We start from the raw sequence: 57,671 nt of genomic DNA, 5'->3' as shown, positions 1-57,671 counted from the left end.
CGCCAATACCTCCGCTGAAATATCCGTGGCTAATACTGATTCGCATCGTCCAGCGTAACGATATAACAATAAGCCCGATCCACAGCCAATTTCCAATAAGCTTCTGGGGTGCAGGAATTCAATCCGCTGCATAGTTCCCATCCGCCACTCTTCCATTTGATCTAACACAACTGGCTGTTCGGTATAGCTGTTCATCCAACCATCAAAATCACTATTGTTATCGCTCTCATCGGTAGCAATATTTTCTGTTATCTCCCGCCGATACTGACCATCAAAGATCTCTGTCCAGCTTTCAATGTAATCGGCATTAAAATCGGCTGCTTTCTCCGCCAACCAATTGGTACTCGGGCAAACATAAGCAATGAGTTTCCTGTCCTCACTGTCATAACCATCAACGATCACGGCAGCATTACTTAAAATCTCCTGCCTCGCCAGTACCGACTCAATTTCCCCCAATTCAATGCGATGGCTGCGAATTTTGATCTGCGAATCCCGGCGGCCAATGAATTCCAACTCACCTTCCGGCGTCCAGCGTACTAAATCACCGGTACAGTAAAGTCGGTCTGCCGGGTTGGGACTGAAAGGATCTCGGATAAACTGTTTTTCCGTGATATCCGGTGCATTTCGGTAACCACGCGCCAGTTGAATGCCGCCGATATGCAGTTCCCCGACAGCGCCAAGAGGCAGCAGATTACCGTCGGCATTCAGGATTCGCATCACGGTATTCGGCAACGGTTTTCCAATCATCACTCGCTTATTTGCTGTTAATAAGGCGGAAGTCACAATCGAAGTACACTCTGTTGGGCCATAAACGTTAAACAGCTTTCTGCCCTGCGACCACTGCGCGGCGATATGCGGTGCCACGGCTTCCCCTGCCAACAACAAGGTTGAAACTGTGCGCCATTTGTTGAAATCCAAATGAGGCAACAGCGCCGGCGGGAGTACAGCATGGGTAATATGGTATTTTTCAACCATCTCATCCAACCATTCAGGCGAGCGGCGATGTGTTTCTGCAATCAAATACAATGTGGCGCCATAGGCCAAGGTCATTGCCATTTCCAACACTGCGGCGTCGAAGCTCCAGGAAGCAAACTGCAACCCACGAATATCAGCATCCGCACCAAATAACGCGGCTTGTGCTTGCGCCAGATTCACCCACCCCTTGTGCTCCAACATCGCGCCTTTTGGTCGGCCGGTAGAGCCAGAGGTATAAATGACATAGGCCAGATGATTTTCTGTCAGGGGCACCGGACGATGCACGATATTGCCGGTAGGCAGGTTTTGTACATATAAATGTACCGTTTCAGCATCCAGGCAGATAACGCGTTGCTGACTGATAGGCAATTTATCAACCAGCGGTGTTTCGGTCAGGATAACTTCAGCCCCGCTGTGCTCCAGCATGTATTGCAGGCGCGCTTGCGGATAACTGGCATCCAAAGGCACATAAGCACCACCCGCTTTGAGGATGCCCAGCAGTGCAATCACTGTTTGCAACGACCGGGGCAGGCAAATTGCAACCAAGGTATCTGGCTGGATACCTTGCTCAATCAGGTAATGCGCCAATTGATTGGCCTGAACATTAACCGCCTGATAACTTAAGGTTTCCTCACCAAAAACCAGCGCGGTTTTTTCAGGATTCAGTGCCACCTGTTCTTCAAACAGCTCATGGAAGCAACGCCCTTGTGAATCATGGTTCTGCGGCCCATTTAATTCATGCAGTAAAATATGCTTTTCAGCTTCTGACAATAATGGGAGTTCATGAATGGAGGGCTCTTTATTGACTGACTCATCTGTCATTACCTCAACAATGCCAGAAAGCAAGGTTGCGTAATTGGCGATAAATCTTTCAATGGTATTACTATCGAACAGACTGGTATTTGAAATCCATACTATAGATAATTCGCCTGTCTGCGCTTCTTCAAAAACATGGATTTCCAAATCAAACCGAGTTGTTCTGAGTAAATTATCCCCGAGTTCAATAATATCATCCTGTCCCAGTATTGCGTCACGTTGGTTATTCTGTACTGCAAACATGATCTGAAATACCGGATTATAATTTAAGCTTCGTTCCGGGCTGAGCTTTTCCACCAACATCTCAAACGGCAAAGCTTGATGTTCATAAGCATCTAGGATGGTACGGCTGTTCTGTTTTAATAATTCACTGAACGTCGGCTGACCGGATAAATCTGTTCTAATAACCAGTGAATTAACAAAAAAACCGATCAGAGGTTCAATATCAGGATGTTGTCTGCCGGCAATAGCTGTTCCAACCAGAATATCTTTTTCATTGCTATAGCGGCTCAGTAATACGGTAAAAGCCGTTTCCAGGAACATAAATAGTGTAACGTTATGTTTGGTGCATAATGCTCTCATTGCTTGGGTAAGATGTGCTGAAATACGCTGTAGATGAAGCCGTCCTTCAATATTTTGTTTCTCTGGCCGTGGATTATCCAGCGGCACACGGTGGACGGGTGAAATTCCAGCTAACTGATTCTGCCAGTATGTCAGTTGTTTTTTCAGCACATCACCTTGCAACCAACTCTGTTGCCACTGGGCATAATCGGCATATTGAATTCTCAGCGGCGGTAGCGGATTTGCTTTATCCTGACAATACGCTTTGTATAACGTAAAAAATTCATGGAGAAATATTGCCATCGACCAACCATCGAAGGCGATATGATGTATCGTATAAATAATAAGATAATCATCTTCTGCCAATTTTATTAACCGGACGCGCAGCATCAAATCGGTATTCAGGTTGAAAATTAGATTTTCTTCTTCCTTACTAATTTGTTTTACCTGATCGTTTTTCTCAGTTTCAGACAACGCCGATAAATCATGATGTGTAATCGGTAAATCATAATCCGAGGCAATAAATTGCCGCGGTTCATTATTGATGATTTTAAAATGGGTACGCAAAACTTCATGGCGTTCAAGTAATGCCTTAACGGCTGCCTCAAACGCCTCTATGTTAATGGATTCCCGCAGCCTGAAATCCCCCATACAGTTATATTGGCGACTACCTCCATCCAGTTGATCAATAAACCATAGTCGTTGTTGGGCAAATGAAAGCGGATAATGTTCTGCTTTGCCATCACGCTGAATATCTTGTAAAAAGTGATGCGTTTGAGTTTGTTCTTCTGAATCGAGCTGGTTGAGAAAATCAATCAACTCCTGTTTATGCAGTTTCCATTCACTGAGCAACTCGGGTGGAATACTGCTGCGGCGAGTCTCGTATTGTAAACGATTATCAGTAACGAACAGAGTAATTCCCTGCTCTAAAGACTCATTGATAATTCGCGCGGCATTTCTCATATATCACCTTTCAATAGTTCTTGCGCTGTTTCTTTCCCAGCCTGGAAATGTTTTCTTTTTTCTTTGATAAGATGAATAGTGACAATCTGTGATAGCTGCTCAAGTGTCGGATGTTCAAAAACACTTCTCAACGGAACTTCTATTTCTAATTCGTTACGTATTGAACTAATAAGGCGAGTTGCCTGAAGTGAATGTCCACCTAAGGTGAAGAAATTGTCATAGATGCCTACTTGGCTGACATTCAATAACCGCTTCCATAACTGACCAATCTTAATTTCTATTTCATTTCTTGGTGCCACATAGTTTTGTCGGCGTAAATCATCTTCATTTGGGATCGGTAACGCTTTTTTATCCACTTTGTTATTTAATGTGAGTGGCATTCGTTCCAGTGGAATATAGAGACTTGGCACCATATATTCTGGCAGTTGCTGTTTCAGTGCGGATTCGAGTAATTCTGACAGTTCCCCACTGATGGTCGAAATTTGCGGATAATTAGCTAAATGGGTTTGATTGTAGTCAGTACGTGCTTGTACCGGCGGTAACTCTCCACGACTAAAAATCACATCCAGCAAATCAGGCTGCTGTTGTGACCACGTCATGCCACATTGATAGCCACATTGTTCAGCGTATTGCAGTAAGGATTCGAATTCCTGAACCTGTTGTAATGCCTGAGGGGAGAAACTGCCGATATTTTCTGGTGGCGTTATCATCTGATTGGCTGACCAATGACGCAGCCCTTCTGACAAAGTGAGATCATCTTTAATTCTGGCGTTGGGGATACCTGAAACACCCAATATATCCTCGGTGCCCATCTGTAACAAATTACGCAAACTTTCAAAAGAATCGAAATTATGCCAATTTGAAAACAATTCATTACAAGATTGGGTATTTTCATCTCTTTTGTGCAATATGACATCGTAACGATAACGCAACATTTCATTGTCGCCGATGCCACGTTTAACCAGAATATCAACCCGGCCAATTTCAGGGTAACGTTCCGGTAACTGGGCAAAATAAGTTGGACTGAGTAAAAACTCGGGTTCTTGTTGTAAACGCCGCTGAATACGGTTCGCCAGCGTCCCTACCTGAATACGCTGTCCGTTAAGATGACTTTGCTCTATCGCTGTAGCATGGGCGGTTAATAGATCTAAGTTGCGGATATCTCCCAGCAAAATTTTCCCACCCGCTTCAACCGCCGGTATTAACTGCTCAAGTACTTTGTCCAGATATTGAACATTGGGGAAATATTGAATAACAGAGTTAATCACGACAGTATCAAATTCATCAGCACTCAATGTTCCTAAGTCGAGCGCATCTCCTCTTCTGAGCTGCACATGTGACCAGCCACGTTGTTGCAAAATATGTTGATGCCGATTTAAAACCTCAGCCGAAATATCGGTAGCCACCACTGATTCGCACCATTCAGCATAGCGATACAACAATAATCCGGTACCACAGCCAATTTCCAGTAAGCGATGAGGATGCAGGGATTTAATCCTGTGCATGATTCCTGCTAACCATTCCTCCATTTGCTCAAGGGCAATCGGCTGTTCAGTATAGCTGTTCATCCAACCACCGAAATCACTGTCTAATGCGACTACATCACCTTTCTGAGTGCTCTCTTTTTGAGTACGATTCGTTGTGGGTTTCGTTGTGGGTTGACGGTACTGCTCATCAAAAATTTCTGTCCAGCTCTCAACGCTGCTTGCGTTAAATTCAACCGCTTTTTCACCTAACCACCCTGTACGTGGGCAGACATACGCAATGAGTTTTTTATCTTCATCTTGACCATAAGCGATCACAACAGCACTACTTAAAGCATCATGCCCAGACAAAACTGTCTCGATTTCACCCAATTCTATGCGGTGACTACGGATCTTAACCTGAGAGTCAACACGGCCGATAAATTCCAACTGACCATCCGGTGTCCAGCGCACTAAGTCGCCCGTTCGATAAAGCCTGTTTTCCCAGCCATCCGTTGAATGTGAGCTGAATGGATCACGGATAAACTGCCTTGCTGTGGTTTCCGGTGAGTTTCGGTAACCGCGTGCTAACTGAACGCCGCCAATATACAGTTCCCCGATAACGCCCATCGGAACCAAATTCCCTTCTGGATTAAGAATACGCATCACAACGTTGGGCAACGGTTTTCCAATCGTAATCTTCTCGTCAGTGAGTAACGCTGTGGTGACAATGGATGTACATTCTGTCGGGCCATAGACGTTAAACAGTTTTCTATTCTGTGACCAACGAACAGCAATCTGTGGTGGTACTGCTTCACCCGCCAAAAGCAAAGTTGAGACAGAACGCCATCTATTAAAATTCAGATGAGGAAGCAGTGCCGGTGGTAGTACAACATGGGTTATCTGATGTTTTTCAACGACCTCATCCAACAATTCAGGGGAACGCCGTTGGGTTTCGGAAATCAAATAGAGTGTTGCGCCATAAGCCAATGTCATCGACATCTCTAAGATCATGGCGTCAAAACTCCAGGAGGCAAACTGCAACCCCCGGCAATGTGAGTCAATACCAAATAAATCTGCTTGCGAGAATGCCAGATTAACCCACCCTCTATGTTCCAGCATCACCCCTTTCGGTTTGCCGGTAGAGCCGGAAGTATAAATCACATAAGCCAGATGATTTTCCGTAAGCGGAAGTGGGCGCTCAGTAATATTATCTGTAGGCCTATGTTGTAGCTGAGACTGTACTGTCTCTGTATCCAGACAAATAACTTTCTGCTGGCTGATTGGCAGTTTTTCAATAAGGTGAGTTTCGGTCAGGATGAATTCGACTTCACTATGATCCAACATATATTGAAGGCGGGCTTTCGGATAACTGGGGTCTAACGGTACATAAGCGCCACCCGCTTTAAGAATACCCAATAATGCCACAACCGCTTGCAATGACCTTGGTATGCAAAATGCAACCAACGTGTCCGGTATGATCCCCTGCTCAAGCAGATAGCGAGCCAATTGGTTAGCTTGCTCATTCAATGACTGATAGCTCAGGGTGTCATCGCCCAAAATCAGTGCATTTTTTTCAGGGTGTTGTGATACCTGATCTTCGAAGAGTTCATGGAAACATTTCCCAGTCTGGTAAGGAATTTGTCGCCCGCTCCATTCATGCAGTAAGGTATTCCGTTCAGCATCCGCCAATAATGGAATGTCATGAACGGACGGCTCGCTAATACCGGCATGATGCTTCATCACATCAACAATATTGGTCAGCAAAATTTCGTAATTGGCGATTAATCTGTTAATGGTCGCATTTCTGAACAGGCTGGTGTCAGAGATCCATCCAATGGATAACTCACCTTCGTCTTCTTCATAGATATGAACTTCCAAATCAAATCGGGTGGTCAGCAGGGAACGTTCTTTGGATGTAACAATGCTATCCTGCTCCAGCGTTGTATCCCGTTGATTATTCTGTACTGCAAACATGATCTGGAAAATAGGATTATAATTTAAATTCCGTTCTGGGCTGATTTTCTCCACCAGCATCTCAAAAGGCAGGTCTTGATGTGCATAAGCATCCAGGATCGTACGACTATTTTGTTTTAATAACTCACTGAATGTCGGCTGACCGGATAAATCCGTTCTGATCACCAGTGAATTGACGAAAAATCCAATCAAAGACTCAGTGTCACGGTGTCTTCGTCCGGCAAGTGGCATGCCAACCAGAATATCCTTTTCACTACTGTAACGACTCAACAACACCGCAAAAGCCGTTTCCAGAAACATAAATAACGTCACTTCATGTTTGGCGCACAGTGCTCGTATTTCTTGGGTCAACGCTTTTGAAATACGTTGTGGATGAACATTCCCTTCAAAATTTTGTTTTTCTGGTCGTGGATTATCCAATGGAAAACGGTGAAGTGGAGAAATAGCTGATAATTGGTTTTGCCAGTAATCCTGCTGTTTTTGCAGAATATCCCCTTGCAGCCAGTCCCGTTGCCATTGGGCATAATCAGTATATTGAACGGGTAATGGCGGCAGAGGATTACCCTCGCCTTGGCAATAAGCACGATATAATGTCAGCAGCTCACTGATAAAGATTGCCAGCGACCAGCCATCACAGGCGATATGATGAATCGTATAGAGAATGAAATAATCATCATCTGTTAATTTTAGCAACCGAATACGCAGCATTAGGTCAGCGCTGAGATTAACAGCTTGTTTCCACTCTTGCTCACCAAGTTGTTTAAGCTGTTGTTGCTGCTCAAATTCTGAAAGTGTGGACAGATCGTGTATGGTAATCGGCAAATCATAAGCAGTCGCGATAACCTGCCGTGGCTCATTATCAATAATTTTGAAATAAGTACGCAGCGATTCATGACGTTCAAGCAATGTTGCTATAGCCGCCTCAAAAGCGTTGAGATTGAGCGACTCTCTCAACCTGAAATCACCTGTGCAGTTATATTGTGGACTGCCTTCGGTGAGTTGATCGATTAACCACAAACGCTGTTGAGCAAATGAAAGTGGATAATGTTCCGCACAGTCATAACGCGGAATACCTTGCAGTCGATGAGTGTCCGTATCCTCTTCTGAATCGATTTGCTTCAGGAAATCAATCAGTTCTTGTTTATGTTGTTTCCATTCATTAAGCAGTTCTGGAGGAATGCTATCTCGGCTGGTTTTATATTTCAGTTTGTTATCAATAACAAACAGAGTAATCCCTTGATTTAAAGCTTCATTGATAATTTGTGCCGCATTTTTCATATATCACCTTCCAATAGTTCCTGTGTTGTCTCTTGCCCAGCTTGGAAATGCTTTCTTTTTTCCTTAACCTGATGAATCGTGGCGATTCGTGCTAATCGCTCAAGTGTTGGATGCTCAAAGACACTGCTCAACGGTATTTCAATGTTTAGATCATTGCGTATTAAGCTGATAAGGCGGGTTGCTTGAAGAGAGTGACCACCCAGCACAAAAAAGTTGTCATAAATGCCGACTTGACTAACGCCCAACACTTTTTGCCATAACTGACTGATTTTTCTCTCTACTTCATTTCTTGGCGCGACATAACCTTGTTGGCGGAAATCATTTTCATTTGGAATAGGCAACGCTTTTTTGTCCACTTTGTTATTTAACGTGAGTGGCATTCGCTCTAGCGGAATATAAAGGCTTGGCACCATGTATTCTGGTAATTGTTTTTTCAGTGCGGATTCAAGTAGCTCAGAAAGTTCAGCTTTAATATCGGAGGATTGAGAAACATTGTCGGTATTAAATTTCAGCCCTTTTCTATCCAGCCAATCTTTGGTTGGACAAACATAGGCAATCAATCTTTTATCGTTCCCATAAGTCATAACCGCAGCACTGCTTAGAGCATCATATCCGACCAGTACAGTTTCGATTTCTCCCAACTCAATCCTGAATCCTCTAATCTTGACTTGAGAGTCAATCCGGTCAATAAATTCCACACTACCATCAGACAACCAACGGGCTAAATCTCCCGTTCGGTATAAACGTTGGGATTGGGATTTCGTTAAATCAGTCATAAATTTCGTTGCGTTTGTTTCAGGCGCATTCAAGTACCCACGCGCCAGTTGGATGCCGCCAATACATAACTCCCCCGCGGCACCAATAGGGACTAAATTGCCTGATGGATCAAGAATACGGATAACGGTATTAGGCAATGGTTTCCCAATCGTAATTTTGTTATCAGTTAATAAGCCCGAAGTCACAATAGCAGTACACTCTGTCGGGCCATAGACGTTGAACAATTTTCTGCCCTGTGACCAACGAACAGCGATCTGTGGTGGTACCGCTTCCCCCGCTAAAAGCAAAGTTGAAACGGAACGCCATTTGTTAAAGTTCAGGTAAGGCAGCAAAGCAGGGGGTAATACAGCGTGGGTAATCTGATATTTGTCAACTAATTCATCCAAATATTCAGGGGTATGCTGTTGGGTTTCTGAAATTAAATAAAGTGCTGCTCCATACGCCAGTGTCATCGATATTTCTAAGATCATGGCATCAAAGCTCCAGGAAGCGAACTGCAATCCCCGGCTATATGAATCAACACCAAATAAACCCGCCTGCGAAAGGGCCAGATTTACCCACCCCTTATGTTCCAACATAACCCCTTTCGGTTTACCCGTAGAACCAGAGGTATAAATAACGTAAGCCAGATTATTTTCCGTTAGCAGGAATGGACGTTCAGCGATATTGTCCGCAGGCATGTGCTGCAATTGTGATTGTATTGCCTCAGCATCCAAGCAGACGATTTTCTGCTGGCTGATTGGGAGTTTTTCTATCAGATTTGTTTCAGTCAGAATGAATTCAGCTTCGCTGTGTTCTAACATATATTGAAGACGGGATTTCGGATAGCTGGGATCTAACGGCAAATAAGCTCCGCCGGCTTTAATAATCCCCAGTAGCGCGACTACAGCGCGTATTGAACGAGGAATACAGAGCGCGACCAATGTTTCTGGTTTAATCTTTTGTTCTGTCAAGTAGTGAGCAAGTTGGTTAGCTTGTTTATTTAGCTCCTGATAACTTAATGAATTGCCGTCAAAAATAACGGCTGTTTTTTCAGGATGTCGGGCAGCTTGCTCCTCAAACAGTTCATGAAAACAGCCGCCATGCTGGCGGTGATCCTGTGGGCCATTCCATTCATGTAATAAAGTGTGTATTTCAGCTTCTGCTAATAGTGGAATATCATGGACAGAGGGTTGCCTGTGTATCAGATCGGAGCCAATGCATGGCTTCATGACATTAACAATATTAACAAGCAAGGTTTCATAATTGGCGATTAATCTTTCAATAGTCATATTGTTGAACAAGCTGCTGTCATAAACCCATAACAGGGATAATCCTCCCTCCTCTTCTTCATAAATATGAATTTCCAAATCAAATCGGACTTTCAAAAGCAGACGTTCTTCAAACTCAATATTATTATCCTGCGCCAGTACCGTATCACACTGAGTATTCTCCAGAGTAAAAGCGATTTGGAATATCGGGTTATAATTTAAGTTTCGTCCCGGACCCATTTTTTCTACCAACATTTGAAATGGCAGATCTTGATGTGCATAAGCATCCAGGATAGTACGACTGTTCTGCTTTAATAACTCACTGAACGTGGGCTGGCCGGATAAATCCGTTCTGATCACCAGAGAGTTAACAAAAAAGCCAATCAGAGGCTCAATATCATGGTGCCTTCTCCCTGCAAGTGGTGTTCCGACCAGAATATCTTTTTCATTACTGTAACGACTCAACAATACGGCAAAGGCTGTCTCCAGAAACATGAATAATGTGACTTCATGTTGGTGACATAATACGCTTATTTCTTGTGTCAAATCCTTTGAAATACGTTGTTCATTAAGCCGCCCCTCAAAACTCTGTTTCTCTGGTCGTGGGTTATCCAGTGGAAAACGGTGAAGTGGAGAAATACCTGATAACTGGGTTTGCCAATAATCCAGTTGTTTTTTCAGAATATCGCCTTGCAGCCAATTTCGTTGCCATTGAGCATAATCGGTATATTGGATTTTAAGTGGCGGTAATGGGGCTATTTCTCCTTTACTATACGCGCGATATAAGGTGATAAGTTCATTGACAAAGATCTCTATTGACCAACTATCACAGGCAATATGGTGAATAGTATAAATAATCACATAATCATTTTCGGCCAGCTTTATCAGGCGAATACGCAACATCAAATCAGTACTGAGGTTAAAAACCAAGTTATCTTCTTCTTTACTGAATCTTTTGATTTGAGATTCTTGCTCAGTTTCAGAGAATGCGGTCAAATCATGTCGTGTAATGGGTAAATCATAGCAATGTGTTATGACTTGCCGTGGCTCATTATCAATAACTTTAATATGGGTACGTAACGCCTCATGACGCTCAAGCAATGTTTTTACCGCAGCCTTAAAAGCGTTGAAATTCAGTTGTTCCCGTAATCTCAAATATCCGGGACAATTATATTGAGGACTACCTTCGGTAAGTTGGTCGATAAACCACAGGCGTTGTTGAGCAAATGAGAGTGGATAATGTTCTGCATTGCCATCACGTTGGATATTCTGTAATTGATATGTTTGAATTTCTTCTTTTGCATCAATCTGGCTCAAGAAGTCGATCAACGCTTGTTTATAATTTTGCCATTCACTGAATAATTCAGCAGGAATACTATCACGGCCAGTTTCGTATTGTAATCGGTTATCAGCAACAAACAGAGTAATTCCTTGATTTAAAGCCTCATTCACAATTTGCGCTGCATTCTTCATATATCTCCTTGAAAATATAATATCAAATTATTTACACGCGTGATTATTTATCATGTCCGTAATTATTAAATAAAAATTTCTAATCATGTTAGCATATGGGCATCGAAAATCATTAGTGACGTTGTTTGATCTTGTTATCAAAATAGCGAAAAAAATAAATCATTTTTCATAATTATAACCACACCCTATTTTATTATTATCTGTTATTCCTATAGGAAATGAATTCAAAAATATTTTCACTTTTTCGCGCAACTGCCACATATACTGGCAGCAATGATTTCGTGTCACTGTTTCATACAGAGATTGCACAGGCGTTCAAATTTATTCAGCTAAGGATAATAAACATATAAAATAATAGGTTAATAGGATGACGGGCCAGACAATCATTGACCAGTCGGATTTTATGAATACTGCAATTATCCAAAATTAACGTTAGAGTTTCAGTGTGACAATATTCACCCAAAATATTGATAAATACTTAAATATTCATTACCATTATTTACACAACCTCTTTATTCATATTTTACCGCTAGTATATATACCCAATGGATTTCAAGATGCATCGCGGCGGCAAGGGAGCGAATCCCCGGGAGCATAGCGAACTATGTGACCGGGGTGAGTGAGTGCAGCCAACAAAGAGGCAACTTGAAATCTATAAGGTATATTGCTTCTGCTTATTCCGCTTTTGAGATATTTCTACCATGTCACATTTTCAGCATGAAGGAAAGTTATTGTCTCAACTTGTTCAAGCAAATCATGGGATAATTGTATATAAATCTTTTCCTCAGATTCAGATACATTGTAAAGGTAGAGGTCTTTCCAACCATATTGACAGTTAAACACCTGACATGGCGGAAAGGACTTAATTGCCGCCCCAAAATACTCCTCAACCCATTCACGCGTCATTGGATTAACCAAAGGGGATGGCAATTGATTTGGATAAACATAACCGGGCCGTTCTTCATCGATCAATGTCAGCGTGACATGAGTTAATTCCTTGCTGGTCCGGTTAAAAGCCAGAAATATCCCCTCTTTCTGCATATCTAACGACACATAATCGTCACCAGAATCTCCTCCAAGCTTACTCTTATAAGGAATCAGACCTTCATTAAAAATTTCCTGATAGGTTTTCCCTAAACTATTAATTCTTCAACATTGATCGTCACTATTTATATAACCTCTTTATTTATATCTGACCTATAGCATATAAACATGGATAATGGTTTATTAACTGCTATAAAATGAAAGTAGAAAAATATTCCAGAAAGCGTTTATACAATATGCTCAAAGATTAATGCATGTACCCGTAAATCAGCCAAATAGAGAAAACGAATTTCTGTATTAGGATATTGCTCACTCAACTTATGTGTATAAGAATCATATCCACCAACAATGCCAATAACAGGGATTTTTTCTGGGCCACCAGCAGAATCTGGTTCCCCCATAAGGGCTCTAACAATTGCTCTATCCATTGAATGTAAAAATGGGTAAGGCAATTCTCCATTATATTCTCCACTACCTTCATAAGCGTTAATAAGTGTAATTTGTACAGATTCTAATATACTTGAATCAGCGTGAAACACTAATGTAAGGCCAACGTCAGGTCCACAATTGAACGTATCAGCATTCTCAAACAGAAACTCAAACTTTTCGGCTGGAATAAATTGTTTTTCAACTAATAGATCGGCTGTCTGTCCCAAACTTTTTATGATTGCAATAACATCCACCATTATTTGTACAACTCCTGTTCTTGATTAAACCAATCCATCTGCTATTTCGTTTTTTCAAATTACTCACAAATGAATTGGCTTTCAATAATAACCACCCATCTATTACTAACTACCAACGTACTTCTGATGTAAGCAAGAACATTACAGATTCAACACGCTCAAACAGGTCATAATCAACCTGCATACTAGTCGGCATCCGAAAATCCAATAACGTATATAGCTCTGTCCATCCAACATCCTTCTTGAGAATTCTTCGCGGAGGAAGTGCCTTTTCTGGTTTACCTAATTGTTCGTGCAGCCATTGCCTGAACATCAATGTCTTCAAAGGAGAAGGCAACTCATTAGGAAATTGGTAGGAGGATTTCTTCTGATCAAGCAAAAGAAGCTCTATAGCAAACAGAATTTTGCCATCCCTCTTAAAGGCCAAATACATACCCTCTTTAATCATATCCAAAGTGATATCAGGATCTCCTGGGTATCCTGTTGGCTTAGTCTTATAAGGGATTAACCCCTCATCAAAAATTTCCTGATAAGGCTTACCCAAACTGTTTATTAATGCCTCTACATTGACTGTCATTTATATAACTCCTGTTCTTGGTTAATCTTATGCATTTTGGCTCTAGCATCCTCAAGCTGCTCTTCTGTTGCACCATACTGTTTCAACGCTGGTTTTATAGCATCAAAATCACGATCTACAGCCGCTCTCAAATCATTAGCATCTTGCTCTATTTGAGACAGAGAGTTTCGGCCTCCATAAGTTGCACTAAACTTTTGATGTACCTCAGCCGGAATAATAATGGCAGCAACATCCTTAGCGTCTTCATTTAATTTAGAAATTGATAAGGTTGGATATAGCTTCCTCAATTTAGCTCTCACAGCCGCTGCCGAAGGCATATGATCAGCATGCGTTCCATTCCTCAGTCGCCCCGCAAAATTTCTATACAAATCTACTTCAAACAATTTCACCGGTGGTTTACTCAAATACACATACACCGGCGGCATATTCGGGATGGGGAGGATCAGAATATAATCACGAAAATCCTTCTCTTCCGGCATCGGTAACGATTCAATATCGCTGCCCACTTTATCCGGGATCGGCAACACGGTTATTTGCGACGGAATAAACGGTTGTTCTTCATTCCCGGTATGGGCTGGAACTTTGAATTCCTGTTCGTTCGGCGTCCATAAAATTATCGGCCGGTATTCTCCCGGTTCCCAGAACTCGTAATTACCGGTGGTCCGATTCAGCGTCATCATGCGAACCGGCACTTTATCCAAGCCGCCTTCCGGGCTGACGTGATATCCCTGAACCGTCATCCTGCCGCTTTTTTCATCTCTGATCCAGCGAAAACGTACACGAGTTGGTGCTTTACCGTACTGTTCCGCTATCTGTCTCAGGCGATACGGATCTAAGTAATCCTCCTCACCCTCATTCAGCTTCGGTGAATAAAACAGCCCCATTAACCCAACTGTCACCGGATTCGGTGCCGCTAGCCAACGTCCTGCACTGATGGCACCGCCGCCAATGTAACGCATCACCAGCGTTTCCCCTTCCGCTACCGCGCTGCGGGCAGTGGCGGCCACGGCGGTAGCGGCGGCTTCGGCTTTATCTTCACCACTACGGAACCACCGTTTATACCACGGCAATTTTTTATCCTGCGGTTTATCCGGTTCAGGCGGCTGTTTCTCACCTTGTGGAGGCGGTTCTGATTTTTGCGGCGTCACCGGAGTGGGAGATGACGGAACCTGATATATCGCCATTCTGCCGAAGTTATCCGCCGGTTCGGCTTCGGTTCCGGCATCGGTACAACCTTTACCCCGTAAGCAGGATTTCGCAAACACTGGTATTGGAGGCGCCTTAGTCACAGGAGGTTCAGGCTGAACGTTTCTCGCTTCCTCCATCGGCGACGAGAAATTCTGGACCGCCATATTAACAGGGGCTGTAGCCCGATTATTGGGCTGCTCCTGCTTCTCATAGCTGTCCATCTCCGAATTGATAAACCTAGCCCGACAGGGGCAAGTACTCACACTATCCAATGTGCCAGCCAACTTACGTCCCATATCAAACACATCGGATACACCACCGACAATCGTATAAGTACCGGGATGTTTGCCACAAGTGACCTTATCCCCTTCACGAGCGGTTGCCCGTCCATTAAATGTCATGGTGTGGTCACCGGTAATAATCTGTCCGCCACAGGTTGTCTTATCACCAACGAGCAAGAAATATCCTATTGCCATCTATTCATCTCTCCATTGATTTACAGTATGGAGAGTGGATCTAATTGAAATTATCGTCATATCATTATCACCATGAGTTAATACACATGATTAATAATTCACCATATTTCACTTAAAAAACATATAGGAATATTCTGAAAATTGCTTATTTTATTGTCTCTAACAGGTGTAAAACATCATTTTTTGCAGCAATTTGTATACAATAAAATAACAATTGTGGGTGTCACCGCCATTGCGATGATCATATATACCTTATGGATTTCAAGATGGATCGCGACGGCAAGGAAGCGAATCCCCGGGAGCATAGAGAACGATGTGACCGGGGTGAGTGAGTGCCGCCAACAAAGAGGCAATTTGAAAGATGACAGGTATAAAGTCGAAAAAATAATGGTTCGGTATGTTTGGAAAGCCGTTAAACTCAGAAAATCAAAACGCTGACCATAAAGATCAGCGCTTTGTCATTCATCTCAAATCAAATATTTATTATTGGCCAAACATCTCTCGCAACCAGCCCGGTGCTTCTTCTTGCTGTTGAACCGGTGCTGATACCGCTGTTTGCTGGCACAAACTCTGTGGATCATAAGTCCAAACCGGTAATGTTCGCCAACCACTGCCACTACAGCTAAAGCTGCCATCCTGATTAACCGCCATATCGACAATGCCTTCCGGTGGAATGTTATTCAACATCAGCGGCGTCTGATTTTCCAGATAACGGCGATATACATTCAACGCCCCTGTAGCGCCTGTCAGATTGGTCGGTCCGTTGTTATCGCGGCCAACCCATGCGATCACCACTTCTTTACCATCGATTCCGGCAAACCAGCTATCACGCAGATCATTGGTAGTGCCCGTTTTACCCGCCAGATTATAGCGACCAAACTTAGCATTCAGAGAACGAGAAGTTCCATTCGCCACCACCTGCTGCATACCATATAGCGTCAGATAAGCCGCCTGAGCCGGTACAGCCCGTTCAGCCTGTGGGTAACTCTGATATATCACGGTGCCATCCTCCGCGATGACAGAACGTAATGCGGAAAGCGTCGCACGGTTGCCGCCACTCGTCATCGTCTGGTATTCCTGCGCCACTTCTAACGGTGTCAAGCTAAGGGAACCCAGTAACATGGCCGGAACTTGCTGAATCACTTCCTCCGGTACGCCAAGCCGGATCAATGTGTTGCTGACATGATCAAGACCAACCGCCAATCCAAGATTCACCGTAGGAATATTCAATGAATTTGCCAGCCCATCTATCAACATGACACGTCCACGGAAACGACGGTCATAATTTCTCGGTTCCCAAACCTTGCTGTTCGGCTGTTTTACCGCAAGAGGTTCATCCGCTAGCCAAGTATTCAACCGATATTGATCAGGTTCACTCAATGCCGCCAAATAAGTCGAAGGTTTTGCCAGTGAACCAATTGAACGACGTGCCATCATCGCTCGGTTAAATCCAGCATATTGAGGTTGAGAGCCACCAACCATCGCTCTGATTTCACCACTGATGCGATCAACAATCACCATTGCCCCTTCAAGGTCGGCAATTTTGCGGGTTTTTCTCAGGCTGGCAATTCCCTCTTCTACTGCGTTTTCAGCCGCATCCTGAGATACCGGGTCCAAAGTAGTGAAGATTTTCACGCCGGACAGATCATTCACTCTATCCCCCAGTTTGTCCTGCAACTCCTGACGAACGAGCTGCATAAACGCCGGTTGTGGGGTAATAACACCACCTTTCGGTTTTACCCCCAGTGGACGAGCACTTAATAACTTATAAAGATCTTCATCAATAATTTGCTGGTTTTGTAACAGCTTGAGCACCACATTACGACGCTGGAGAGTAAGTTTAGGATTACGCCACGGATTATAGAGTGAAGCGCCTTTCACCATACCAACCAGCAACGCCTGTTGATCTAAACTCAATTCATCCACGGGACGACCAAAATAGTAGAGGCTCGCCAGCGGGAATCCTCGGATCTCCCCATCACCACTTCGGCCTAAATAAACTTCGTTCAGATACAGTTCGAGAATCCGATCTTTGCTGTAACGATAATCCATCAGCACAGCCATATAGGCTTCATTGGCTTTACGCACCAAAGTACGTTCATTGGTCAGGAACAGGTTTCTCACCAATTGCTGCGTCAGGGTACTTCCCCCCTGAACCGTGCGCCCGGCAGTCAAGTTCGCCAGTGCTGCGCGCCCAATGGAAAGAATACGGATGCCATCATGTTGATAGAAATGGCGATCTTCCGTCGCCAGCAAGGTGTTAACCAGTAAATCAGGGAAACCAGAACGTGGCACAAAAAGCCGCTGCTCCCCATTGGGGGACTGCAACATGGTAATCAGCTTCGGATCAAGGCGGAAGAACCCAAACTGACGCTGATTTTCCAGATTTTCGATCCCCGCCAAACGGTTATCACTGAACGTTAGCAGAGCGTGGATCTGCCCCTCTTTGCTGTCAGGAAAATCAAACGGACGACGCAACATTTCAATGGTTTCACCTCTGACAGAAAACTCCCCAGGGCGGGTAATTTTCGTCACCTGACGATACTGCATCCCTTCCAACAGATGTACCATCTCTTTCTTACTGTAGTTCATGCCCGGCTCAAGATTGACCATTCGTCCATAGACTGCCGCAGGTAACTCCCAAACTTTTCCATCAATGCGATCGCGGATTTTGGCATCCAGATAGATACCATAAGCCGCCAATAATACGGCAAAAATAATGAATATCTTGAATAACAACCAAAACCAACGCCGCTTTTTCTTAGGTGGACGGGAATACATTCCTTTCTTTGTCATGGGTTGATCCTCTTCATCATCGTAGTCCTCATCTTCATAGCCATTGTCATCATCATCCAACAGATACCGTCTTTTTATTGACCGTTTACGGCGGGATACCCATTTTTTGCCTTTACGTCCGATTGGTTGACGATCTTCACCAGACATTCCAAAATTCTCCAAAACCGCTCAGATGCTATTAATGGGTTTTCATATTTTTTAATGAATTTATTCACTGCAAAAACAAAGGCTAAATTCTATTACGAATATTTTTTTGTCCGCCGAGTCGGTACCGTATTTGCCGGATCATCCGGCCATAAATGTTTTGGGTAACGCCCTTTCATCTCTTTTTGTACTTCACAGTAGGACCCTTGCCAAAAAGCAGCCAAATCCTGCGTGATCTGCAATGGCCTTTGGGCTGGCGATAATAGTTCAAGCACCAGTGCTACTCGCCCTTTTGCCAGAGAGGGGCTTTGCCGCTCACCATACATTTCCTGTATCCGAACTGATAATACCGGTGGTTTATCACTGAAATAACGTATTGCTATCCGACTGCCGGTAGGGACAGTGTAATAAATAGGCAGTTCATTATCCAGACACTGTTGTTGCTGCCAATCCAGCAAATTTTCCAGTGCCGGCAACAAATCAATCTGTTTCAGCCCTTTCAAATCACGCACACCAGTAAGGAACGGCATTAACCAATAATCAAGAGAAACCATTAATGCATCATTATCTACTGCTGGCCACTGCATTTCAGGCAACCATTTGGCTGCACATTGGATACGGATGCACAACTGAACAGCCGCGGGTGACCAGTTGAGCTCATGTAATCCCTCACTGCGTAACCAGTTTAGCAGGGCCTGTTGTAATTGCTCATCTGAAGGCTTTGCCAATCGCTGAGCTTTTACTGTCAGGCTGCCACATTGCAGCCGCTCCCAGGCCTGCAACGTCCCTTTGTTATCATCCCATTCAACGACACTCTGCTCACTGAATAAATTCGGTTGTTGCTGTACCAGTAATTCAATATCCAGAGGACAAGCCAGCAAAATACGCGCATCAGGATTTCTGCTGTTTTGTAATAATGAAGGAGCTACCAGCCACGATTCGCCAGATAACTTTTCTTCATCATCTATCATCACCCCCAAACCATTAGCCAGTTGAAAACGCCCTCCCTTATCCCGATTTTTGGCTATTCTGTCAGGGAAACCTTGGGCTAATAGCATTGCAACAAATCCACAGTCTGGCTCACCAAAATGATCGCCCATATTACCCATATTCCTAACCAACTGCTTTGCCCGCCGTAACCAATGAGCTTGTCGCTGCTCAACCCAATAAGTGATGTCCGGCTGACCATCACGGGGCGGCTCCTCCAGAATCGCGGTCAGCATAGCGGCGGTTGCCAGCATATCGACCCCTTGTTCCAACCCTGCACATAACATCGCCGCCAGACGCGGATCACTGCCGGATTCCGCCATTTTTCTGCCTCTGGGCGTTAACTGACCATGGTTATTAACTGCACCTAACTGTAATAACAGCGATTTGGCTACCGCCAGAGCAGCGGCAGGTGGTCTATCTAACCAGCGCAATTGGGAAATATCATGACATCCCCACTGCAATAAGGAGAACCATAAGCCACCGAGATCAGCATTCAGAATTTCGGGCTCACTATACTCTGCCGCTCTTTCTGCCTGTTCTTGGCTGAATAAATGCCAACAAACACTGGCTTCCAACCGTCCCGCTCGACCAGCTCGTTGTATCATAGAAGCTTGACTGATGCGTTGAGTGATCAGGCGAGTCAATCCATTTTTGGGTTCAAAACACGTCGTGCGTTCAAGACCACTATCAATCACCAGTCGAATACCTTCAATCGTTAAGCTGGTTTCTGCAATGTTAGTCGCCAAAACAACTTTACGGCGTCCACATGGTGAAGGTTCAATAGCCTTTTGTTGCTCAGCCAATGACAACGCACCGTATAACGGGCACAAATCGGTATCCTCGGCAACTCTCCCGCTAAGCAGCCCAAATATCCGTTGAATTTCTCCGCTACCCGGCAAAAACAATAGTACAGACCCTTGCTCCTGTTGGAGTAACCGCAATACAACGGTGGCTATACTCTGTTCAAAAGGTTGGTGAGCAGACAAAGGATAATAATGTCTGGTCACAGGAAAGCTTCGCCCTTCTGAAATAATCACTGGCGCATCAGGTAGTAAAGAAGAGAGCCGCTGATTATCCAGTGTCGCTGACATGATCAAAATTCGCAGATCATCCCGCAGTCCTGCCTGTACATCCAGCAACAATGCCAACGCCAAATCAGCCTGCAAGCTGCGCTCATGGAATTCATCCAGAATCACCAGAGAAACCCCGGTCAGCATGGGGTCCTGCTGTAACATTCGGGTTAAAATGCCTTCTGTTACCACTTCAAGGCAAGTAGTTGCACTCACTTTCGTTTCTGAACGCATCCGGTAACCCACGGTCTGCCCGGTATTTTCATTCAGTTGAGCGGCAAGGCGATTGGCGACACTGCGAGCAGCAATCCGCCGTGGTTCTAACATTATGATACGCCCAGAGAAATTGGCTTTTTTCAGAATTTCCAATGGCAAAGCCGTCGATTTCCCGGCACCAGCCGGAGCGTGAAGCAGGACCTGTTGTGAACTATTCAACGCACTCAGGACAGGTTCGACGACCTCATATACAGGCAATAAAGACACAAACACCCCATACAAAGAAAGTTAACTTTCAACCGCCAGCATTGTAGCATTGCCTGCTTCAATCTTATGCCATCAGTCATTTAGGAGTTTTTATGGAATTCCATCCACCTTTACAATCCGCCACGCTAATTCGTCGCTATAAACGTTTCCTGGCTGATGTCACCACACCGGAAGGTGAAACACTGACTATCCACTGTGCTAATACCGGTGCCATGACCGGCTGTGCGACACCGGGAGATACGGTGTGGTATTCCACCTCCGATAATCCAAAACGTAAATACCCCAACAGTTGGGAATTGACAGAAACACAGACTGGTCACTGGATTTGTGTCAATACGCTCAGAGCAAATGATTTAGTCGCCGAGGCTATTGCACAAAATGCCATTCCAGAATTTTCTGAATATAAAAAAATCAGTCGGGAAGTGAAATATGGCGAGGAGAACAGTCGGATAGATTTACTGTTACAAGCAGAACAACAAGTTAATTGCTATATTGAAGTGAAATCAGTGACACTGCTCCAAGAAAATTGTGGCTATTTCCCAGATGCTGTCACAACCCGCGGACAGAAACACTTGCGGGAATTGCAACACATAGCAGAACAAGGGCAAAGAGCTGTTTTATTTTTTGCTGTTTTGCATTCAGGGATCAATCAGGTCGCTGCGGCTGCACATATTGATCATAATTATTCATCTCTTTTGGAACAAGCGCAAAACTCTGGGGTCGAAGTTATCTGTTACCAGGCCAACATGACAGGAAAAGGGATGGTTTTAGGCGATAAGTTAACTTTTTTACTGAAATGATTAACTTACCGATTCACCTAATATTTTCAGCCAGGTTGTACAAGGTGTAAAGGCATGCAATACATTTGCTTCCACACCATTGTGAAACTAATGGCAGGAACAATTGCCAACCCATGCTCCATCTGCTATTTATAGCGGCCTGTTTTTTTCCCCGCTAGGGGTTTGTTTGATAGTGCGTGTGTAGGAGAAGTATTATGCAAGAAGGGCAAAAACGTAAAACCTCGTCCTTAAGCATTCTCGCCATCGCTGGGGTAGAACCTTACCAAGAAAAGCCAGGTGAAGAATACATGAACGATGCCCAGTTGGCGCATTTCAAGCTAATTCTTGAAGCATGGCGCAATCAGCTCAGGGATGAAGTAGATCGTACTGTATCTCATATGCAAGATGAGGCAGCGAACTTCCCTGATCCAGTTGACCGTGCGGCGCAGGAAGAAGAATTCAGTCTTGAATTACGTAACCGCGATCGTGAACGTAAATTGATTAAGAAGATCGAGAAAACCCTGAAAAAAGTCGAAGATGACGATTTCGGTTTTTGTGAATCCTGTGGCATTGAGATCGGCATCCGTCGTTTGGAAGCCCGTCCAACCGCAGATTTGTGTATTGATTGTAAAACCCTAGCCGAAATCCGTGAAAAACAGATGGCTGGCTAATTAATGGTGTTCCGAATACGGCGTCTTTATGACGCCGTATAAACAACCCCACTGATCTCCATATGATAAAATCTGAACGTCCCCAAACTTATATTGGGCGTTTCGCCCCATCACCTTCTGGTGACCTGCATTTTGGTTCATTAATCACTGCCATTGGCAGCTATTTGCAAGCCCGTGCTTGTCAGGGAAAGTGGCTAATACGTATTGATGATATTGATCCACCTAGAGAAGTTCCCGGTGCTGCCGACCGTATTCTTCACGCACTTGAACATTACGGTTTACATTGGGATGGTGAAATTCTCTATCAATCTCAGCGCCATGAGGCTTACCGTCATATCCTTAATCAGTTGCAACAACAAGGATTAAGCTATTACTGCACCTGTACCCGTCAACGCATTCACCAGATTAATGGTTTTTATGATAGAAACTGTCGTGAATTAAATTTGCCCATTGATCATGCAGCAATTCGATTCCAACAGCGTCATCCGGTTTACGGTTTTGAAGATAAATTGCAAGGATATCTGAACGCCGATCCGGTCATGGCTGAAGAAGATTTTATTATTTACCGTCGTGACGGTTTATTTGCCTATAATTTAGTGGTTGTTATTGATGATGATTACCAAGGGGTGACCGAGGTGGTAAGAGGGGCTGACTTAATCGAACCCACCGTCCGTCAGATTGCGCTTTATCAGCAGTTAAATCTCAAAATACCTGACTATATTCATTTACCACTCGCTCTGAATAAGGATGGCAATAAACTTTCCAAACAGAATCATGCTCAGCCGATCCCATTGGATGATCCCCGACCATTACTGATTGAGGCATTATCTTTCCTTAATCAATCTGTTATAGAAAACTGGCAAGATCTTTCTCGTGATCAATTGTTGCAAAAAGCAACAGCACGTTGGGATCTAGACCGAATTCCACGACAAGGTAAAATACACATATACCCAATGGATTTCAAAATGGATCACGACGGCAAGGGAGTGAATCCCCGGGAGCATAGCAAACTATGTGACCGGGGTGAGCGAGTGCAGCCAACAAAGAGGCAACTTGAAAGATAACGGGTATAGATAACATGAATAAAGTCATGGTTAGTCATAACAACCATTCTCAAAAAATACACAGTAGGCTATGATTAGCCGCTGTTTTTTATTTGTTTTATATGATTAGTTACTTATCGAGGTGTACCATTTTTAACCGAGTAGCAAATTTCTGCCGTAACTTATTGATCCGAGAAGGGAAAAATAACCGCGAACTACAGGCAGCCAGTGAAAGGCCAGTCACCGGATCTGACCGTTCTGCTCAGGAAGAGTACGTAGCTCTTCACTCTAATCGCCAAAACCCTTATCAACCCTTATCCAATGTGGAGACACCAAGGGAGGTTGAACAGGAAAATCCTCATTCGGATTTATCGATAACGATAATTCCACGGGAACAACATCGTATTTCCCGCAGAGATATCAGTGAAAATGCACTGAAAGTCCTTTACCGCTTGAATAAATCCGGTTTTGAAGCCTATCTGGTTGGCGGTGGTGTCCGTGACTTATTACTCGGTACCAAACCGAAAGATTTTGATATTGCCACCAATGCCACTCCAGAACAGGTACGTAAATTATTTCGCAACTGCCGTCTGGTTGGACGCCGCTTTCGCTTAGCTCATATTATGTTTGGTCAGGAAGTGATTGAAGTCGCAACATTCCGTGGTCCACATGAACAAACGGGTTCTGATGATAAAAATCAGTCACAACAAGCACAAAGCGGCATGCTACTGCGGGATAACATCTTCGGTTCAATTGAAGAAGATGCTATACGCCGCGATTTCACCATAAACAGCCTCTATTACGGCATCAATGATTTCTCTCTGCGTGATTATGCCGGTGGCCTTCATGATCTGGAAACCGGAGTTATCCGCTTGATTGGCGATCCTGAAACCCGCTATCGAGAAGATCCCGTCAGAATGCTGCGCGCGATCCGTTTCGCTAGCAAACTGAATATGACCATCAGCGAAGGTACCGCCGAACCTATTTCTCGTTTGGCTTTTCTGCTGAGTAATATTCCACCTGCCCGTCTGTTTGAAGAATCTTTAAAACTTTTACAAACCGGTCAAGGCTACAGCACTTATAAACTTCTGCGCGAATACCGTCTATTTCAACCACTTTTCCCATTGATTCAACGCTATTTCACCGAAAATAACGATTCACCAATGGAACGTATACTCAATCAGGTTTTGAAGAATACCGATTACCGGTTACAAAATGATAAACGGGTTAACCCGGCGTTTTTGTTCTCCGCAATGCTCTGGTATCCACTGGTCGAACATGCGGAAAAGCTGTCTCAAGAAGGTGGTCTGGCTTACTACGATGCTTTTGCATTGGCGATGAATGACATTCTGGATGAGCAATGCCACTCCATTGCCATTCCTAAGCGCCTGACAACCATCATGCGTGATATCTGGCAATTACAGTTACGTCTGCCACGCCGTCATGGTAAACGGGCAAATAAGCTGATGGAACACCCTAAATTCCGTGCTGCCTATGATTTGCTGGAACTGAGAGCCAATGTTGAAAATCGCAATGAGCTCAAAGAGCTTGTCCACTGGTGGGGAGAATTTCAGCAAGTCAATGCATCACAGCAACGGAGTATGATTTCCGAACTGGGCAGTGAGATTGTCCGTCGTCGTACACGGCCTCGCCGTCACTATAAACCAAGACTGAGCAGGAACAGCTGATAAATTATGGCTCGTGTTTATATCGCTGTTGGTAGCAATCTGGCAGAACCTATGCAGCAAGTAAAAAATGCACTTGCTGCATTAAAAGATTTACCGGAAACAGAATGTATTGCCTGCTCCTCACTGTATCGTACTAAACCGATGGGGCCGCAGAATCAACCTGATTTTCTGAATGCGGCAGTCGCACTGGAAACCTCGCTAACACCGGAAGAATTACTCAGTCACACTCAAGCGATTGAACTGACCCAAGGACGGGTAAGAAAAGCTGAACGCTGGGGGCCAAGAACACTCGATCTGGATATCATGCTATTTGGTGATCAGGTGATTAATACCGAACGCTTAACGATACCCCACTACGGACTAAAACAGCGCGAATTTATGCTCTACCCGTTAGCTGAAATTGCCCCTGATCTTATATTTCCTGATGGGGAAGCTTTATCTGAAAGACTGAAACGCATCCCAGAAAACGGCCTGGCACTCTGGCTGCAGCCGCAGTCCTCTGATTCTAATCACTACATATAAGAATCTCAGTTCAGTCCGTGGCCGATTTCTATACATAACAAGAAAAATTGCAGGAGAAGGAAGATAGATAATGAAATCAATGACCATGACTGATCTGAATCAGCTCAAAAAAGAAAAACGTAAATTCGCGACTATTACCGCTTATGACGCCAGCTTTGCCCACCTGTTTGCCGAGCAAGGCATTGATGTCATGCTGGTTGGTGACTCACTGGGTATGGCAGTGCAAGGGGCTGATACCACCATTCCAGTGACGGTTGAAGATATTGCCTATCATACTCGTTGCGTCCGTACCGGAGCGCCTTATACGTTTATCATTGCCGATATGCCCTTCATGAGTTATGCCACACCAGAGCAAAGTTGTGAAAACGCAGCCAAGCTTATGCGTGCTGGCGCTAACATGGTGAAACTTGAAGGCGGTAGCTGGTTATACGATACCATTAGCATGCTTACCGAGCGTTCTGTACCCGTTTGCGCTCATTTAGGGCTAACGCCCCAATCAGTCCATATTCTGGGTGGTTATAAAGTTCAAGGACGTGATGAAGTATCAGCGAATCAATTGATAAAAGATGCAATTACCTTAGAAAAGGCAGGCATACAACTGCTAGTACTAGAATGCGTACCCGTTGATTTGGCTAAACGTATCACCGATGAATTACAGATCCCAGTCATTGGTATTGGCGCCGGTAATGTGACTGATGGGCAAGTTTTAGTGATGCATGATGCACTAGGCATTACCGTAAGCCCCCCTAAATTTGTGAAAAACTTCCTTGAAGAAGCAGGGAATATACGTGATGCCATCCGCCTATATAAAGAACAGGTGGAAAGTGGTATCTACCCTGGTAAAGAACACTCATTTTATTAATAAATTACCCTAAGGAGTATTAAGCAGTGCTGATTGTCGAAACTGTACCGATTCTGCGCCGTGAAATCCGCCGCTGGCGTCAGGAAGGAAAACGCATGGCACTGGTGCCAACAATGGGTAACTTGCACGACGGCCATATGACGTTAGTCGATACAGCCAAAGGGCAAGCAGATATTGTGATCGTCTCTATTTTCGTCAATCCGATGCAGTTTAATCGTCCAGATGATTTGGCAAAATATCCTCGTACCTTACAGGAAGATTGCGAAAAACTTCATCAACACGGTGTCGATCTGGTATTTGCGCCTGCTGATAAGGAAATATACCCTGATGGTATGGAACATCAGACTTATGTTGAAGTTCCTGGGCTTTCTACCATGCTGGAAGGAGCCAGTCGTCCCGGTCATTTCCGCGGTGTTTCAACCGTAGTGAGTAAACTGTTCAATCTGGTACAACCAGATTTAACCTATTTTGGCGAAAAAGATTTTCAACAATTACAACTTATTCGCAAAATGATTGCCGACCTGGCTTATGATATTACGCTGGTTTCAGTACCCACGGTGCGTGACCAAAATGGCTTGGCTCTCAGTTCACGTAATAACAATTTAACCGCCGATGAACATCGAATCGCCCCAGAACTCAGCAAGATCATGCGATCTATCGCTGAAAAAATGGCACAGGGTGAACGTCACACAGAACAGTTGCTCACTCAAGCATCTTCACAGCTACACGAAGCGGGCTTTGTACCTGATGAGTTGTTTATCCGTGACGCCGAAACATTGGCGCCGTTAAATACCGAAAGCAAAAAAGCCGTTATTCTAATGGCGGCCTGGTTAGGACAGACCCGTATGATCGATAATCAGCAGGTAGATTTAACGCAATAATTGCCGTTGTATCAGACGTTATTGATACAAAAAGGTTCTAATTTGTCATCGAATCAGGAGAAAAACCATGTTGCGCACGATGCTACAGGGAAAATTGCACCGGGTGAAAGTCACTCAGGCAGATTTGCATTATGAAGGTTCCTGTGCAATTGATCAGAATTTCATGGATGCAGCCGGTATTCTGGAATATGAAGCTATTGATATCTATAACGTGGATAACGGCGAGCGTTTTTCCACTTATGCTATCGCCGCTGAACGTGGTTCTAGAATAATTTCAGTTAACGGAGCAGCGGCCCGCCGTGCTGCGGTAGGTGATAAGCTAATTATTTGCTCATATGTACAAATCCCTAACGAAGGTGCTCGTCATCATAAGCCTAATATCGCTTACTTCGACGGTGATAATATTATGAGCCGTATCGCCAAAGCCGTGCCGGTTCAGGTGGCTTAAATTAAATTCAGTCCCCTAAAATTAGCAAGCAAAACTTAGGGGACTTCAAAAATAGAAACCGTTAATAAATTACCGAATTTAAGTCCTCAATCCCCGCCCTGTTTCAATTAAATACCAAGCAACAAGATAAAAAACCACAATAAATGCAGTCAAAACACTCAACGTAATTATCAAAGAAACATCAGTAATCCCCAAGAAACCATAACGAAAACCACTAACCATATAAACGATCGGGTTCAGCTTGGAAACCGCTTGCCAAAATGGGGGTAATAATGTCAATGAATAAAACACCCCACCAAGATAGGTCAGTGGCGTTAATACGAAGGTCGGAATAATGCTGATATCATCAAATGTTTTAGCAAAAATCGAATTCAACAACCCCCCTAGTGAGAACAAAATGGAGGTCATCAACAACGTGATAACAATCATCCACCACGCATGAATATGAAGCGGCACAAAAAATAGAGAAACCAATGTCACCAGAATACCGACGCAGACACCACGGGCAACACCACCACCAACAAACCCCACAATAACGATATGTGTCGGAACCGGCGCTACCAATAATTCCTCAATACTGCGCTGGAATTTCGCGCCAAAGAAGGAGGAAGAAACATTGGCATAAGAGTTAGTGATCACCGCCATCATAATAAGGCCAGGGACAATAAATTGCATATAATCGACACCGCCCATTTCCCCAATACGCGAACCAATCAAGCTACCGAAGATAATAAAATAGAGCGACATGGTAATAACCGGCGGTAATAAAGTCTGTACCCAGATACGACCAAAACGGGTAATTTCTTTAATCCAGATAGTTTTTAGCGCCACCCAGTACAACTGAATCATTTACTATCTCCTTACTTATTGTTCACCAAGCTGACAAATAACTCTTCCAGACGGTTCGCTTTATTACGCATACTTAAAATATGAATACCCTGAGCACTTAATTGGGTAAATACGCTATTTATTCCCTGACCACGTTGAACATCCACTTCCAAAGTAGAGGCATCCAGCAGTCGATAATCATATCCTACTAGTTCAATAATTGGGTTTTGTGTTGCCAGATCGAAGAAGAATGTTTCAGATTCCACCCGACTGAGTAAATTTTTCATACTGGTGTTTTCCACCAACTCACCATGCTGAATAATACCAATATTACGGCACAGCATTTCTGCTTCTTCCAGATAGTGAGTCGTTAGAATAATTGTCGTTCCCTGGGCATTCAGCTCTTGTAAAAAACTCCACATAGAGCGACGAAGTTCAATATCAACACCGGCAGTCGGTTCATCAAGGATCAATAATTTAGGCTGATGCATCAACGCTCGTACAATCATCAGACGTCGTTTCATCCCACCAGACAGACGAATCGCCCGTTGATTGCGTTTTTCCCACAAATCTAACTGCGACAGATAAGTTTTCGCTCTGGCTTGCGCCACTTTTCGCGGTACACCATAGTAACCGGCCTGATTGAGAACAATCTGCAACACCGTCTCAAACGGGTTAAAGTTAAATTCCTGCGGAACAAGACCTAACTGCCGTTTAGCATTCACAATATCAGTATCAATATCATAGCCAAACACCTTAACCTTACCGCTGCTTTTGTTTACCAGAGAGCTAATAATGCCGATTGTGGTGGACTTCCCTGCACCATTCGGACCCAATAATGCGTAGAAGTCTCCAACTTCCACATTCAGGTCTATCCCACGCAGCGCCTTAACACCATCAGTGTAAGTCTTAGTAAGCTGCGTTAACTCCAATGCATAAGTCATAAATTACAAAACACCTTTATTATCTGGTCGCCTTTGCGTGTAATGTGGAAACATAATGCTGCTTTTCTGCCTGACTTGCTTTACAAAAACAGCAGAAAGATTAAAAACAAACAGCAATAAAATATTAAAATTTCAATTGATGTTGTATATGATTCTATCTTAAAGAAACACTACCAGGCTATGAATCATGATGAAAAAAATAGAAGAGCTGCTTGCCAATAACAAGCAGTGGTCAGAATCGGTTAACGAAGAAAATCCAATTTTTTTCAAAGAATTAGCAAAATCACAAAAACCTCATTTCTTATGGATTGGTTGTTCAGACAGCCGGGTACCAGCAGAAAAACTAATTGATGCCGCCCCCGGTGACTTATTTGTTCACAGAAACGTTGCAAACCTGGTTATTCATACTGACTTAAATTGTCTTTCAGTTATTCAATATGCAGTAGATGTACTGGAAGTTGAACATATCATTATCTGCGGACACTACGGTTGCGGTGGTATCGAAGCTGCAATTGATGGCACCGAACTGGGATTGATTAACAACTGGCTGCTACATATTCGTGATCTTTGGTATAAACACAGTTCTATGCTAGGTGAATTACCCCCGAATGAGCGTCTAAACCGTCTGTGCGAAATTAACGTTGTTGAGCAAGTATATAACCTTGGTCACTCAACCATTATGCAAGCAGCATGGAAACGAGGCCAAAAAGTGATGATCCACGGTTGGGTTTACGGTATTCATAATGGTCAATTGCAAGATCTGGAAGTCACGGCTGACAGCCGTGAAAAACTGGAACTTGCCTATCGCCAGACAATATCCAAACTGACGCATAAGAAGTGATTTTTTAGATCATTCATAAAATACGCTGTAGAAAAGGTTATATTTAACTTTTTCTATAGTGTAATTAAACGAAGATTTTCAGTTTATAGATTATATTAAAAATATATTTTAATTTTTTCTCAGACTTAAAAATTATATTTTACCCTTTAAACTCATGATAATATTTTTCTCCAGAGATATTATCTAAACTAGAGTGGAAAGTTTACAACATAGGTTCGCGAAGCATTCTCTTTTTGATTTTTTAATGCTCTGTCTGTTAACCAGTTGTCCAGGGTGTCAATTCCTGAAGTAAAACTATTTAAATTGTGATCATCTGTTAACAAGGTTGGATCATTAATCATTCTATCACCACGGTTTTTTCATATTTGCCGTTTTGATAAGACGCTCATTTGGAGCAGCCGGAGCATCAAGTTTAGCAATAAAAACATTAAAAATTTCTGGATATACAACCATAAAGGAGTGTTCCAATAAAGTATTTTCAGCATCACGTTTGATTGTATCAAGGACATATTCAGTAACGGTTTTTCCCTTCACTTTTGCCGCTCTATCTATTAAATCCCGATCCTCTTGCCTAATCCTCAAGTTGAGTGTCTTATTTTTACGATTCTCACTTATTACGTTCATTTCAAATCTCCTTATGCTATAGGTGAGCTAAATAATACACAAACGTAACGCCATTATCATCACATTTCTAGAGGAGAGAATTCCCATTAGGCATAGAGGCTTACATCGGCTTTCGCTAATAAAAATGCAATATACCCGTTATCTTTCAAGTTGCCTCTTTGCTGGCTGCACCTATTCACCCCAGTCATATAGTTCGCTACGCTCCCGGGGATTTGCTCCCTTGCCGTCACGATGCATCTTGAAATCCATAGGGTATATAGCGTAATTAAACGAAAGTTTATGCAAATTTTTATTTTATTAAATCGCTACCTATTTGAATATCAACTATCTATTTTAATTTCTTTATTTTACGAATGTACGAATACGGTAATAAAAAGAAGATTTTTATGAGCGATCAAATCTCATTACCTGTAATAACAATGTTGACACTTAGGCAGAACCACTCTAAAGTGTTAACAATGCGATAACCGTTACTTGCGAGGAAAGTTCTATGCTTACTCATGTCAGAAAAATTGGAAACTCTGTTGGTACTATTATTCCAGCTCAACTATTGAAATCCCTCCACCTGAAAGAAGGTGACCAATTATCAATTGTCGAAGAACAAGGGAAAATCGTAATCTCCGCAGTAAACCATCGTCCCAAGTACAAATTAGCCGATCTACTCGCTCTATGTGACTCAGAAGCACCAATGCCTGAAATCTTAAAAGAATGGGATACCAGTAAACCTGTAGGGAATGAAGTGTAATGGCAACATTTCAACGAGGGGATATTGTTGAGGCGTGCTTAAACCCAGTCGCGGGTCAAGAACTGCAAGGTGACAAAAGGCCATGCTTAGTAATAAGTCCATACAATTTTAACAAATTAGGTTTAACAATTATTATTCCTATAACACAAGGAGGAAATTATGCCAGGTTTGCGGGTTTTGCCGTGACATTGATGGGCACTGGAACACAGACTCAAGGAGTTCTATTAGCGAATGGCATTCGTTCCATCGATCTAAATGTAAGACAAGCAAGAAAAATTGAAGAGGCCCCGACGTCTGTAGTTAATGAAATTTTAGCCGTAGTGTCCAGCATATTGGAATAAATTCTGCTGCTAAGTATGGTTCCACGACTGTAAGCCATATTAAGCACCGTGCCAAAATGTAGATAGGAGCGCAGCTCTATATATCATACCTGAATCACAAAGCAAAAACGGCAACCCGAAAGTTGCCGTTTCCAAGATACGAGAAAACTACTCTTCCTGCAAAATCACATGGCCGATATAGGGCAGATGACGGTAAAGTTGCGCATAATCGATACCATAACCCACCACAAATTTATCCTCAATTGAGTAACCAATCCACTCAACCGGAACATCAACTTCACGGCGGGAAGGTTTATCCAACAAGGTACAGATTGCCAGTGATTTTGGCTCACGCAACGCCAAAATTTCACGCACTTTATTCAGGGTATTACCTGAATCAATAATATCTTCCACAATCAGTACATGCTTACCACGAATATCCTCGTCCAGATCTTTCAGGATTTTCACATCACGAGTGGAATTCATACCGCTGCCGTAACTGGAAGCCGTCATAAAGTCGACTTGATGAGGGATCTGAATTTCACGGCATAAATCAGCCATAAAAATAAATGAACCTCTCAGCAACCCGACCAATACCAGCCCACTACCACTGTCACAATAGTGTTCAGTAATCTGTTTTCCCAGTTCAGCAATACGTTGTTTAACCTCCTGTTCGGAGATCATAACTTCTACAATATGTTTTGGTTTACTCATAACTATATATTTTTAAACGATAACTAAAATAAAATCATGTGTCTTTTTACAAAAAGTGATACACCGATTGATATACCGTTCACCACACAAAGACGCACACACAAAAACATGAGAACAAAATATTTTGCAAAGCATATCAGAATTCACCGCCTACAGTAAAAGAAGGATATATGACTCGTTGCCAGTGAGTAGATAAGTACACTAAACGTTCTGGCCTCGTGATAGAAAGTTGCGACGCATTTCGTCGAAAGGTATTAAAGATTACGGTGATGGATAACCGATTATTCTACCTCATCAATCAAACAACACAGTAGGTAATGAGATGAAGTGAGGTGACTATTTCCCTGATATTTTACGGTATTAGAATAATTATTCTGCTGATTTCTCGCGAACTTTGCTCTCAATAAGATTACTGTCCATATCAAAATAACGACTAGGCCAGATTTCAGATAAATGAATGTTGAGATAATTAGCGATAATCCATTCGCCTTTAGGCCAAGGACGTGACAGCGTGTTGGCTAATGTGGAAGAACTCAGTCCCGCTTCACGGGATACCGCAGCTAAGGTTGGACCACGCTTACGTAGTGCAGCAATAATATCGGCTTGATGCCAGTCATTTTTAACATTATTCATTCCTGCTACCCCTTCCATTAATTGAGAAAATTGATGATGGTGATTCAGACAGGGTTCACAGTACCGGTAGCTACCTTCCGGCAAGGCCGAAGCCTCCCCCGCCTGAACCACCATTACTCTTTCAATCTATAAAATGCCGTGTCAGATTCACTGCGCTGCTAGCAGGCATGAGCCTGTAATCGTCGTACTGCCCTTTTGCTGCGGCGTCAAGTCCGCAAACAGTCAGCAAAAGTGGTGCAAACGTTGAAATACCAACAAGCACAGCAAAACGCCGCAACGTTAAGGATCAAACGGTAGCAATGAGCTAATTATTTAGGTGTAGAGAAGCCGCCCGCTAAATATTTTAAGCAAACATAGCTAGGCATGAGCGAGATGCGCAAAAGCAATCCTGCTCATTGAAGTGAAATGAGATCGAGACATAGCTCAATCCCATTGTGCGAAAGGCTATCACCTAACGCTAATGAGAAAAGTAAGCGAGCGCATGTTTCATGCCCACTTGAAATCAGATAAAAGTAAAGTGGATCTTCCCCACCTTAAATCCAGCTACGAAAGGCAATGAAAACCATAACCTCACACGCCGAAGTACCGTTGGTACTCTATTAGCTAAAAAGACCGTCATCACCAAACTAGCTAGGATTGTTCATACTAGCAATATATGCTTCCAAAGGTGTGCAGATGTACCGCAATTCTTGCTTTCACTTTCAGGCTACAGAAGTTTTTCTAGTCGTTTAAGCGCTTCCTCTCAGACCTACGGAAACATTGATGACCATCTGTGATGGTAATTAAACAGATTTAGACTAACGAATGCTTTTACTGACAATAAGAGAAAGTAATGACTAAATAAATATATCAATAAGTTTTTATTTATATCATCCAATAGATTTAGCGCATTATCATGATAACTTTAATTATAGTTTCTCTTAAAAAGATTAGAGGTTTAATATTTTCTTTTAAAATTTAATTCATCCCTATATTTTCAAGATGTTAGGATAATTACCACATTTGGTTATTTTATTTATTTTAAAAAAAAGACATTGACATAAAAAAACAAAAAAATATAATCAAGACAAATCAAAAACCCTATAAAAATAATAAATAAGAATTTATGAAAATAAAAAACCATAAAAACACCTTATTGTACAGAGCCAAAGAAATATCAAAATTATCTAAAAAAACCTTTAAAAAAGAGGCTTTATTTTTTAATTTTTTTATAGTTTATATTGTCTCGGTATTTATACTTAGATTAGACACCCCTATTCTTGAGTATATAGATTACAGTATGTCAATAATTTTATTGATTATCATGTTCAGCACTGCAAATAAAATATTCAATGAATTTTCTTTATTGAAAAAAAGGTTCAAAAAAGAATACTCACATGATAAAAAACCAAATTTTTTTTATAAGATATTTACTCTATCTATTATAACTATTTTACTGATATTAGTATCGATTCCTTTTTTGTATATATTAAATCATATCCATTATGATTTTTCGTTAAAATTATTTTTGAATACAATCATAAGTTCTTATATATATTTGATTGTTATTATTTTTAGTAAACCTGAATGAAGGTAAATTTATTATGCGTGAGCTTACCATTCAAGAGTTTGATTTAGTTGCAGGTGCAGGAGCAGGAGAAACCGCTGGTGAAATAGCAGGAGCAGCCGCAGGGGGAGCTGCTGGAAGAGTAGCTGGTAGTGTAGCTGGAGGATATGCTGGAGCCGCAGCTGGTGCAGCAATAGGCTCTGTAATAGCACCGGGCCCAGGTACTGCAGCTGGCCGCTACATCGGAGGAGAGATAGGAGGTAGAATTGATTCTGGAGGCAATAGCAATGGTGCTGGGACCAATTATTGTAATTCAAGTGGATCTAACTATTGCCACTAATAAACCGTGATATTTTTAGATAAAAATGGGTGTAATTATACACCCATCAACCAAAAAAAAGAGGCTACGTAAACAAAAACCTTTTATTTTAATAACCTCTTAATAAGATAACTTATTACTCACTTATAGAGCCACAATCAACAATCATTAACATTAAATATGAATCCAATTAATTTTCCCATTGATAAAAAAGACTTCCTAGAAAATTTCTTCGAAAAGAAACCGTGTGTTTTTAAACAAATATATGATGATGATTTTATAAAACATAGTGAAATAGAAAATATATTTAATCGTTCCAACCTGCCTTCATTTGAAGGTATTAAATTAATGTACAATGGTATTATTGATAAAACAGAATATATTGAATCCTATAATGATTTAGGCACTAGACGGTATAGATATATATACCCGTAATCATTGAAGATGCTTGATTTTATCCGAAATGGAGATCATTATCCTCGCTATGAAAATATTTATTACATCAGAACAAAAAGCCGAACTTGAACATCTCCATCACACCTGCCGAGATAAGAGGGAGTGTGATCGCATCAAAGCGGTTCTGCTGGCCTCAGAAGGCTGGAGTTCAGTGATGATCGCTCAGGCCCTGCGTCTTCATGAAACGACCGTTAACCGTCATATCAGCGATTACCTTAATCACCGCAAACTGAAACCCGAAAATGGCGGCTCTCAGAGCCATCTCAGCGAAACACAGACTCAGGAACTTATCGCTTATCTGACCGCCAATCTTCTGCCCACCACACAGGCGGTTATCCGCCTTGTCAAAGAAGCATGGGATATCAGTTACACTGTTCCCGGCATGAATAAATGGCTGCACCATAATGGATTCAGTTATAAAAGACCGACCGGCGTGCCACACAAGTTCAACGCGGAGCAGCAACGGGCCTTTATGGAAGCCTACGGGAAACTCAAGCAGGAAGCCGGAGACCATGACCCCATCCTGTTCATTGATGGCGTCCATCCCACACAGGGGACCAAACTCGCTTATGGCTGGATGCGCAAAGGGCAGAAAACCGCCGTAAAAACCACGGGAAGCCGTACCCGTCTGAACCTGATGGGGGCCCTGAATCTGGCCGATATCAGCAAAACGGTAGTACGCGAGTATGACCGTATCGACAGTTATCACATCGCCGAGTTCTTCATTGCCATCCGTGAGACCTATCCGGTCAGTCAGAAGGTTCATATTATCCTTGACGGAGCCGGTTACCACCGAAGCAGGCTGGTGAAAGACTGGGCTTATGTGATGAATATTGAACTTCATTACTTACCGCCATACAGCCCGAATCTGAACCCGATAGAAAGGCTGTGGAAGGTGATGAATGAACAGGTCAGGAATAACCCTTATTTCGCCTCGACGACCTTGTTCAGGCAGGCAATCCATCGTTTTTTTACGGAAATATTACCGGAACTTGCCGGGAACCTGTCGTGCCGTATTAATGACAACTTCCAGGTTCTGAATCCTGCATCTTCAAGTTAAGTGGGTATATATAATAATCAGGATAATATGGTATTACCCTTTAAAAGAAGCTACTAAAGAAAATATCGTACAATCAGCTAAGCTGAGCTCCAATTTTATGGAAACAATGAGAGGAATAAAAGCAATAAAGATTTTCTGCAAAGAGAATCACCGATATAATTCTTGGTTAACTTTATCTATAAATACTGTAAACTCTGCCCTTAAATCTCAAAGACTATCGCTAGGATTTTCTTTTTCCAATAGAATTATATTTGGAATTCAAAACATCCTAATAGTTTATATAGGTACATCTTTTATCTTTGATAATACATTTACAGTAGGTATATTAATATCATTTCTTGCTTACAAAACTCAATTTGAGTCTAGAACTATATCTCTCATTGATCTATTTATTTCTTTTAAAATGCTTGGGATCCATATTGAAAGATTATCAGATATTGTACTATCTGAAACAGAATTAAAATCCAATATACTACTAAAAACAGAAACAATAAAATCAAATAAAATTGAAATTAAAAATCTTTCCTTTAAATATGAGGGAAATAATAATTATTTAATAGAAAATTTATATTTTGACATTCAGCCTGGAGATTCAGTGGCAATAATAGGTCCATCAGGTTGTGGAAAATCCACACTATTAAATTTAATGATAGGAAACATTTTACCTACAGGAGGAGAAGTTAGGATTGGAGGAGTTATAGTTAATAAAACACATCCAAAAATCATCAGAGATAATATCGGGTATGTAGCGCAAGATGATTCACTATTTTCTGGTTCTATTATGGAAAATATAACTTTTTTTGATGAACATCCAGACACAGATAAAGCTATTAATTGTGCAAAAATAGCAGCTATACACCATGATATAAAAAAAATGCCAATGGAATATGAAACATTGATTGGAGATATGGGAACTATCTTATCTGGTGGACAAAAACAGAGGTTATGCTTAGCAAGAGCATTATACAAAGACCCTAAGATCTTATTTTTAGATGAAGCCACGAGTCATCTCGATACTGAAAACGAAAAAATAATTTCATCTAACCTTAAAATGTTAAGCATTACAAAAGTAATGGTTGCCCATAGGAAAGAAACAATAGAATCCGCGAATAAACTAATTGATTTAACAAAAAAATGTGCATAACCTTGTGTAATTGTCTATTTTTGTACGTATAATTTATCAATTAATACAAGTGAAAAAGGCATTATTAATATTAAATTGTTATTAATCGTATTAGTCGCGACTAGATATGACATAGAACTTGAAAAGTTGAGAGTTACAGGTTTTGATAGGGGTGCCGAACCCTTATACAAAATACAAGAGGTAACTCTCATGCTTCATACTAACAACCCTACCATTAAACATAAAGCCAGTTTGTTGAACCTGGCTGAAGAACTTAACAATGTGTCGAAAACTTGCAAGATGATAGGCATATCCCGCGATACTTTTTATCGCTATCAGGAACTCGTCGAAGAAGGAGGAGTCGAAGCGTTAGTTAATCGCAGCCCTAACCTCAAAAATAGGATCGATGCAACAACAGAACAAGCGGTTATCGATTATGCCATTGAGTTCCCTGCTCACAACCAGCACCGGACCAGTAACGAATTACGTAAGAAAAGCATTTTTATCTCGTATAGGTTGCGTTTTATTTATTTCGTCAAAACAGGCTACCCAGTGACGGATTTCACACCGTATGAGAAGATAATGACCTAATCGGGGATAAATATGTTTTCTAGCTGCGCGCTCTTGCGAGTTCTTCATCTGCTCTTTTTGCGCGTGCATAGTGCACTAACCAATATTCCAGAGCATCTTTGACAGTCACCGGTTTTAAAGTTTCTTCTATTCTCAATTCCAACTCCATCCTTGGATCAAAACCTTCAGCGAGCCACCTTCTGCACTGTCCACGTTTTTCTCTTGCCACTTTTAGTGACATATCAGGGTAACGACCTAAAGTGGGGCGCTCCAAGCGACTACCACGTCCACCTCAGCGATATACAAATACCCAACTTAACTGTCCACTTTTGAAAACCTTAATGCTCAACCCTTCACCAGCAGCAATCATAGCCGGAGAATCCCTTTTAACACCTAGCAATGCTTTTAGTTTTTTGTCACTGAGTTGTTTGTCCGTGCCATTCATTACCTCAACATAGTGTCTCTGTCTGAGTGATACACCGTTCATTGTAACAATCAAAAAAGAGACATTAACACTAAAATACAAAATTAGGCTATCATTTTGATATGGAAGGATAAAAAAGGAGAAAACTGAAAGCATCTAATAGTATAAAAACACGATGTTTTATGCTTCTACAGTATGTTTCATTATAAATTTAACCAGTTGTTTTTAATGAATAAGTATATGAAAATCAATAAAGGATTATAACCAGTTGAGATGCCAATTAATATGTCATTATTCTAACGATGAAATCTCGCTTCATCAACCATTCCAACATAAACTTTTCTCGACTTTAAAGTAATTAACAGCAACAGACCACTTTCAATTGATTCCAAAAGAAGGCTTTCAATAGCACTATTAGATGCAATTTCTTTAAAAATATCATTGCGCTTTTCAGGATTTCTAAAATCTTTCTCTGCGTTATAGGATGCACTGATACTGATCAACACGGTAAAACTTAAGATGAAAAAAGAAAAAATACTCATCCCCACTAACCGAGAGTTGAATAAATCATGAGCAAAAGTAAAAGGGATATATTTTGCACCAAAATATACAGGGATGTTCAGTAGCATCATAACAGCAAAGATTAAACAACTCAGTGTTAAAGCCAGACAAAAACCTGCGATAAGAAAAAAGCCACCTTGTCGTGCTACTTCAAAGTAAGCGTTCCAACCAATGGCTTTATTTTGCTTAAATCTAGAGGGTAGATGACTATTTGTATAAACATAACCACATACTAAAACAACAATAACCACAGCTGCCCACATTGATAGTTATCCCTCTTTTTTAGTACTCAACCACTCAACGTTTAAAGCGAAAGCCCGCTGAACATCAGGATTACAACGATTCAGAGTAACCGTTCCAGAACGATTAATGATGAACTTTTCATCTTTCTGATCAGCATCAGAACAAGTTTCTTTATGTGCGCCAACGAGGCGTGCCATCACCCTTTCCGGAGAAACAAGAGCATATCCCATCTTCTTGAAAAAACTAGACATTTCACCGCTCCTTCACTGAGTAACAAACAAACAACTGTATCATAGTCTAATACCTGCGGTAATCACTGACAATACTTTGTTGTGTCCATTTACTGCTGATTAAGCATCTATCAACACCAGTTCATAGTAGAAGCAATTGCGTATAACCTTTGTTCTATCATGTACATCCTATAACAATAATTCATTGAAAAGACTACATAACTACGGACTATAAGGCACAGTGAGGCCAACTCTGATAAACCAAACCAGAGTCAATCTGTTAACAAAATTATTTACTCACAGTAAAACCTAGCATCATACCGGTATCTTCATGTTCTAGTAGATGACAATGCGCCATAAATGGATGTTTCACTCCCGCAGTATGCTTGAACTGAACCAGCACTTCGCTCTCTTTACCTTCCACATGAACAATGTCTTTCCAACCACTGCGGTGAGCAGCAGGCTTGCAGCCATTTTCACTCAAAATACGAAAACGGGCGCCGTGGATATGGAACGGATGCAGCATCATATCGCCAACGCCCGAAATCACCCAACGCTCATATTGCCCCTGCTTCACATCAAAAGCGGGTTCTGTTATGGAGAAAGCCTGTCCATTGATGGTGTTCGCATGATGGAGATTTAATTCACCACCATGATGCATATCTCCGTGGCTCATATTGCCATGATGCATTCCCATCCCCGCCATAGCTTGCTCACCATAGCGCTGAGACAATATCATCATCCCCTGCATATCCAGACGACTGTCCATCGCCAGATGTAAACGACGCCGATTCAAACCGGTAAAAGAAGGCAATGCAGGAAGCGTGGCAAGCTGCTCCGACAATATTGTTCGGCTAGAAAAAAGCTGAGGTCGAATGCGTAAAACTGGCAGTGGCTGATCAAATGGCGGTAATGTCATTCCCATCTGAACCACAGGTAACGTCACCAGATCGAAAGATTTGCCATCCGAAGCATCTATCACCACCTCAAAACGCTCTCCCGCCAGAATCGGTAACTCATTAACCGCAACCGGTTCTGCTAGCAAACCACCGTCGCTGGCAACAACATACAATTGACGACCATCACTGGTCGCAATATTGAGGCTACGAGCATTACAACCATTTAGCAAACGCAGACGTAACCAGCCGCGAGGTGCTGTATGTTGGGGTAAAACAACACCGTTGGTCAGCATCATATCGCCAAACCAACCAACAGCCGCACTCATTACATCCAACTGATAATCAATCTGCCCCTCGTTATTCAAGCGTCTATCCTGCAATATCACCGGAATATCATCCACGCCCCACCGGTTTGGTAAACCCGTATTAATACTGTTCTCATCTTCAATCAATACTAATCCACCAAGCCCCATTGCAACCTGATAACCCGTCTTGCCATGCGTATGCGGATGGAACCAACAAGTCGCTTCCGGTTGTTCAGGCGTAAAACTGACCGTCCGGCTCCCTCCTGGCGCAATCATCGCATGCGGGCCACCATCGACTTCCCCAGTAATCTCCAGACCATGCCAATGAACCGTGGTCTCCTCCGGTAGATGATTACGAATATCAATAATGACAGGTTTACCTGACGTCAATTTCAGTGCCGGACCGAGTAAATCACCGTTGTAACCCCAAGTTTTAGTCACCGTTCCTGCTTTAAAACTGGATTTTCCCGCTTTGATTTCAATAGCAATTTTACCTGTCGCATCTGGCTCTAGTTGTGGAGGGATAGGTAATGCCGGATAAGATTCAGCAAAGGAGAAACGGCTCCATACAGGCAACATACTGGATAGACCCATAACGGCACTTAATCTGATAAAATCACGTCGCTGCATATTCACTCCCGGTTAAATCAACCAAAAAACAGATAAAAAAACATCTCATAAAGGAAACATAAGGGCTACCCTTACAGGAAGGTCAAGCGAAGGGAATGTGATTTAAGTCGATCTTTACAGTAATTTTAAAAAATAAATTTTTCCTAACAAAGATATTAATATGTTAACGTAATATGACACTGGTTGATTATAATAATACAAATGCGAAAATTAGCTCTCTTGACTTACATACTCGTTCTTTTCGGTCTTTCCCACCCCGCAAAAGCGCTGACAGAAAGTGAAGCTGAAGATCTGGCCGATCTGACGGCGGTGTTTATCTACCTGAAATATGACTGTGGTTACAGCCAAATTCCTGACCGGGAAATTAAACGAGCCATTATTTATTTTGCTCAACGCAATAAGTGGGATTTAACTAATTACAACAGCCAATTGATGGACAAGCTCAATGAAGAAAGCTACCAAGATCTCAAAGGAATTTACCTGTCCAATGCGATAAAGTGCCATGCTCTCGCCAGAGATTCGCTGAGTTTATTCGCCTACGTTAAATAGTGCTTTTCCTCATCCCCCTAAAGGGGTAAATTTCACCGTGCAACTATGAGAATTGTTGGCTATTATGTGCGCCAATTTTCATGACTATCACAGTGGAGGAAAAGCCGGGATATGTCACAAAAAGAAACTTGGTACGAAACCCTGCACGCCAATTTTGGTCAATATTTTTCCGTCGATAAAGTGCTTTATCACGATAAAACTGAGCATCAAGATTTGATCATCTTTGAAAACGCGGCATTAGGCCGCATTATGGCGCTGGATGGCACAGTACAAACAACTGAACGTGATGAATTTATCTACCACGAAATGATGTCTCATGTTCCTTTGTTCGCCCACGGGAACGCCAAACGAGTACTGATTATCGGCGGTGGTGATGGCGGTATGTTACGTGAAGTCTGTCGTCATCAATACCTTGAAAGCATCACTATGGTTGAAATCGATGCCAACGTAGTTGAATTCTGCCGTCAGTATCTGCCTAACCATAATGCCGGAGCTTATGATGATCCACGCTTCAATCTGATCATTGACGATGGTGTTAATTTCGTTAATACCACTGCTCAGAAATTCGATGTCATTATCTCTGACTGCACAGATCCGATCGGGCCTGGTGAAGGATTATTTACCTCTGAATTCTATCAAGGTTGCCAACGTTGTCTGAATGAAGGTGGCATCTTTGTTGCTCAGAACGGTGTTTGTTTCCTGCAACAGGATGAAGCAGTCACCAGCCATAAAAAATTGAGTAACTATTTTGCTGATAGCGGTTTCTATCAAGCTGCCATTCCAACCTATTATGGCGGAATAATGACCTTTGCCTGGGCAAGCCAGAACCCGGCACTACGCCATGTGGATCTGGCAACGTTGCAACAGCGCTTTAACAACGCAGGTTTTACCTGCCGTTACTATAATCCAGCCGTTCATGCCGGTAGCTTTGCCTTACCACAATATCTGTTGGATGCACTATCCGAAAACCCATAATCACCCATTAGCCAGGAGGTGAAATAAATTGCACAAGCTGAAATTGCACGGTTTTAATAACCTGACAAAAAGCCTGAGTTTTTGTATTTACGATATCTGTTACGCAAAAAGCCAAGCTGATCGGGATAGTTATATCGCTTATATTGACGAACAATATAACGCTAACCGTTTAACGGAAATTCTTAGCGAAACGTGTTCGATCATTGGTGCAAATATTTTGAATATCGCCCGTCAGGACTATGATCCACAAGGGGCAAGCGTTACCATACTCGTCAGCGAAGAGCCGATGGACCCAAAGGATGTAGACAATACTGAAAATCCGGGTCCGTTACCCGATTCCGTCGTTGCCCATTTGGATAAGAGCCATATCTGTGTTCACACTTATCCAGAGAGCCATCCCGGCGGCGGCATATGCACTTTCAGAGCTGATATTGAAGTATCAACCTGCGGTGTTATTTCACCTCTCAAGGCGCTGAATTATCTGATCCACAAATTAGAATCAGATATTGTCACGATGGATTACCGCGTCCGTGGTTTCACCAGAGATGTGAATGGCGTGAAGCACTATATCGATCACGAAATCAGTTCTATTCAGAATTATATGACCGAAGAAGTGCAATCACAGTATTACATGATGGATGTTAATATTTATCAGGAAAATCTATTTCATACAAAAATGATGCTAAAAAGATTTGACCTGAATGATTACCTATTCAATGCCACACCAGAACAACTGAGTGAAACTGAAAAGCAGGAAATTACCCATCTTTTGAAAAAAGAGATACAAGAAATCTATTACGGCCGTAATTTACCCGCTATTTAACTTTCACTATACCCTATGGATTTCAAGATGCATCGCGACGGCAAGGGAGTGAATCCCCAGGAGCATAGGAAACTATGTGACTGGGGTGAGCGAGTGCAGCCAACAAAGAGGCAACTTGAAAGATGACGGGTATAACTTATTATTTAACTGGCAGATACCCATATTTACAAGTATCTGCCAGATCAATTTCTAACTGTATTAACACATTATCCCAATTTACATGACTAATGCAGTACTCATTGTAATTTCAGCACCATAAATGGTTTTAATATAATTAAGGGCATCTTCTTGATCGACACCGGGAAAAACACACACAGCATCTGACAAGACTTTGATTCGATAACCGCGTATAAACGCGCCATAAGCGGCATGTCTGACACAACAATGCGTATGTTGGCCGGTTAACACCACTTCCGTCACACCATATGCTTTAAAAACCTCTTCCAGATCGGTTCCATCGAAAGCCCCATAAAATCGCTTGGGCAAAACAATTTCACGATCTGCGCCAACAGGAGCCAATGCTTCAATGACATTAGCACCTGATGTTCCGGCCATTGCATGTCTGCCCCAGATGCTCATTTCTCGATCATCAGCGCGATGAGCGTCATTAGCATAAACCACCAGCCAATCACGATGGCCCCGAGCATGATCAATCAGCCGCTTGATTACCGGTACGATCTTCATCGCATCCGCCTCATTGGCGAGTGCTCCTGTGACAAAATCGTTTAACATATCGATCACGATCAACGCTTTCATTAGTTTTGTCCTTTAAATGGATTCTTAAAAAAATAATCACTGCCCCGAATAAAGTCGTTTATTCAGGGCAGTTTAATAACACTGTGATTATTTCGATGGGGTCAAAGAAAAGGTTAGTGTCTCTAACGGTTGAAGGGTAATCAACGCCGTTTTATTGATAAACTTCGGCAGCGAGTTGTTCTCGCCATAATCGATATTAACGTCATATACCGAAGGCTGATTATCCGGTAATTCAAGATCGCTTTGCAGATCCAGATAATATTGTTTCACTTCATCAGCAGGATTGCGCAAAGTAATAATCGACTTTTTCGGACTCCAGGCTCCCCAACCATACACCGCTAGATCGGTGGGATCTTTACCAATCCAATGGGTATCAAACAGAACATCTTTATTTTTCTCTGACCATTTCGCCGCGTTTGCCAGCATATCCCAATCCTCGGTGGTCAACAGTTCAGGCGTAACATACATTTCCTGTAACTGAGTGCCGCTGCCAAAATAGCTCCAAACCTGATCGGCAAAATCTTTAGGTGACTGTTTATCCAGATGCTTAGCCTGTTTAGCATAAACAATGCCATGCAGCATCAATGAATTCAGTGGGAACAGCGGCCCCTTTCTGACGACATTACGATAAGTTTCCGCATCACGATAGGTAAGCCACTGCTGCACTTTGGAACCTGTACCGAGAAACTCCACATCATAGCCACCACGCCAAATAGAATCGGCGAAAAATAGCCAGGAAGGCGTGGCTTTGGTGCCGGTGGTCAAATTGATAAACAACTCATTGCCTGTATTGCGCATATCTTCAATAAGATGGATAGCGGCATCAAAATCACTGGTGAATGAACTCCCTTTAATCACACGATCAGCATTGCCGGTACCGTCCAGCTTAAACATGGATACATTTTGTTGTTGAACCAAGTTGAGCACCCGCTTATGGAAATTGGCGTAATAATTAGGGCCTGAAAGCGCAAATCTGCCATCTATCACTTCATAACCAAACTCCTCCGCATGAGAAACACGTTGCTCACCCGGTTTACCATAACCGCCCCAAGGAGAAAGCCAAATACCTAAACGAGCACGATATTGATCTGCTTCTTTTTTAAGATTTTTAAACTCATGGGGAAATGCCTCACTAAACCCCCAATCTCCTTTGAGATTATCCCAACCATCATCAAACAGATAACCACTCAACTTCACACCGCGCTTAGTCACCAACTCCTGCCCAAACTGATTGATACGGGTCAACGCCTCTTGTTCGGTATAAGGCGTGAAGTAACCAATATCGTACCAAGAGTTGTAATGTAGGTAAGGACTATATTCACGCGGACGAGCATTGTTCAAAAACTCATTGACGTTGCGCCGCAATTGCCCCGCCTGATAAACACCAACATACGTCTTATAACTTAACGTTTTCCCCGGCTCTAACGGGATAGAGAGCGCAATTTTTTGCGAAGCACTCCCTTTATACGCCTCAGTGGTAATCAATGGATTACCGGGGACAATAAAGAAGCTATCGCTGACAATCGGTGAACTGACGATAGAACCGTGAACAAAAGGGGTTTTAGTGCGAAATGGCATCAACGAGACAGAGCTGAGCTCCAACGCATTTTCCTGCGGTGTAATCGTGATTTCAAACGAGCCGTACTTATCTTTATCCTCCACAGTAATAATATTTCTTACCTGAATGTCGCCATGTTTCAGGGAGACAACAATACGATTGTGCTTTTTGCTGATATCAGTAATCTGAAAATCTTTAGCTGTGAGCTTTTCTCCTGATTTCAACGTGATTTCAAACAGATTATCAATGATAATTTGATCATGGCTTTTTGGATTTTCAAATTTTAATTGCGTCACTTTACCGTGTTCGTCGCTAACCGTTACATGGTAATTGTTACCGTCCAACAGCCAGCTATCTGCCCAGACTGGAGTGTTATACAACATGGAACTCGCTAATAAACTCAACGTAATTTTATTTAACGTTCTTATTTTCACAGCAGTTTCCTTATAGTCAGAATGAAAAAACAGAACCGTCACGAATACAGCTTGCCTGCACTGCCACAAATCCGGATCTTTTCTTCTACTACTGCCTGCATAGCCTGTTTTCCCGGCGCGATATATTTACGTGGATCATTCGCATCTGGATGCTGGATGAAATAGCGCTTTACCGCATCAGCAAAAGCAATTTTCAGATCGGTCGCCACATTGACTTTACATACACCAAGACCAATCGCCTGCTGTATCATCACTTCAGGAATACCCGATGCCCCATGTAGCACCAACGGAATATCCACCTGTTCACAGATTGCCGCTAGTCGATCAAAATCCAAATGCGGTTCACCATGATACAAACCATGCGCAGAACCAATCGCTACCGCCAGAGAATCAATACCGGTACGGGCAACAAAGGCTTTTGCTGCCAGCGGATCGGTAAAAAAACTATCGGCACTGGAAACCTGCAAATCATCTTCCTGCCCGCCTAGCCGCCCCAATTCCGCCTCAACGCTAACATCGTAACGATGGCAAAATCGTACCACCTCAGCTACCTTACGAATATTCTCTTCAAAGGGTAAATGCGAGCCATCAATCATTACCGAGCGCACACCTGCGGTCACTTTATGACTGATATCCTCCAGTTCCTCATGATGATCGAGATGCAACGCCAGCGGCAGATTGTGGCGACGAGCAGCATCCTGACAGATTGACACGAGGTAGTCAGTCCCCGCATAACTGAAAGTACTCGGCGTACCTGCCAGAATAACCGGTGATGCCAGACGCGCGGCAGTTTCCGCCACCACCTGGACAGTTTCCAGATTATGGACGTTAAAAGCAGGAACCGCATAGCCTTCACGCAGGGCCTTTTTCAACATTTGACGACTGGAAATCAGGTACATATAAGCTCCTCAAATGCCATCCAGATTCGGGCTGTCATACCCTCGTTTCTGCTGTTCGTGCCACAGGCTGGTTAATCCCCGCCGCCCACACTCCAGCGCCATATCACGAAATGTTTCCAACGTCATACCTTCACGGTCTAACATCATCTCTACCGCTAATTGCATATTGGTACCGGCAATAACTTCATAACATGGATTAGCGATTGCCAGTTGTGCCGCCTGCCGAAACGGTGATCCACCCAGTAAGTCACTGAGAATAATGATACCCTCACCACTATTACAGGCGGTGCAGGCCGCCTCCAACGACACCAATAATTGTTGCGTACTGATTCCCTCAGGAAAATCGACAGCACAGCACTGCGGTTGTCGTCCGACGACTTGTTCCACTGCCTGTAACAATCCACTGGCGAAATGCCCATGACCGGTGATTACAATACCTAACATTCCCTCTCCTCAGTGCCGTTTATTAAAGAAAACCCACAAACTTCCCTACAATACCGATCACCACCGTCAAACCAATTAACTTGACCGGGGAAAATCCTTTTTTCATCAACCAAAACACCAGCAAAGTGAAACCCAACGGCAATAAATTAGGCATCAGTTTGTCCAGCACATCCTTCTGCAACGCCACACTGGCCTTACCGGCGTTTATCACCACCGGCGTCGAGAGATGAACATAGGAAGCGACCAACGCCCCGATTACCGTCATTCCCACGATTGAAGCAGCATGGGAGATCTTTTTGGTATGCTTTTTCAACAATGCTAACGCACTGGTTCCTGCACGATAGCCATAATGCGCTAAACCAAAACGCAAGCCGAAATGTACGATGTTGAACAACAACAGGAATATGATGGGACCAAACAGGCTGCCCTGTAGCGCCAGAGAGGCCCCGATACCTGCGCAGATGGGTAACAGAGTCAACCAGAACAATGCATCGCCAATCCCCCCTAGCGGCCCCATCAGCGCCACTTTCACTGCACGAATAGTAGAAATTTTCTCTTTATTTCGCTCCATTGCCAGCACCAACCCAGACAGGAAGGTGACATCAAACGGATGTACATTGATAAACTCCATATGCATCTTCATCGAATTCGCCAGATCTTGCGGATGCTGGTGGATCTTACGCAGACCGGGGATCAAGGTGTACAACCAGCCTCCTGCCTGCATACGCTCATAGTTAAATGACGCCTGTAGCAACAAAGAGCGCCACGCCATACGATTCAAATCGCCTTTGGTCAGATCGTCACTCGGTATCGTGTCCTGATAGTCATCCTGCTCAACCTGACTGGTTGCCAGCGCCTGCGCCATCCTGTTCTCAGCTTTAGCTGCCATAGCCGCATCGGTGTCGTTAAATGCCATCTTCCATCTCCTGAGATTGAGTGTGAGATTGAGTAGTAGATACGCTGCGTTCAGCGGCCTCTTCCATACGGGAACGGTTAAAGAAATCGATCAATGCAATCGCAAAAGCGCCAAGCGCTACGGCAATAATCGGCATCTTAAGGAATGTGACTGAAATGAAACCCAAAATGAAATAAGCGATATAGGTCTTTTTCATCATGATCTTCATCAGCATGGAAAAACCGATGGCAGGCATCATGCCACCCGCAACCGCCAGACCATCCAACAACCATTTCGGCGCTTTCTGTACCATGACGCTAGCAGCATCAGCACCGAAATAGACCGGCAGAAATGCCACGATAAAGTAGAAACAAAACAGAATGGTGATACCCAGATAATTCACACGCTCCACACCGCGCCAGTTCAACGCTTTCACCATCTGATCGCATTTATGCATCATGGGTGAAAACAGGGTAAACAGCAGGGTGATGCAGCCTTGCACCGCAATGGCAAACGGCACCGCGATACCAATCGCTACCTTAGGATCAGCATGAGTCAAAATGGCAAATGCTGTCCCAATCACGCCACCAATCACCACATTTGGCGGCTGAGCACCTGCCAGTGGTACCATGCCCATCCAGACCAGCTCCAGTGTCCCCCCGACCAGCAAACCCGTCTGTACATCCCCTAAAATCAGCCCAACCAACGGCCCAATCACCACTGGACGATGAAAATGAGTCAACCCATCGAACAGATCCACCCCGGCCAATCCAGCCAGTAACCCAATCAATATCGCATCAATCAGCATAACTCCCCCCTCAAACCAGTAATTTGGCGATAGGTTCTCCCGCTTCATCCGGCACTCGCCGAATTTCGCAAGTGACGCCCAGTTGCTCCAGCTCACGAAACACCACCACGTCGCTGTCATCAACCGAAACCGTCTTATGGATTTGACGCTTTCCCTCAGCAAAATGCATATTGCCCACGTTAACAAATCGGATCGGTACACCGCCTTTTACTAACGTCAGTACATCCTGCGGCGTTTTACAGACGATAAAAATTTTCTGGCGCTCAGCCGCTTTATGAATGACATCGATGGTTTTTTGCAAGGTGAAATAACGCGTCTGAACCCCATCAGAAACCACCATGTCCATCAGATTTTGCTGCATCAAATCACCGGCAACATGATCGTTAGCCACCAATACCAAATTGGCTCCCAGTGAATTGGTCCAGGTCACACCGACTTGACCATGCACCAACCGGTTATCAATTCGGGTCATTAAAATATTCGGTATCGACATAATCACTCCTGCTACATTTTATTCTTTGTGAATACGGTGGATGATAAGGATAAATTTCCACCCCCTTCACCACGCGGTTGACTTCCCCTGTCGGACATGGATTGTCTGGCGTTATGCCCAGAGCCAGCGAGGTTTCAAACGCTAACATCTGCAAAAATATCAAATAGGGGAACAACAGCCAGATATCGTTTTGTTCACTGTTCATCACCGTGAACCCTTTCCCCTGTGTGCCACTCAGTGCAACCATTTGACACGCCAATCCGTCATGATTCAGTTCATGCCACAGATCGAGATCATAACGACGACGATACTGATCAGCAGAGAGCATCATGACCACCAGCGTATCCCGTTCGATCATAAACTTCGGCCCATGACGCACCCCCATTGACGAGTCGTAACGGGTCGTGACATGCCCGGCAGTCAGCTCCAGCATCTTGAGCGCCCCCTCCTCCGCTATCCCAGTAAAACAACTGGAGCCCAGACACATCATGCGTTTAAAACCACTACGGGCCAGCCGCTTAATCTGTGTCTGCCACGGTTCCCTTTCCCGCTCACACAACGCAATCATCGCCATCAACGGCTCATCACACTGTTCCAACGTCAACGGCCCTAGCAGCAGCACGGTTGCTAACGTCATACAACTAAAACTGGACGTCATAGCAAAACCTTGGTCATGAGAACCTTGGGGCATCTTCAACGAACAGACGTGAGCGCGCCCTTCGGCATAACGCGCTAACGCACCGCCAGGATTACAGGTCAGCATCAGGTGATAACAGCGTGACAGGAGCTGATCCGCCAGTTTTACCGCCGCCACGCTCTCAGGACTATTACCCGATCGCCCATAAGAAATCAGCAATGTCGGACGCGTTGGATCGAGATATTGCAAAGGAGAAGGCACAATGTCCGTGGTGCTGTACGCGACCACATTCAGTCCACACTGCTCACGCAACCAAGGCGCCAATGTGCGCCCGATAAACGCGGAGGAACCTGCACCACACAGCACTATCTGTAATTCTGGATCAGACAACAAAGGCTGCAAAAAGGGTCGCCACAACGCTTCCTCGCGTTGCAGATTTTGATATAACTGACGCCAAAGCTCAGGCTGTTGATGAATCTCTCTGGCAGTATGCAACGCATGGTGCTCACGCAACCAAACTTCGGTATAGGAAAACAGCTCATTCATGCTAAAACCCCTTGTACCCCGAACTCACAAGCCTGCGCATAGCTCAAAAGCACAGAACGAATCTTATCCAACACCCATGAGTGTGGGTCATTATCCAACCTTCCAGCATTAACGGCCTGCGCCTGCTCCGGCAGATACTGACTCAGCAGTGAAAAGGAAACCGGGCGACAACGCAGGTTATCCATCAAGGTATTCACTGCCTGTTGTACCTGCGGATGCGGCCAATAGTAACGAATGCGATCACTCAAACTGTATTGACGATCAATAAACTGTTGATGCGGTGTACCGTGATAATAGCGATTCCAGTGCTCCGGCTGCTCAAGCATGACCTGTTCTAACGTGGCACACAGATGAGCCGCGTCCTGTTCCCCATTCCATTCACCATCGATTTTATCGAGTGCGAAAAGCACCTCACGTAAAGCAAAAGTCAAAGCCGGGCCGACTTTCAGAATGGCAAAATGATCACGTACCAACTCACGGTAAGCTTGCACCGTTTGATAATCAGTGGAATGAGCTTCATAGACTAAATAGGGTTGAGATTCGATATATTGACTCAGTGCCGCTGCACGATCAGGTTGATAATGCTCAATATGATGGTGATCGAACTCCACCCCCGGTTGCACCACCAGCGCAATCACCCGCGGCCATACCGGTTCCAATCCAGCCAATTGCCAGGCTTGTTGATGTACACTCAACGTGGTAGCTGCGGCCTGAGGCGTCGTGACGTGCATTCCAGCCAATGCTTCTTTCGCCCCGCCCGGTACCGGCACTTCGGTACCTATCACATAAACCGGCGGTTCTCCCCCCACCTGCTGCCAACAACGTTCCGCCACCTGACACAAACGAGCTGCACGTACCGCAACCTCTTTGTCGCCAAGCGGCGTTGGATCATCCAAACAGGACATTGAACAATCGAGATGTATCTTACGAAACCCCGCCGCCACATAATCGTGTATCAACGTTTCAGCCAGTTTCATTGCCTGTTCAGCGGGAAGATCCTGCCAAGCATTGGGTCCAAGATGATCGCCCCCTAGCCAGACACGATCACGCGGTAAACCAATGCGATCGGCCTGTTGCCAAACTGCATCCCGGAATTGAGCAGGTTGCATCCCGGTATAACCACCAAACTGATTGACTTGATTAGAGGTTGCTTCAATCAGGACTGAGGTCTTACGCTCTTTAGCGACGCGCAAAGCACTTTCCAATACCCAGGGATGAGCGGAACAGACCGAATAGATCCCCACGGCTTCACCTGATTTGTGACGACGGATAAGTTGTAATAGTGACTGCATGGTGCCTCCCATGCGGGCAAAAATCTCGGTAAGAACTATTCGTCGGCAATAATCACATCCACGCCGAGTTCAATTAATGCCCGCCTGTAGTTATCGGGGATCCGACTGTCAGTAATCAGCCGATGAATCTGTCCAGCCTGACGGATCAGGCAAAAACTTCTGCGCCCAAATTTACTGGCATCGGCCACCGCGATAATTTCATGCGCCACCTCACACATTACGCGATTAAGATGGGCTTCACCGGCGTGTGGCGTGGTTATCCCTGCTTCCAGATCAAAACCATCGACGCCAAGAAATAGGGTGTCAAAGCGATATTGACGCAATTGCTGTTCCGCCGCCGGACCATAAAGCGAGTAGGAGTTCTGACGCACACTCCCGCCAAGCACCATCACCTCCATCCGGTCAAACCCCGCCAGTTCATAGGCGATATTCAACGCGTTAGTCATGACGACCAGATCACGCCGCTCTTTAAGAAATGGCACGATTTGCGTAGTCGTCGAGCCGGAATCAAGGATCAGGGCATCACCGTCCTGAACAAACTGCGCCGCTCTGGCCGCAATGCGCGATTTTACATCACGATTGATTCGGCCTTTATCTTGCAAAGGACGATCAAAGGCGAATTGCTGATTCAACATGGCACCGCCATAGGAACGCAATGCACAACCTTTTTGTTCCAGATAACGCAGGTCATTACGGATAGTGACGCTGGAAACCCCAAAACGGGTGCTCAAATGTTCAACACGCACGCTACCCTCATGGCACAGCAAGTCGATAATCTGTTCACGTCTTTTTACGGTATCCACGGCCATTCCGTCATACTCCTCAGATTTTCAGCAACAAATTTATGTCGCCTGTGATGAATTGCTTTCCCTCTCTTTCGATTTAATTACAGCAAAAGCAACTAAACGAAATTGTGATCGCTATTACAGTCTATTATATAGCCAAAAACCGACATAAAAGGTTTCGATTGGAAACAAAGTGAAAGAAAATATTAAATTCTCTGGTTACTGACTCTTTACCAAAAAATCAGTTTTCATCCACATTTTGGGTAACAATTGATATCAAGAAACGAAAGCCCTTGGTTTTCAATCCGCAACCGCAAAGTTTTATTTTGCTAGGTGATAGAGATCACAAATTTTGTGATTGGATGTACAAATCCTGATAAAATCCAGGCCTGAAAGTTCTCACTGTAATTAAGGACATGCCACAAATGACAAAACGATTCTCGGTGCTGACTGGCGGGCTGCTGCTTGCCACTTCTCTTGGCGCTCAGGCCTCGAATACCCCCGATCAGACCCGTCTGGCAAATACTGTTGATAAGACCATACACTCCTTGATGCAGGAATATGACATTCCAGGAATGGCAATTGCGGTGACTTTCCGCGGTCAACATTTTTTCTATCAATACGGTGACGCGTCAAAAGAGAGCAACACGCCGGTCACCAAAGAGACAATCTTTGAATTAGGTTCGGTCAGCAAAACCTTTACCGGCAGCCTGATTTCTTGGGCGCAAGTGACGGGAGCCATTTCCCTCTCCGATAAGGCCAGCCAGCATTTTCAACCGCTTGCAGGCAGCGCCTTTGACAACATAAACCTGCTGAATATTGCCACCTATACCGCGGGCGGCCTGCCGTTACAATTCCCTGATGAGATCGACAGCAATAGCAAAATGGTGGACTGGTTTCAGCACTGGCAGCCAAAGTACACGCCCGGAACCTACCGCCAGTACGCCAATCCCAGTATTGGCCTGGCCGGTTATATCGTTGCCCAACGCCTTGAAAAGCCTTACTCAATACTGATGGAAAACCAGATCCTGTCACCGCTTGGTCTGCGCCATACCTGGTTTAACGTGCCCGCGCAGGAGATGAAAAATTATGCATTGGGTTATTCAAAAGAGAATAAACCGATCCGCATCAACCCCGGCGTGCTGGATGAGGAAGCCTATGGTCTGAAAACCAGTGCACAGGAGCTAATCAGCTTCGTAGATGCGAATATCGATCCTTCCCGCCTAAGTGACAGCAAGTTGGCACAGGCTATTCGGGCAACCCATACCGGTTATTACCGGGTAGGGGAGATGACGCAAGGGTTGGGCTGGGAGCTTTATCACTGGCCCGTTACCCTTGAGCAGGTACTGAGCGGCAACTCGGCGCAGATCGCTTATCAGGCCAACAAAACCACGGAACTAGCGCCACCAGAGCCGCCAACGGATGCGCTTTTTATCAATAAAACCGGTTCCACCAATGGCTTCGGCACGTATGTTGCGTTTGTGCCGCAAGAGCAAATGGGTATTGTGCTGCTGGCCAACAAAAATTATCCCAATGAGGCACGCATCAAAGCGGCCTGGCAAATCCTCAAGGCGCTGAAATAAGGTGCAATTGCGTTAAATACAGTTGTCTATTTGGCAGCAACAGCGCTTCCTGCAGGAAGCGCTGGCCTGACATATCGAGTCGTTAAGCCATTTAGGGGACGCAGCTCATTTTAAAGGAGAAGCAGAGATGCTATTCCCCCCTGAGTCAAAAATGTTAGTGGAAAAGGTTTTGAATCACGGTGATAAAGAATTTGATTCCCACTTTTCAAATCTGAAACTAACAGATGATGCGTCAGCAGACACCACAAGGATTAAAAGGATTATTAATGTAAAAATGCTGAACGAATAAAACCACTCGCCCAGAAAACGGAATTTCAGGGCGCTAAATTTTATGTGAAAACAGAGATATACCCTATGGATTTCAAATTGCATCGCGACGGCAAGGGAGCGAATCCCCGGGAGCATAGCAAACTATGTGACCGGGGTGAGTGAATGCAGCCAACAAAGAGGCAACTTGAAAGATGACGGGTATATTAAAGATTTTATATAAAAGACGGATTTAACTATAAGTACAATTTTTTAAAAGGATGTTAATTTTATTTAATTGAAGCTCATTAATCATTAAAAATGTGAGATCTCTCCCTAGCTAGCCGAGGCAGAGGAAATGGTGAAAATTAAAAAAAGTAAGCTGATGCCAAAACAGGAACATATTCACACTTTTGCCGAAATTGATGTTAAAGCAATACGCGAAGCAACTGGTTTGAAACAACAGGAGTTTGCCATATACCCTAAATTTTTCGATTGAAAAGGAGCGATTGAGCGATTTATTAATTAAAGAATTCAATATGAAAAATCGGAATTGAGAACGATTAATGAGCCATTTCATGTGATATTTATCACATTTTTTATGTCCATATGATAAATATCGTGATCTTGTGGTCATAATATTTAGAGAGCGAAATTCTCTGTTATTTGTCTCCACTCCATCCTACTCAGCTGGACGCGGTCTATTGTTCTCTCTAACGCCACGTATTAAATGATGGCTATTTTACGCTGTCATTTTTTTACCGCGGAACAGACCGGCGCTATTTAAAAGAGCTGCATGTCATGGCTCGTTTAATAGCCTCTTGCGTTATCCCCGTTGCAGGATAATGGTTCAATTATGTAGGGTTTCAAATATGGATGGATTAGTTTTCACCTGCCGAATTGGCACACTGCCCCAAACCACCTTTCAGGTAGCGCAATTTACCTTGCAGGAAGAGCTGTCGCAGCTTTATCGCCTGACGTTAAAGGTGGTGAGCTCACGTGATGATATTCCCCTGAATGAACAACTGGGCAGAAGAAAATCTGCAACTGCGTTCACCGGAAGCAACCCCCAAGCCGAAGCAAACCTTATACCGTGCCAGCGGTAACACGCCGGTAGAGTATGTGATGGAATTTATGGAGATATAAGTATGGCAATATCCAACAACGGCAAGATGTGCCCGGCTGTCACATCAATCACTTGTACGATGGAAATAGGGGTTTTTCCCGCCGATGAAGATCCCTGTTATCTGGCGGAAAAAGCCGAGTATGCTCTGCGCCTGCCAGCAATGATTATCACCAAACTGGGGGCTATTCGCTTTCTTAATCAAGTCATTATGAGTGGGTTGATTAAGGTTGAAGAACTTAAACATGACTTTTTATGGCCTTATAAAGCAGAAGTGGTGTTTGCTATCCGAGGAGAGCAGGATGTCCCCTTACCCATGCTGGCAACCAGTCAAGACTCTAAGCAACGTTATGGTGATAATTTACCGCAATCCAGTAATCCGTTTGCCCGGCCTTCTGCCGACGACGCGGAGAAATTTGGTGTTGTTAGTATCCGTCGGCCCGATATTATTCTGGTTAAAGATGAAACTATCCGCTGGCCGGGCAGAAATGCCACTTACTTTGACGGTTCCATGCACCCTGATAACCTAAAGATGTTAATTGAGGTGAAATTTCCGGGGGATGATCTCTCTGACGATCAAGAAATAGATTATATCCAAATTGCGACCGAAGACCGCTTTGGGGTGATGCGTATCATCGATAACCGTACAGAAGAGCAAAAACAGTATGATGAAGCGTGGCGAAAACATTATCAACCCGGTTCCCAACATTATAAAAATCCGATCCCACTGGCTCCGCTGCCGTCCGGTTCGCCTCCTGATGATGAAGCTTTACCCATCCCTCCCGCAGAGGGTGTGCCGGGGACTATTCCGCAACCCTTGACAAAAAATCCACCGCTTCTCAGCACTTCCCGCTGGTCGTTTTTACCCAGCTATGAAGACTGGGTTGTCCTCGGGCAGGAGGTGGCGGGTCTGGCCGAAAATGGGTTGA

The 57,671-nt window shown here is 43.6% G+C and carries 48 protein-coding genes and 4 pseudogenes (1 of these 52 running past the window's edge); 22 read left to right on the top strand and 30 right to left on the bottom strand.

The window, feature by feature from the left end:
* From SLS51_RS13740 to hrpB, 10 genes and pseudogenes are all read right to left on the bottom strand, one after another.
* Positions 1–3,315 carry the 5' portion of a non-ribosomal peptide synthetase gene (locus tag SLS51_RS13740; RefSeq protein WP_323839309.1) on the bottom strand. The gene continues 2,706 nt to the left of window position 1, outside the view, so the window shows 3,315 of its 6,021 coding nt (coding positions 1–3,315); its start codon is at positions 3,313–3,315; its stop codon lies beyond the left edge, outside the window.
* Positions 3,312–8,033, bottom strand: a complete 4,722-nt coding sequence (locus tag SLS51_RS13735; RefSeq protein WP_323839308.1) for a non-ribosomal peptide synthetase — start codon at positions 8,031–8,033, stop codon at positions 3,312–3,314. Before SLS51_RS13735 ends, SLS51_RS13740 begins: the two co-directional genes overlap by 4 nt.
* Complete coding sequence (locus SLS51_RS13730) at positions 8,030–11,533, bottom strand: non-ribosomal peptide synthetase (RefSeq protein ID WP_323839307.1); 3,504 nt, start codon at positions 11,531–11,533, stop codon at positions 8,030–8,032. The genes SLS51_RS13735 and SLS51_RS13730 overlap by 4 nt, the downstream gene beginning before the upstream one ends.
* A 159-nt stretch (positions 11,534–11,692) precedes the next feature.
* A pseudogene (locus SLS51_RS13725) lies at positions 11,693–12,011 on the bottom strand (hypothetical protein); the annotation flags it as partial.
* Between the two features lie 218 nt (positions 12,012–12,229).
* A complete protein-coding gene (locus SLS51_RS13720; protein WP_439126883.1) occupies positions 12,230–12,679 on the bottom strand; it encodes a DUF6392 family protein in 450 nt (149 codons plus the stop codon).
* Between the two features lie 125 nt (positions 12,680–12,804).
* Positions 12,805–13,263 (bottom strand): DUF6392 family protein, encoded by a 459-nt coding sequence (locus SLS51_RS13715; RefSeq protein ID WP_323839306.1) that lies wholly within the window; start codon positions 13,261–13,263, stop codon positions 12,805–12,807.
* A 109-nt stretch (positions 13,264–13,372) separates the two neighbouring features.
* A complete protein-coding gene (locus SLS51_RS13710; protein WP_065822745.1) occupies positions 13,373–13,840 on the bottom strand; it encodes a DUF6392 family protein in 468 nt (155 codons plus the stop codon).
* Positions 13,837–15,504, bottom strand: coding sequence for an S-type pyocin domain-containing protein (locus SLS51_RS13705; protein ID WP_323839304.1), 1,668 nt, complete (start codon positions 15,502–15,504; stop codon positions 13,837–13,839). Before SLS51_RS13705 ends, SLS51_RS13710 begins: the two co-directional genes overlap by 4 nt.
* A gap of 483 nt (positions 15,505–15,987) precedes the next feature.
* Positions 15,988–18,447: a bifunctional glycosyl transferase/transpeptidase gene (gene mrcB, locus SLS51_RS13700; protein ID WP_323839302.1), complete on the bottom strand. Its 2,460-nt coding sequence runs from the start codon at positions 18,445–18,447 to the stop codon at positions 15,988–15,990.
* Positions 18,448–18,539: 92 nt separating this feature from the next.
* On the bottom strand, positions 18,540–20,987 hold the full coding sequence (gene hrpB, locus SLS51_RS13695; protein ID WP_323839300.1) for an ATP-dependent helicase HrpB: 2,448 nt from the start codon (positions 20,985–20,987) through the stop codon (positions 18,540–18,542).
* Positions 20,988–21,079: 92 nt separating this feature from the next.
* Here hrpB and sfsA point away from each other — a divergent pair, with 92 nt between their 5' ends.
* The 8 genes from sfsA (at position 21,080) to panD (ending at position 27,881) form a co-directional block, all read left to right on the top strand.
* Positions 21,080–21,787, top strand: coding sequence for a DNA/RNA nuclease SfsA (gene sfsA / locus SLS51_RS13690; RefSeq protein WP_323839299.1), 708 nt, complete (start codon positions 21,080–21,082; stop codon positions 21,785–21,787).
* 194 nt (positions 21,788–21,981) lie between these two features.
* Positions 21,982–22,437, top strand: a complete 456-nt coding sequence (dksA, locus tag SLS51_RS13685; RefSeq protein WP_011145244.1) for an RNA polymerase-binding protein DksA — start codon at positions 21,982–21,984, stop codon at positions 22,435–22,437.
* A 62-nt stretch (positions 22,438–22,499) separates the two neighbouring features.
* Positions 22,500–23,501 carry a tRNA glutamyl-Q(34) synthetase GluQRS gene (gluQRS, locus tag SLS51_RS13680; protein WP_323839296.1) on the top strand — a complete coding sequence of 334 codons (1,002 nt, stop codon included), beginning with the start codon at positions 22,500–22,502 and terminating at the stop codon, positions 23,499–23,501.
* A gap of 164 nt (positions 23,502–23,665) precedes the next feature.
* Positions 23,666–25,168 carry a polynucleotide adenylyltransferase PcnB gene (gene pcnB / locus SLS51_RS13675; protein ID WP_323839294.1) on the top strand — a complete coding sequence of 501 codons (1,503 nt, stop codon included), beginning with the start codon at positions 23,666–23,668 and terminating at the stop codon, positions 25,166–25,168.
* 6 nt (positions 25,169–25,174) lie between these two features.
* Positions 25,175–25,690 (top strand): 2-amino-4-hydroxy-6-hydroxymethyldihydropteridine diphosphokinase, encoded by a 516-nt coding sequence (gene folK, locus SLS51_RS13670; protein ID WP_323839292.1) that lies wholly within the window; start codon positions 25,175–25,177, stop codon positions 25,688–25,690.
* Positions 25,691–25,760: 70 nt separating this feature from the next.
* A complete protein-coding gene (gene panB, locus SLS51_RS13665; protein WP_323839290.1) occupies positions 25,761–26,552 on the top strand; it encodes a 3-methyl-2-oxobutanoate hydroxymethyltransferase in 792 nt (263 codons plus the stop codon).
* 26 nt (positions 26,553–26,578) lie between these two features.
* A complete protein-coding gene (panC, locus tag SLS51_RS13660; protein ID WP_323839288.1) occupies positions 26,579–27,433 on the top strand; it encodes a pantoate--beta-alanine ligase in 855 nt (284 codons plus the stop codon).
* Between the two features lie 67 nt (positions 27,434–27,500).
* Entirely contained in the window at positions 27,501–27,881 is a 381-nt protein-coding gene (gene panD / locus SLS51_RS13655) for an aspartate 1-decarboxylase (RefSeq protein WP_323839286.1), read from the top strand.
* A gap of 78 nt (positions 27,882–27,959) precedes the next feature.
* On the opposite strand, the gene SLS51_RS13650 is transcribed toward panD, so the two are convergent.
* A complete protein-coding gene (locus SLS51_RS13650; protein ID WP_323839284.1) occupies positions 27,960–28,730 on the bottom strand; it encodes an ABC transporter permease in 771 nt (256 codons plus the stop codon).
* Positions 28,731–28,741: 11 nt separating this feature from the next.
* Positions 28,742–29,653 (bottom strand): ABC transporter ATP-binding protein, encoded by a 912-nt coding sequence (locus tag SLS51_RS13645; RefSeq protein ID WP_323839282.1) that lies wholly within the window; start codon positions 29,651–29,653, stop codon positions 28,742–28,744.
* 187 nt (positions 29,654–29,840) lie between these two features.
* Here SLS51_RS13645 and can point away from each other — a divergent pair, with 187 nt between their 5' ends.
* Positions 29,841–30,494, top strand: a complete 654-nt coding sequence (gene can, locus SLS51_RS13640) for a carbonate dehydratase (RefSeq protein ID WP_011145235.1) — start codon at positions 29,841–29,843, stop codon at positions 30,492–30,494.
* A gap of 345 nt (positions 30,495–30,839) precedes the next feature.
* On the opposite strand, the gene SLS51_RS13635 is transcribed toward can, so the two are convergent.
* Positions 30,840–31,118, bottom strand: a complete 279-nt coding sequence (locus tag SLS51_RS13635; protein WP_323839278.1) for a type II toxin-antitoxin system TacA family antitoxin — start codon at positions 31,116–31,118, stop codon at positions 30,840–30,842.
* A gap of 490 nt (positions 31,119–31,608) precedes the next feature.
* Here SLS51_RS13635 and SLS51_RS13630 point away from each other — a divergent pair, with 490 nt between their 5' ends.
* Both SLS51_RS13630 and SLS51_RS13625 read left to right on the top strand, forming a co-directional pair.
* Positions 31,609–31,863: an AbrB/MazE/SpoVT family DNA-binding domain-containing protein gene (locus SLS51_RS13630; protein WP_036782605.1), complete on the top strand. Its 255-nt coding sequence runs from the start codon at positions 31,609–31,611 to the stop codon at positions 31,861–31,863.
* Complete coding sequence (locus SLS51_RS13625; RefSeq protein ID WP_036782608.1) at positions 31,863–32,204, top strand: type II toxin-antitoxin system ChpB family toxin; 342 nt, start codon at positions 31,863–31,865, stop codon at positions 32,202–32,204. The genes SLS51_RS13630 and SLS51_RS13625 overlap by 1 nt, the downstream gene beginning before the upstream one ends.
* Positions 32,205–32,351: 147 nt before the next feature.
* On the opposite strand, the gene hpt is transcribed toward SLS51_RS13625, so the two are convergent.
* Together hpt and SLS51_RS13615 are read right to left on the bottom strand one after the other, a co-directional pair.
* Positions 32,352–32,897, bottom strand: coding sequence for a hypoxanthine phosphoribosyltransferase (hpt, locus tag SLS51_RS13620; RefSeq protein WP_323839274.1), 546 nt, complete (start codon positions 32,895–32,897; stop codon positions 32,352–32,354).
* 369 nt (positions 32,898–33,266) lie between these two features.
* Entirely contained in the window at positions 33,267–33,530 is a 264-nt protein-coding gene (locus tag SLS51_RS13615) for a helix-turn-helix domain-containing protein (protein ID WP_323839326.1), read from the bottom strand.
* Positions 33,531–35,113: 1,583 nt separating this feature from the next.
* Between SLS51_RS13615 and SLS51_RS13610 the strand changes: the two genes are divergently transcribed.
* From SLS51_RS13610 to SLS51_RS13595, 4 genes and pseudogenes are all read left to right on the top strand, one after another.
* Positions 35,114–35,416 carry a hypothetical protein gene (locus SLS51_RS13610; RefSeq protein WP_323839272.1) on the top strand — a complete coding sequence of 101 codons (303 nt, stop codon included), beginning with the start codon at positions 35,114–35,116 and terminating at the stop codon, positions 35,414–35,416.
* Between the two features lie 463 nt (positions 35,417–35,879).
* On the top strand, positions 35,880–36,911 hold the full coding sequence (locus tag SLS51_RS13605) for an IS630 family transposase (RefSeq protein WP_323839270.1): 1,032 nt from the start codon (positions 35,880–35,882) through the stop codon (positions 36,909–36,911).
* A gap of 1 nt (position 36,912) precedes the next feature.
* A pseudogene (locus SLS51_RS13600) lies at positions 36,913–38,055 on the top strand (peptidase domain-containing ABC transporter); the annotation flags it as partial.
* Between the two features lie 189 nt (positions 38,056–38,244).
* Positions 38,245–38,544: pseudogene (locus SLS51_RS13595) on the top strand (helix-turn-helix domain-containing protein); the annotation flags it as partial.
* A gap of 100 nt (positions 38,545–38,644) precedes the next feature.
* Here SLS51_RS13595 and SLS51_RS13590 read toward each other — a convergent pair.
* The 5 genes from SLS51_RS13590 to cueO all read right to left on the bottom strand — a co-directional run bounded on the left by SLS51_RS13590 (position 38,645) and on the right by cueO (position 41,896).
* On the bottom strand, positions 38,645–38,878 hold the full coding sequence (locus SLS51_RS13590) for an Arm DNA-binding domain-containing protein (protein ID WP_323839268.1): 234 nt from the start codon (positions 38,876–38,878) through the stop codon (positions 38,645–38,647).
* Between the two features lie 18 nt (positions 38,879–38,896).
* On the bottom strand, positions 38,897–39,091 hold the full coding sequence (locus tag SLS51_RS13585; RefSeq protein WP_323839266.1) for a hypothetical protein: 195 nt from the start codon (positions 39,089–39,091) through the stop codon (positions 38,897–38,899).
* Positions 39,092–39,324: 233 nt separating this feature from the next.
* Positions 39,325–39,852 carry a hypothetical protein gene (locus SLS51_RS13580; RefSeq protein WP_323839264.1) on the bottom strand — a complete coding sequence of 176 codons (528 nt, stop codon included), beginning with the start codon at positions 39,850–39,852 and terminating at the stop codon, positions 39,325–39,327.
* Positions 39,853–39,858: 6 nt separating this feature from the next.
* Positions 39,859–40,083 carry a hypothetical protein gene (locus tag SLS51_RS13575; RefSeq protein WP_323839262.1) on the bottom strand — a complete coding sequence of 75 codons (225 nt, stop codon included), beginning with the start codon at positions 40,081–40,083 and terminating at the stop codon, positions 39,859–39,861.
* Between the two features lie 268 nt (positions 40,084–40,351).
* Positions 40,352–41,896 carry a multicopper oxidase CueO gene (cueO, locus tag SLS51_RS13570; RefSeq protein WP_323839260.1) on the bottom strand — a complete coding sequence of 515 codons (1,545 nt, stop codon included), beginning with the start codon at positions 41,894–41,896 and terminating at the stop codon, positions 40,352–40,354.
* Between the two features lie 201 nt (positions 41,897–42,097).
* On the opposite strand from cueO, the gene SLS51_RS13565 reads away from it, so the two are divergent.
* The 3 genes from SLS51_RS13565 to speD all read left to right on the top strand — a co-directional run bounded on the left by SLS51_RS13565 (position 42,098) and on the right by speD (position 44,243).
* The gene (locus SLS51_RS13565) at positions 42,098–42,445 is read left to right on the top strand and encodes a YacC family pilotin-like protein (RefSeq protein ID WP_323839259.1); all 348 of its coding nucleotides are present in this window, start codon (positions 42,098–42,100) and stop codon (positions 42,443–42,445) included.
* 111 nt (positions 42,446–42,556) lie between these two features.
* Positions 42,557–43,420, top strand: a complete 864-nt coding sequence (speE, locus tag SLS51_RS13560) for a polyamine aminopropyltransferase (protein ID WP_323839257.1) — start codon at positions 42,557–42,559, stop codon at positions 43,418–43,420.
* A 28-nt stretch (positions 43,421–43,448) separates the two neighbouring features.
* The gene (gene speD, locus SLS51_RS13555; RefSeq protein ID WP_323839255.1) at positions 43,449–44,243 is read left to right on the top strand and encodes an adenosylmethionine decarboxylase; all 795 of its coding nucleotides are present in this window, start codon (positions 43,449–43,451) and stop codon (positions 44,241–44,243) included.
* 216 nt (positions 44,244–44,459) lie between these two features.
* Here the strand turns inward: speD and SLS51_RS13550 are convergent, their stop codons facing one another.
* The 10 genes from SLS51_RS13550 to agaR all read right to left on the bottom strand — a co-directional run bounded on the left by SLS51_RS13550 (position 44,460) and on the right by agaR (position 53,814).
* Positions 44,460–44,999: a cysteine hydrolase family protein gene (locus SLS51_RS13550; protein WP_323839253.1), complete on the bottom strand. Its 540-nt coding sequence runs from the start codon at positions 44,997–44,999 to the stop codon at positions 44,460–44,462.
* An 87-nt stretch (positions 45,000–45,086) separates the two neighbouring features.
* Complete coding sequence (locus SLS51_RS13545; protein WP_323839251.1) at positions 45,087–46,991, bottom strand: enterotoxin; 1,905 nt, start codon at positions 46,989–46,991, stop codon at positions 45,087–45,089.
* A 38-nt stretch (positions 46,992–47,029) separates the two neighbouring features.
* Positions 47,030–47,890: a tagatose bisphosphate family class II aldolase gene (locus tag SLS51_RS13540; RefSeq protein ID WP_046973959.1), complete on the bottom strand. Its 861-nt coding sequence runs from the start codon at positions 47,888–47,890 to the stop codon at positions 47,030–47,032.
* A gap of 9 nt (positions 47,891–47,899) precedes the next feature.
* On the bottom strand, positions 47,900–48,334 hold the full coding sequence (gene agaF / locus SLS51_RS13535; RefSeq protein ID WP_323839246.1) for a PTS galactosamine/N-acetylgalactosamine transporter subunit IIA: 435 nt from the start codon (positions 48,332–48,334) through the stop codon (positions 47,900–47,902).
* A gap of 22 nt (positions 48,335–48,356) precedes the next feature.
* Positions 48,357–49,250, bottom strand: coding sequence for a PTS system mannose/fructose/sorbose family transporter subunit IID (locus tag SLS51_RS13530; RefSeq protein ID WP_323839244.1), 894 nt, complete (start codon positions 49,248–49,250; stop codon positions 48,357–48,359).
* Positions 49,240–50,037, bottom strand: coding sequence for a PTS N-acetylgalactosamine transporter subunit IIC (agaW, locus tag SLS51_RS13525; protein WP_323839324.1), 798 nt, complete (start codon positions 50,035–50,037; stop codon positions 49,240–49,242). Before agaW ends, SLS51_RS13530 begins: the two co-directional genes overlap by 11 nt.
* 10 nt (positions 50,038–50,047) lie before the next feature.
* Positions 50,048–50,530 (bottom strand): PTS N-acetylgalactosamine transporter subunit IIB, encoded by a 483-nt coding sequence (gene agaV, locus SLS51_RS13520; protein ID WP_011145207.1) that lies wholly within the window; start codon positions 50,528–50,530, stop codon positions 50,048–50,050.
* Positions 50,496–51,713 carry an AgaS family sugar isomerase gene (locus SLS51_RS13515; RefSeq protein ID WP_323839241.1) on the bottom strand — a complete coding sequence of 406 codons (1,218 nt, stop codon included), beginning with the start codon at positions 51,711–51,713 and terminating at the stop codon, positions 50,496–50,498. The genes agaV and SLS51_RS13515 overlap by 35 nt, the downstream gene beginning before the upstream one ends.
* Entirely contained in the window at positions 51,710–53,005 is a 1,296-nt protein-coding gene (locus tag SLS51_RS13510; RefSeq protein WP_323839239.1) for a D-tagatose-bisphosphate aldolase, class II, non-catalytic subunit, read from the bottom strand. The genes SLS51_RS13515 and SLS51_RS13510 overlap by 4 nt, the downstream gene beginning before the upstream one ends.
* A 35-nt stretch (positions 53,006–53,040) precedes the next feature.
* The gene (gene agaR / locus SLS51_RS13505; protein ID WP_323839238.1) at positions 53,041–53,814 is read right to left on the bottom strand and encodes a transcriptional repressor AgaR; all 774 of its coding nucleotides are present in this window, start codon (positions 53,812–53,814) and stop codon (positions 53,041–53,043) included.
* A 401-nt stretch (positions 53,815–54,215) separates the two neighbouring features.
* On the opposite strand from agaR, the gene ampC reads away from it, so the two are divergent.
* The 4 genes and pseudogenes from ampC to SLS51_RS13485 form a co-directional block, all read left to right on the top strand.
* Entirely contained in the window at positions 54,216–55,373 is a 1,158-nt protein-coding gene (gene ampC, locus SLS51_RS13500; protein ID WP_323839236.1) for a class C beta-lactamase, read from the top strand.
* Between the two features lie 604 nt (positions 55,374–55,977).
* Positions 55,978–56,094: pseudogene (locus tag SLS51_RS13495) on the top strand (helix-turn-helix domain-containing protein); the annotation flags it as partial.
* A 542-nt stretch (positions 56,095–56,636) separates the two neighbouring features.
* Entirely contained in the window at positions 56,637–56,765 is a 129-nt protein-coding gene (locus tag SLS51_RS13490; RefSeq protein ID WP_323839234.1) for a hypothetical protein, read from the top strand.
* A 2-nt stretch (positions 56,766–56,767) separates the two neighbouring features.
* The coding region (locus SLS51_RS13485; RefSeq protein ID WP_323839232.1) for a VRR-NUC domain-containing protein at positions 56,768–57,671 on the top strand (904 nt) is incomplete at its 3' end.

It is taken from the genome of Photorhabdus africana, from assembly GCF_035181445.1.
Taxonomy (GTDB): Bacteria; Pseudomonadota; Gammaproteobacteria; order Enterobacterales; family Enterobacteriaceae; genus Photorhabdus; species Photorhabdus laumondii.
The sequence above is the reverse complement of the archived record's forward strand: the minus strand, read 5'-3'. Positions and strand labels throughout refer to the sequence as shown.

Coding starts and splice junctions, on each gene's coding strand:
- dksA (WP_011145244.1), top strand. CDS start 21,982: ATGCAAGAAGGGCAAAAACGTAAAACCTCGTCCTTAAGCATTCTCGCC.
- SLS51_RS13730 (WP_323839307.1), bottom strand. CDS start 11,533: ATGAAGAATGCAGCGCAAATTGTGAATGAGGCTTTAAATCAAGGAATT.
- SLS51_RS13615 (WP_323839326.1), bottom strand. CDS start 33,530: ATGAATAATGTTAAAAATGACTGGCATCAAGCCGATATTATTGCTGCA.
- SLS51_RS13735 (WP_323839308.1), bottom strand. CDS start 8,033: ATGAAAAATGCGGCACAAATTATCAATGAAGCTTTAAATCAAGGGATT.
- sfsA (WP_323839299.1), top strand. CDS start 21,080: ATGGAATTCCATCCACCTTTACAATCCGCCACGCTAATTCGTCGCTAT.
- SLS51_RS13610 (WP_323839272.1), top strand. CDS start 35,114: ATGCGTGAGCTTACCATTCAAGAGTTTGATTTAGTTGCAGGTGCAGGA.
- SLS51_RS13530 (WP_323839244.1), bottom strand. CDS start 49,250: ATGGCATTTAACGACACCGATGCGGCTATGGCAGCTAAAGCTGAGAAC.
- panD (WP_323839286.1), top strand. CDS start 27,501: ATGTTGCGCACGATGCTACAGGGAAAATTGCACCGGGTGAAAGTCACT.
- agaR (WP_323839238.1), bottom strand. CDS start 53,814: ATGGCCGTGGATACCGTAAAAAGACGTGAACAGATTATCGACTTGCTG.
- ampC (WP_323839236.1), top strand. CDS start 54,216: ATGACAAAACGATTCTCGGTGCTGACTGGCGGGCTGCTGCTTGCCACT.
- SLS51_RS13550 (WP_323839253.1), bottom strand. CDS start 44,999: ATGAAAGCGTTGATCGTGATCGATATGTTAAACGATTTTGTCACAGGA.
- agaW (WP_323839324.1), bottom strand. CDS start 50,037: ATGCTGATTGATGCGATATTGATTGGGTTACTGGCTGGATTGGCCGGG.
- agaV (WP_011145207.1), bottom strand. CDS start 50,530: ATGTCGATACCGAATATTTTAATGACCCGAATTGATAACCGGTTGGTG.
- SLS51_RS13645 (WP_323839282.1), bottom strand. CDS start 29,653: ATGACTTATGCATTGGAGTTAACGCAGCTTACTAAGACTTACACTGAT.
- SLS51_RS13715 (WP_323839306.1), bottom strand. CDS start 13,263: ATGGTGGATGTTATTGCAATCATAAAAAGTTTGGGACAGACAGCCGAT.
- SLS51_RS13635 (WP_323839278.1), bottom strand. CDS start 31,118: ATGAACGTAATAAGTGAGAATCGTAAAAATAAGACACTCAACTTGAGG.
- SLS51_RS13625 (WP_036782608.1), top strand. CDS start 31,863: ATGGCAACATTTCAACGAGGGGATATTGTTGAGGCGTGCTTAAACCCA.
- SLS51_RS13630 (WP_036782605.1), top strand. CDS start 31,609: ATGCTTACTCATGTCAGAAAAATTGGAAACTCTGTTGGTACTATTATT.
- speE (WP_323839257.1), top strand. CDS start 42,557: ATGTCACAAAAAGAAACTTGGTACGAAACCCTGCACGCCAATTTTGGT.
- mrcB (WP_323839302.1), bottom strand. CDS start 18,447: ATGTCTGGTGAAGATCGTCAACCAATCGGACGTAAAGGCAAAAAATGG.
- SLS51_RS13540 (WP_046973959.1), bottom strand. CDS start 47,890: ATGTACCTGATTTCCAGTCGTCAAATGTTGAAAAAGGCCCTGCGTGAA.
- SLS51_RS13585 (WP_323839266.1), bottom strand. CDS start 39,091: ATGAACGGTGTATCACTCAGACAGAGACACTATGTTGAGGTAATGAAT.
- panB (WP_323839290.1), top strand. CDS start 25,761: ATGAAATCAATGACCATGACTGATCTGAATCAGCTCAAAAAAGAAAAA.
- SLS51_RS13705 (WP_323839304.1), bottom strand. CDS start 15,504: ATGGCAATAGGATATTTCTTGCTCGTTGGTGATAAGACAACCTGTGGC.
- can (WP_011145235.1), top strand. CDS start 29,841: ATGATGAAAAAAATAGAAGAGCTGCTTGCCAATAACAAGCAGTGGTCA.
- SLS51_RS13605 (WP_323839270.1), top strand. CDS start 35,880: ATGAAAATATTTATTACATCAGAACAAAAAGCCGAACTTGAACATCTC.
- gluQRS (WP_323839296.1), top strand. CDS start 22,500: ATGATAAAATCTGAACGTCCCCAAACTTATATTGGGCGTTTCGCCCCA.
- SLS51_RS13575 (WP_323839262.1), bottom strand. CDS start 40,083: ATGTCTAGTTTTTTCAAGAAGATGGGATATGCTCTTGTTTCTCCGGAA.
- SLS51_RS13490 (WP_323839234.1), top strand. CDS start 56,637: ATGAACAACTGGGCAGAAGAAAATCTGCAACTGCGTTCACCGGAAGCA.
- hpt (WP_323839274.1), bottom strand. CDS start 32,897: ATGAGTAAACCAAAACATATTGTAGAAGTTATGATCTCCGAACAGGAG.
- SLS51_RS13565 (WP_323839259.1), top strand. CDS start 42,098: ATGCGAAAATTAGCTCTCTTGACTTACATACTCGTTCTTTTCGGTCTT.
- cueO (WP_323839260.1), bottom strand. CDS start 41,896: ATGCAGCGACGTGATTTTATCAGATTAAGTGCCGTTATGGGTCTATCC.
- SLS51_RS13515 (WP_323839241.1), bottom strand. CDS start 51,713: ATGAATGAGCTGTTTTCCTATACCGAAGTTTGGTTGCGTGAGCACCAT.
- SLS51_RS13580 (WP_323839264.1), bottom strand. CDS start 39,852: ATGTGGGCAGCTGTGGTTATTGTTGTTTTAGTATGTGGTTATGTTTAT.
- SLS51_RS13710 (WP_065822745.1), bottom strand. CDS start 13,840: ATGACAGTCAATGTAGAGGCATTAATAAACAGTTTGGGTAAGCCTTAT.
- folK (WP_323839292.1), top strand. CDS start 25,175: ATGGCTCGTGTTTATATCGCTGTTGGTAGCAATCTGGCAGAACCTATG.
- SLS51_RS13650 (WP_323839284.1), bottom strand. CDS start 28,730: ATGATTCAGTTGTACTGGGTGGCGCTAAAAACTATCTGGATTAAAGAA.
- SLS51_RS13510 (WP_323839239.1), bottom strand. CDS start 53,005: ATGCAGTCACTATTACAACTTATCCGTCGTCACAAATCAGGTGAAGCC.
- agaF (WP_323839246.1), bottom strand. CDS start 48,334: ATGTTAGGTATTGTAATCACCGGTCATGGGCATTTCGCCAGTGGATTG.